This window comes from Pseudomonas sp. HMSC076A11 (assembly GCF_001810205.1).
Classification (GTDB): domain Bacteria; phylum Pseudomonadota; class Gammaproteobacteria; order Pseudomonadales; family Pseudomonadaceae; genus Pseudomonas; species Pseudomonas aeruginosa.
Map to the genome: position 1 here is coordinate 159,274 of NZ_KV800319.1, position 43,634 is coordinate 202,907.

At 66.3% G+C, this 43,634-nt stretch carries 41 protein-coding genes and 1 pseudogene (1 of these 42 running past the window's edge); 25 read left to right on the forward strand and 17 right to left on the reverse strand.

Translation table 11 applies throughout. The annotated features are described in order from the left end of the window. The 7 genes from HMPREF2716_RS25130 to HMPREF2716_RS25160 form a co-directional block, all read left to right on the forward strand. A protein-coding gene (locus tag HMPREF2716_RS25130) for a nitrate reductase subunit alpha (protein WP_003092960.1) crosses the window boundary here: on the forward strand, window positions 1–3,221 show its 3' portion. 565 nt of this gene lie to the left of the window's left edge; only the last 3,221 of its 3,786 coding nucleotides appear in the window; its start codon lies beyond the left edge, outside the window; its stop codon occupies window positions 3,219–3,221. Window positions 3,222–3,232: 11 nt separating this feature from the next. Further along, window positions 3,233–4,774: a nitrate reductase subunit beta gene (gene narH / locus HMPREF2716_RS25135; RefSeq protein ID WP_003092958.1), complete on the forward strand. Its 1,542-nt coding sequence runs from the start codon at window positions 3,233–3,235 to the stop codon at window positions 4,772–4,774. A gap of 5 nt (window positions 4,775–4,779) precedes the next feature. Further along, complete coding sequence (narJ, locus tag HMPREF2716_RS25140; RefSeq protein ID WP_003092956.1) at window positions 4,780–5,520, forward strand: nitrate reductase molybdenum cofactor assembly chaperone; 741 nt, start codon at window positions 4,780–4,782, stop codon at window positions 5,518–5,520. A gap of 2 nt (window positions 5,521–5,522) precedes the next feature. Then, window positions 5,523–6,206, forward strand: coding sequence for a respiratory nitrate reductase subunit gamma (gene narI / locus HMPREF2716_RS25145; protein WP_003092953.1), 684 nt, complete (start codon window positions 5,523–5,525; stop codon window positions 6,204–6,206). A gap of 54 nt (window positions 6,207–6,260) precedes the next feature. Next, window positions 6,261–7,079 (forward strand): peptidylprolyl isomerase, encoded by an 819-nt coding sequence (locus HMPREF2716_RS25150; protein ID WP_003092951.1) that lies wholly within the window; start codon window positions 6,261–6,263, stop codon window positions 7,077–7,079. Between the two features lie 56 nt (window positions 7,080–7,135). Then, on the forward strand, window positions 7,136–8,125 hold the full coding sequence (gene moaA / locus HMPREF2716_RS25155) for a GTP 3',8-cyclase MoaA (protein ID WP_070622038.1): 990 nt from the start codon (window positions 7,136–7,138) through the stop codon (window positions 8,123–8,125). A 637-nt stretch (window positions 8,126–8,762) separates the two neighbouring features. Beyond that, entirely contained in the window at window positions 8,763–9,554 is a 792-nt protein-coding gene (locus HMPREF2716_RS25160) for an ABC transporter substrate-binding protein (RefSeq protein ID WP_003118292.1), read from the forward strand. A gap of 23 nt (window positions 9,555–9,577) precedes the next feature. On the opposite strand, the gene dauR is transcribed toward HMPREF2716_RS25160, so the two are convergent. The 5 genes from dauR to rhlB all read right to left on the reverse strand — a co-directional run bounded on the left by dauR (window position 9,578) and on the right by rhlB (window position 14,054). Next, on the reverse strand, window positions 9,578–10,210 hold the full coding sequence (dauR, locus tag HMPREF2716_RS25165) for a transcriptional regulator DauR (RefSeq protein ID WP_003092943.1): 633 nt from the start codon (window positions 10,208–10,210) through the stop codon (window positions 9,578–9,580). A gap of 62 nt (window positions 10,211–10,272) precedes the next feature. Beyond that, window positions 10,273–11,400, reverse strand: a complete 1,128-nt coding sequence (gene dauA / locus HMPREF2716_RS25170; protein WP_023517989.1) for an FAD-dependent catabolic D-arginine dehydrogenase DauA — start codon at window positions 11,398–11,400, stop codon at window positions 10,273–10,275. A 22-nt stretch (window positions 11,401–11,422) separates the two neighbouring features. Beyond that, window positions 11,423–12,370 (reverse strand): NAD(P)H-dependent anabolic L-arginine dehydrogenase DauB, encoded by a 948-nt coding sequence (dauB, locus tag HMPREF2716_RS25175; protein ID WP_070622039.1) that lies wholly within the window; start codon window positions 12,368–12,370, stop codon window positions 11,423–11,425. Next, on the reverse strand, window positions 12,367–12,522 hold the full coding sequence (locus HMPREF2716_RS29635) for a hypothetical protein (protein WP_019396279.1): 156 nt from the start codon (window positions 12,520–12,522) through the stop codon (window positions 12,367–12,369). Before HMPREF2716_RS29635 ends, dauB begins: the two co-directional genes overlap by 4 nt. A gap of 8 nt (window positions 12,523–12,530) precedes the next feature. Then, window positions 12,531–14,054: an ATP-dependent RNA helicase RhlB gene (gene rhlB / locus HMPREF2716_RS25180; RefSeq protein ID WP_070622074.1), complete on the reverse strand. Its 1,524-nt coding sequence runs from the start codon at window positions 14,052–14,054 to the stop codon at window positions 12,531–12,533. Between the two features lie 283 nt (window positions 14,055–14,337). Between rhlB and HMPREF2716_RS25185 the strand changes: the two genes are divergently transcribed. Then, window positions 14,338–16,236, forward strand: a complete 1,899-nt coding sequence (locus HMPREF2716_RS25185; protein WP_003119270.1) for an acyl-CoA synthetase — start codon at window positions 14,338–14,340, stop codon at window positions 16,234–16,236. Window positions 16,237–16,251: 15 nt separating this feature from the next. On the opposite strand, the gene HMPREF2716_RS25190 is transcribed toward HMPREF2716_RS25185, so the two are convergent. Further along, window positions 16,252–16,899, reverse strand: a complete 648-nt coding sequence (locus tag HMPREF2716_RS25190; protein WP_003105021.1) for an alpha/beta hydrolase — start codon at window positions 16,897–16,899, stop codon at window positions 16,252–16,254. 296 nt (window positions 16,900–17,195) lie between these two features. On the opposite strand from HMPREF2716_RS25190, the gene HMPREF2716_RS25195 reads away from it, so the two are divergent. The 9 genes from HMPREF2716_RS25195 to HMPREF2716_RS25235 all read left to right on the forward strand — a co-directional run bounded on the left by HMPREF2716_RS25195 (window position 17,196) and on the right by HMPREF2716_RS25235 (window position 24,207). Next, window positions 17,196–18,221: an amino acid ABC transporter substrate-binding protein gene (locus HMPREF2716_RS25195; RefSeq protein WP_070622040.1), complete on the forward strand. Its 1,026-nt coding sequence runs from the start codon at window positions 17,196–17,198 to the stop codon at window positions 18,219–18,221. 111 nt (window positions 18,222–18,332) lie between these two features. Continuing rightward, window positions 18,333–19,049 carry a phosphatidylcholine synthase gene (gene pcsA, locus HMPREF2716_RS25200; RefSeq protein WP_003105024.1) on the forward strand — a complete coding sequence of 239 codons (717 nt, stop codon included), beginning with the start codon at window positions 18,333–18,335 and terminating at the stop codon, window positions 19,047–19,049. A gap of 70 nt (window positions 19,050–19,119) precedes the next feature. Next, window positions 19,120–19,602, forward strand: a complete 483-nt coding sequence (locus HMPREF2716_RS25205) for a nuclear transport factor 2 family protein (protein ID WP_003118297.1) — start codon at window positions 19,120–19,122, stop codon at window positions 19,600–19,602. A 66-nt stretch (window positions 19,603–19,668) separates the two neighbouring features. Beyond that, a complete protein-coding gene (locus tag HMPREF2716_RS25210) occupies window positions 19,669–20,370 on the forward strand; it encodes a glutathione S-transferase C-terminal domain-containing protein (RefSeq protein WP_003092922.1) in 702 nt (233 codons plus the stop codon). After that, a complete protein-coding gene (locus HMPREF2716_RS25215) occupies window positions 20,363–20,677 on the forward strand; it encodes a GIY-YIG nuclease family protein (protein ID WP_003119275.1) in 315 nt (104 codons plus the stop codon). The genes HMPREF2716_RS25210 and HMPREF2716_RS25215 overlap by 8 nt, the downstream gene beginning before the upstream one ends. A gap of 28 nt (window positions 20,678–20,705) precedes the next feature. After that, entirely contained in the window at window positions 20,706–21,395 is a 690-nt protein-coding gene (locus tag HMPREF2716_RS25220; protein WP_003105028.1) for a CatB-related O-acetyltransferase, read from the forward strand. A gap of 120 nt (window positions 21,396–21,515) precedes the next feature. Then, the gene (locus HMPREF2716_RS25225) at window positions 21,516–22,451 is read left to right on the forward strand and encodes a glutathione S-transferase family protein (protein WP_003092916.1); all 936 of its coding nucleotides are present in this window, start codon (window positions 21,516–21,518) and stop codon (window positions 22,449–22,451) included. A gap of 3 nt (window positions 22,452–22,454) precedes the next feature. After that, a complete protein-coding gene (locus HMPREF2716_RS25230) occupies window positions 22,455–23,207 on the forward strand; it encodes a VIT1/CCC1 transporter family protein (RefSeq protein ID WP_003105033.1) in 753 nt (250 codons plus the stop codon). Window positions 23,208–23,295: 88 nt separating this feature from the next. Next, window positions 23,296–24,207 carry a hypothetical protein gene (locus tag HMPREF2716_RS25235; protein WP_003119277.1) on the forward strand — a complete coding sequence of 304 codons (912 nt, stop codon included), beginning with the start codon at window positions 23,296–23,298 and terminating at the stop codon, window positions 24,205–24,207. A 42-nt stretch (window positions 24,208–24,249) separates the two neighbouring features. Here the strand turns inward: HMPREF2716_RS25235 and yejK are convergent, their stop codons facing one another. The 3 genes from yejK to HMPREF2716_RS25250 all read right to left on the reverse strand — a co-directional run bounded on the left by yejK (window position 24,250) and on the right by HMPREF2716_RS25250 (window position 27,246). Next, window positions 24,250–25,254, reverse strand: a complete 1,005-nt coding sequence (yejK, locus tag HMPREF2716_RS25240; RefSeq protein WP_003113787.1) for a nucleoid-associated protein YejK — start codon at window positions 25,252–25,254, stop codon at window positions 24,250–24,252. A gap of 92 nt (window positions 25,255–25,346) precedes the next feature. Further along, window positions 25,347–26,702 (reverse strand): TAXI family TRAP transporter solute-binding subunit, encoded by a 1,356-nt coding sequence (locus HMPREF2716_RS25245; RefSeq protein ID WP_023517988.1) that lies wholly within the window; start codon window positions 26,700–26,702, stop codon window positions 25,347–25,349. Between the two features lie 73 nt (window positions 26,703–26,775). Continuing rightward, window positions 26,776–27,246 (reverse strand): SRPBCC family protein, encoded by a 471-nt coding sequence (locus tag HMPREF2716_RS25250; RefSeq protein ID WP_023125360.1) that lies wholly within the window; start codon window positions 27,244–27,246, stop codon window positions 26,776–26,778. A gap of 103 nt (window positions 27,247–27,349) precedes the next feature. Here HMPREF2716_RS25250 and HMPREF2716_RS25255 point away from each other — a divergent pair, with 103 nt between their 5' ends. Beyond that, window positions 27,350–27,892, forward strand: a complete 543-nt coding sequence (locus tag HMPREF2716_RS25255) for a hydrolase (RefSeq protein ID WP_023517987.1) — start codon at window positions 27,350–27,352, stop codon at window positions 27,890–27,892. Here HMPREF2716_RS25255 and HMPREF2716_RS25260 read toward each other — a convergent pair. Next, the gene (locus HMPREF2716_RS25260) at window positions 27,882–28,778 is read right to left on the reverse strand and encodes a LysR substrate-binding domain-containing protein (protein WP_003113788.1); all 897 of its coding nucleotides are present in this window, start codon (window positions 28,776–28,778) and stop codon (window positions 27,882–27,884) included. The genes HMPREF2716_RS25255 and HMPREF2716_RS25260 overlap by 11 nt on opposite strands. Before the next feature lie 123 nt (window positions 28,779–28,901). On the opposite strand from HMPREF2716_RS25260, the gene HMPREF2716_RS25265 reads away from it, so the two are divergent. After that, window positions 28,902–29,513 (forward strand): glutathione S-transferase, encoded by a 612-nt coding sequence (locus tag HMPREF2716_RS25265; RefSeq protein ID WP_003113789.1) that lies wholly within the window; start codon window positions 28,902–28,904, stop codon window positions 29,511–29,513. 69 nt (window positions 29,514–29,582) lie between these two features. Then, a pseudogene (locus HMPREF2716_RS29205) lies at window positions 29,583–29,828 on the forward strand (DUF2165 family protein); the annotation flags it as partial. 290 nt (window positions 29,829–30,118) lie between these two features. On the opposite strand, the gene HMPREF2716_RS25275 reads toward HMPREF2716_RS29205, so the two are convergent. Then, the gene (locus HMPREF2716_RS25275) at window positions 30,119–30,469 is read right to left on the reverse strand and encodes a CesT family type III secretion system chaperone (RefSeq protein WP_003111148.1); all 351 of its coding nucleotides are present in this window, start codon (window positions 30,467–30,469) and stop codon (window positions 30,119–30,121) included. Window positions 30,470–30,656: 187 nt separating this feature from the next. Between HMPREF2716_RS25275 and exoS the strand changes: the two genes are divergently transcribed. Beyond that, window positions 30,657–32,018, forward strand: a complete 1,362-nt coding sequence (exoS, locus tag HMPREF2716_RS25280) for a T3SS effector bifunctional cytotoxin exoenzyme S (protein WP_003162585.1) — start codon at window positions 30,657–30,659, stop codon at window positions 32,016–32,018. A gap of 90 nt (window positions 32,019–32,108) precedes the next feature. Here exoS and rlmF read toward each other — a convergent pair whose 3' ends face one another. The 5 genes from rlmF to HMPREF2716_RS25305 all read right to left on the reverse strand — a co-directional run bounded on the left by rlmF (window position 32,109) and on the right by HMPREF2716_RS25305 (window position 37,910). Beyond that, the gene (gene rlmF / locus HMPREF2716_RS25285) at window positions 32,109–33,119 is read right to left on the reverse strand and encodes a 23S rRNA (adenine(1618)-N(6))-methyltransferase RlmF (protein WP_003162586.1); all 1,011 of its coding nucleotides are present in this window, start codon (window positions 33,117–33,119) and stop codon (window positions 32,109–32,111) included. A 91-nt stretch (window positions 33,120–33,210) separates the two neighbouring features. After that, on the reverse strand, window positions 33,211–35,043 hold the full coding sequence (locus tag HMPREF2716_RS25290; protein WP_003100585.1) for an SLC13 family permease: 1,833 nt from the start codon (window positions 35,041–35,043) through the stop codon (window positions 33,211–33,213). A gap of 118 nt (window positions 35,044–35,161) precedes the next feature. After that, window positions 35,162–35,956 (reverse strand): ABC transporter ATP-binding protein, encoded by a 795-nt coding sequence (locus HMPREF2716_RS25295; RefSeq protein WP_003159390.1) that lies wholly within the window; start codon window positions 35,954–35,956, stop codon window positions 35,162–35,164. A 2-nt stretch (window positions 35,957–35,958) separates the two neighbouring features. Continuing rightward, window positions 35,959–36,849, reverse strand: coding sequence for an ABC transporter permease (locus tag HMPREF2716_RS25300; RefSeq protein ID WP_003092881.1), 891 nt, complete (start codon window positions 36,847–36,849; stop codon window positions 35,959–35,961). 83 nt (window positions 36,850–36,932) lie between these two features. After that, on the reverse strand, window positions 36,933–37,910 hold the full coding sequence (locus tag HMPREF2716_RS25305) for an ABC transporter substrate-binding protein (protein ID WP_003100588.1): 978 nt from the start codon (window positions 37,908–37,910) through the stop codon (window positions 36,933–36,935). A gap of 405 nt (window positions 37,911–38,315) precedes the next feature. On the opposite strand from HMPREF2716_RS25305, the gene HMPREF2716_RS25310 reads away from it, so the two are divergent. The 4 genes from HMPREF2716_RS25310 to HMPREF2716_RS25315 all read left to right on the forward strand — a co-directional run bounded on the left by HMPREF2716_RS25310 (window position 38,316) and on the right by HMPREF2716_RS25315 (window position 40,631). After that, the gene (locus HMPREF2716_RS25310; RefSeq protein WP_223720404.1) at window positions 38,316–38,738 is read left to right on the forward strand and encodes a hypothetical protein; all 423 of its coding nucleotides are present in this window, start codon (window positions 38,316–38,318) and stop codon (window positions 38,736–38,738) included. Between the two features lie 429 nt (window positions 38,739–39,167). Continuing rightward, window positions 39,168–39,467, forward strand: a complete 300-nt coding sequence (locus HMPREF2716_RS29485) for a hypothetical protein (protein ID WP_123903204.1) — start codon at window positions 39,168–39,170, stop codon at window positions 39,465–39,467. A gap of 331 nt (window positions 39,468–39,798) precedes the next feature. After that, window positions 39,799–40,182: a hypothetical protein gene (locus tag HMPREF2716_RS29490; RefSeq protein ID WP_123903205.1), complete on the forward strand. Its 384-nt coding sequence runs from the start codon at window positions 39,799–39,801 to the stop codon at window positions 40,180–40,182. Window positions 40,183–40,268: 86 nt separating this feature from the next. Continuing rightward, window positions 40,269–40,631 (forward strand): hypothetical protein, encoded by a 363-nt coding sequence (locus HMPREF2716_RS25315; protein ID WP_048909923.1) that lies wholly within the window; start codon window positions 40,269–40,271, stop codon window positions 40,629–40,631. A gap of 46 nt (window positions 40,632–40,677) precedes the next feature. Here the strand turns inward: HMPREF2716_RS25315 and HMPREF2716_RS25320 are convergent, their stop codons facing one another. Further along, window positions 40,678–43,530, reverse strand: coding sequence for a valine--tRNA ligase (locus tag HMPREF2716_RS25320; RefSeq protein ID WP_003453781.1), 2,853 nt, complete (start codon window positions 43,528–43,530; stop codon window positions 40,678–40,680). Window positions 43,531–43,634 lie beyond the last annotated feature (104 nt).

Below are 43,634 nucleotides of genomic sequence, written 5' to 3' on the forward strand. Positions count from 1 at the left end.
TCTCGCCGATCCCGGCCATGTCGATGGTCAGCTACGCCGCCGGCGCCCGCTACCTGTCGCTGATCGGCGGGGTCTGCCTGAGCTTCTACGACTGGTACTGCGACCTGCCGCCGGCCAGCCCGCAGATCTGGGGCGAGCAGACCGACGTGCCGGAGTCGGCCGACTGGTACAACTCCAGCTACATCATCGCCTGGGGCTCCAACGTGCCGCAGACGCGGACCCCGGACGCGCACTTCTTCACCGAGGTGCGCTACAAGGGCACCAAGACCGTCTCCATCACCCCGGACTATTCCGAGGTGGCCAAGCTCACCGACCTCTGGCTCAACCCCAAGCAGGGCACCGACGCCGCGCTGGGCATGGCCTTCGGTCACGTGATCCTGAAGGAGTTCCACCTCGACCGGCCGAGCGCCTACTTCGTCGACTACTGCCGCCAGTACACCGACATGCCGATGCTGGTGTTGCTGGAAGAACACGCCGGCGGCGCGTTCAAGCCGACCCGCTACCTGCGCGCCGCCGACCTGGCGGACAACCTCGGCCAGGACAACAACCCCGAGTGGAAGACCATCGCCTACGACGAGCGCAGCGGCGGGCTGGTCTCGCCCACCGGCGCCATCGGCTACCGCTGGGGCGAGTCGGGCAAGTGGAACATCGCCGAGCTGGACGGCAGGAGCGGTGACCAGACGCGCCTGCAACTGTCGCTGCTCGATGGCCCGGAACATGCCTGCGAGGTGGCCTTCCCGTACTTCGCCGGGCAGGAGCACCCGCACTTCAAGGGCGTCGCCAACGACGAGGTACTGCTGCGCCGGGTGCCGTTCCGCGAGATCGTCGCGGCGGACGGCAAGCGCCTGCGGGTGGCCACCGTCTATGACCTGCAGATGGCCAACTACAGCATCGACCGCGGCCTGGGCGGCGACAACGTGGCGACCTCCTACGAGGACGCCGACACGCCCTATACCCCGGCCTGGCAGGAGCGCATCACCGGCGTCCCGGCGGCGCGCGCGACGCAGGTCGCCCGCGAGTTCGCCGACAGCGCCGACAAGACCCGCGGCAAGGCGATGGTGATCATCGGCGCGGCGATGAACCACTGGTACCACATGGACATGAACTACCGCGCGGTCATCAACATGCTGATGATGTGCGGCTGCATCGGCCAGAGCGGCGGCGGCTGGGCGCACTATGTCGGCCAGGAGAAGCTGCGCCCGCAGACCGGCTGGGCGCCGCTGGCCTTCGGCCTGGACTGGAGCCGGCCGCCGCGGCAGATGAACGGCACCAGCTTCTTCTACCTGCACAGCTCGCAATGGCGCCACGAGAAGCTGTCGATGCACGAGGTGCTGTCGCCGCTGGCCGACGCCAGCCGCTTCGCCGAACACGCCCTGGACTACAACATCCAGGCCGAACGCCTCGGCTGGCTGCCGTCGGCGCCGCAACTGAACCGCAACCCGCTGCGCATCGCCGCCGAGGCCGAGGCCGCCGGCCTGCCGGTCGCCGACTATGTGGTGCGCGAACTGAAGAGCGGCGGCCTGCGCTTCGCCAGCGAATCGCCGGACGATCCGCAGAACTTCCCGCGCAACATGTTCATCTGGCGCTCCAACCTGCTGGGCTCCTCCGGCAAGGGGCACGAGTACATGCTCAAGTACCTGCTCGGGGCGAAGAACGGGGTGATGAACGATGACCTCGGCAAGGCCGGCGGTCCGCGTCCCACCGAGGTCGACTGGGTCGACGACGGTGCCGAGGGCAAGCTCGACCTGGTCACCACCCTGGACTTCCGCATGTCCTCCACCTGCATGTACTCGGACATCGTCCTGCCGACCGCTACCTGGTACGAGAAGGACGACCTCAACACCTCCGACATGCACCCCTTCATCCATCCGCTGTCGGCGGCCACCGATCCGGCCTGGGAAGCCAAGAGCGACTGGGAGATCTACAAGGCCATCGCCAAGAAGTTCTCCGCTGTCGCCGAAGGCCACCTCGGCGTGGAGCAGGACCTGGTCACGGTGCCGCTGCTGCATGACACCCCCACCGAGCTGGCGCAGCCGTTCGGCGGCGACGGCCATGACTGGAAGAAGGGCGAGTGCGAGCCGATGCCGGGACGCAACCTGCCGACGCTGCACTTGGTCGAGCGCGACTACCCGAACGTCTACCGCAAGTTCACCTCGCTCGGTCCGCTGCTGGACAAGCTGGGCAACGGCGGCAAGGGCATCGGCTGGAACACCGAGAAGGAAGTGAAGCTGGTCGGCGACCTCAACCATCGCGTGGTCGAGAGCGGCGTCAGCCAGGGCCGGCCGCGTATCGACAGCGCCATCGACGCCGCCGAGGTGGTCCTCGCCCTGGCTCCGGAAACCAACGGCCAGGTCGCGGTCAAGGCCTGGGAAGCGCTGTCGAAGATCACCGGCCGCGAGCACGCCCACCTGGCGCTGCCCAAGGAAGACGAGAAGATCCGCTTCCGCGACATCCAGGTGCAGCCGCGCAAGATCATCTCCAGCCCGACCTGGTCCGGCCTCGAGGACGAGCACGTCAGCTACAACGCCGGCTACACCAACGTCCACGAGCTGATCCCGTGGCGCACCATCACCGGTCGCCAGCAGTTCTACCAGGACCACCCGTGGATGCAGGCGTTCGGCGAAGGCTTCGTCAGCTACCGGCCGCCGGTCAACACCCGGACCACCGAGAAACTGTTGAACAGGAAGCCCAACGGCAACCCGGAGATCACCCTGAACTGGATCACCCCGCACCAGAAATGGGGCATCCACTCCACCTACAGCGACAACCTGCTGATGCTCACCCTGTCGCGCGGCGGTCCGATCATCTGGCTCAGCGAGCACGACGCGGCCAAGGCCGGGATCGTCGATAACGACTGGGTCGAGGTGTTCAACGCCAACGGCGCGGCGACCTGCCGCGCGGTGGTCAGCCAGCGGGTCAAGGACGGCATGGTGATGATGTACCACGCCCAGGAACGCATCGTGAACGTACCCGGCAGCGAGACCACCGGCACCCGTGGCGGCCACCACAACTCGGTGACCCGCGTGGTGCTCAAGCCGACCCACATGATCGGCGGCTACGCCCAGCAGGCCTGGGGCTTCAACTACTACGGCACGGTCGGCTGCAACCGCGACGAGTTCGTCGTGGTGCGCAAGATGAGCAAGGTCGACTGGCTGGACGAACCCCGCCACGGCGGACTCGGCGGCGACGCCCTGCCGCAACCGCTGCCCCAGGACATTTGAGGAGAGACGCCATGAAAATTCGTTCGCAAGTCGGCATGGTGCTGAACCTCGACAAATGCATCGGTTGCCACACCTGCTCGATCACCTGCAAGAACGTCTGGACCAGCCGCGAAGGCATGGAGTACGCCTGGTTCAACAACGTCGAGACCAAGCCCGGGATCGGCTACCCGAAGGAATGGGAAAACCAGGAGAAGTGGAAGGGCGGCTGGGTGCGCGCGGCAGACGGTTCGATCCGCCCGCGCATCGGCGGCAAGTTCCGCGTGCTGGCGAACATCTTCGCCAACCCGGACCTGCCCGAGATCGACGACTACTACGAACCGTTCGACTTCGACTACCAGCACCTGCATACCGCGCCCAAGGCCGAGCACCAGCCGGTGGCGCGCCCGCGCTCGCTGGTCTCCGGGCAGCGCATGGAGAAGATCGAGTGGGGCCCGAACTGGGAGGAGATCCTCGGCACCGAGTTCGCCAAGCGGCGCAAGGACAAGAACTTCGACCAGGTCCAGGCGGACATCTACGGTGAGTACGAGAACACCTTCATGATGTACCTGCCGCGCCTCTGCGAGCACTGCCTGAACCCGGCGTGCGTGGCGTCCTGCCCGAGCGGGGCGATCTACAAGCGCGAGGAGGACGGCATCGTCCTGATCGACCAGGACAAGTGCCGCGGCTGGCGGATGTGCATCTCCGGCTGCCCGTACAAGAAGATCTACTTCAACTGGAAGAGCGGCAAGTCCGAGAAGTGCATCTTCTGCTACCCGCGCATCGAGGCCGGCCAGCCCACCGTCTGCTCGGAGACCTGCGTCGGGCGCATCCGCTACCTCGGCGTGCTGCTCTACGACGCCGACCGTATCCACGAAGTGGCCAGTTGCGAGAACGAGCGCGAGCTGTACGAGAAGCAACTGGAGATCTTCCTCGATCCGTTCGACCCGGCGGTGATCGCCCAGGCGCGCAAGGACGGGGTGGCCGACAGCGTCATCGAGGCGGCGCAGAAGTCGCCGGTGTACAAGCTGGCGATGGACTGGAAGCTGGCCCTGCCGCTGCACCCGGAATACCGCACGCTGCCGATGGTCTGGTACGTGCCGCCGCTGTCGCCGATCCAGAACGCCGCCGCCGAGGGGCACATCGGCAGCGACGGGGTGATCCCGGACGTCGAGTCGCTGCGCATCCCCGTGCAGTACCTGGCCAACCTGCTCACCGCCGGCGACACCGCGCCGGTGCTGCTGGCGCTCAAGCGCCTGCTGGCGATGCGCGCCTACAAGCGCGCCGAGCACGTCGAAGGCCGCCAGGACCTGGAGGTGCTGGCCAAGGTCGGGTTGAGCGTGGAGCAGGTGGAGGAGATGTACCGCTACCTGGCCATCGCCAACTACGAGGATCGCTTCGTGATCCCCAGCGCGCACCGCGAGGAAGCGCTTTCCGATGCCTTCGCCGAGCGTTCCGGCTGTGGCTTCAGCTTCGGCAACGGCTGTTCCGGCGGCAGCAACTCCGCCGTCAACCTGTTCGGCGGCAAGCCGACCAACCGCCGCGACGTGATCCAGGTCGTGCAGATCCAGGAGTGAGCGCCATGAACGATCACAGCCAACTGTTCCGCCTGCTCGCCCTGCTACTCGACTATCCACGCGCCGAGCTGCGCGAGGAGAGCCTCGGCCTGCATGCGCTGATCCGCACCTGCGAACTGCCGGAAGCGCTGCGCGACGGCCTCGCGGCGCTGCTCAACGAGCTCTGCCAGGGCGACCTGCTGGACGTCCAGGCGCGCTACGACGGTCTCTTCGAGCGCGGCCGCTCGGTCTCGCTGCTGCTCTTCGAGCACGTCCACGGCGAGAGCCGCGACCGTGGCCAGGCGATGGTCGACCTGCTCGACCGCTATACCGGGGCCGGCCTGCAGATCGACGTACCGGAGCTGCCGGACTACCTGCCGCTGTACCTCGAATACCTGTCGCTGCTGCCGTTCGCGGCGGCCAGCGAAGGGCTCGCCGAAGTGGCGCACATCCTCGGCCTGCTGGCGCTGCGCCTGGAGGAACGCGGCAGCGCCTACGCGGCGATTTTCGAGGCGTTGCTGGAACTCGGCGGCGAGCGCCCGGACCTCGGCGCGTTGCGTCGCGACCAGGCCCAGGAACAGCGCGACGACAGCCTGGAGGCCATCGACCGGGCCTGGGAGGAAACCCCGGTGAGCTTCACCGACCCTGCCGGCGGTTGCCCGTCGAGCAGCGGCCGCCGTCCAACGGCGTCCACCGAACAACCATTGCAATGGGTCGCCCAGCCGGTACCGCAGATGCAGTACCGCGCGGCCCGCGAAGGAGTCTGAGCATGTCGACCAATCTTCTGTTCTTCGGGATCTATCCCTATGTCGCGCTGCTGATCTGCCTGGTCGGCAGCTGGGCGCGCTTCGACCTCTCGCAGTACACCTGGAAGGCCGGTTCCAGCCAGATGCTCAGCAAGAAGGGCATGCGGGTATACAGCAACCTGTTCCACGTCGGCGTGCTGTTCATCCTCGCCGGCCACTTCGTCGGCCTGCTGACCCCGGCCTCGGTCTACCACCACCTGATCAGCACCGAGAACAAGCAACTGCTGGCGATGGTCTCCGGCGGCTTCTTCGGCGTGCTCTGCTTCATCGGCCTGAGCGGACTGATCCTGCGCCGCCTGACCGACGCACGGGTGCGCGCCACCGGCAACGCCTCCGACCTGATGATCCTGCTGGTGCTCTACGCCCAGCTGATCCTCGGCCTCTCCACCATCGTCGCCTCGACCCATCACATGGATGGCTCGGTGATGGTGATGCTCGCCGACTGGGCCCAGGCCATCGTCACCCTGCGTCCGCTGGCGGCGGCCGAGGCCATCGCGCCGGTGGGCCTGGTCTACAAGCTGCACGTCGGCCTGGGCCTTACCCTGTTCGTGCTGTTCCCCTTCACCCGCCTGGTTCACATCGTCAGCGCGCCGGTGTGGTACCTGGGCCGGCGCTACCAGATCGTGCGTCAGAAACGTCCTGCCTGAACCCTGGGCGGCCGGCGCATCCGGCGCCGGCCCGCCGAACCGAGGTGATCGATCATGAGTTGCTCCCACTACGAAGAACGCGTCGAGAAGGTCGAACTGCCGCAACTGAAGGTCAACGGCGTGGCCATCGGCGAAGACCTGCTGGCCCGCGAGCTGCAATACCACCCGGCGGACAGCTACGCGCTGGCGCTGGAGGCCGCCTGCCGTGCGCTGATCGTCCGCCAGTTGCTCCTGCAACGGGCCGACGCGCTGGGCATCGAGGCCCGCTGCGAAGACGGCGAGACGCCGGAGGAAGCGCGCATCCGCCAGTTGCTGGAGGAAGAGGTGCAGGTCCCGGAAGCCGACGAAGACGCCTGCCGGACCTGGTACGCGGCCAATCCGGGGCGCCTGCTCGGCCCCTGGCGCCTGCAATTGCGCCATGTGCTGCTGGCCTGCGCGCCGGACGACCTGGAGGGCCGCGAGACGGCGCGCAAGCAGGCCGCGGAGCTGCTCGACGAGTTGCGCGGGCATCCCGAGCGCTTCGTCGACCTGGCCCGGCGTTTCTCCGCCTGTCCGTCGAAGGAGGCGGGCGGCGACCTCGGCTGGATCGAGCCGGGGCAGACCGTCCCCGAATTCGAGAAGCGCCTGCTGCGCCGCGCGCCCGGGCTGCTCGAGCATCCGCTGGAAAGCCGCTATGGCCTGCATGTGGTGGAACTGCTGGCGCGCGAAGGCGGCGAGCCGCTCGACTTCGACGCGGCCCGCGCACAGATCGCCGCGCACCTGCAAGCGCAGGTGTTGCAGCGAGCGGTGGGACAGTACATCGGCGTGCTGGCGGGAGACGCCTGTATCGAGGGCTTCGCCTTCGAGGGTGCGGATGGGGCGCTGGTGCAATAGCCTTCGGCGCCGATGTTTCCCTCTCCCTCCCGAAGATCAAACGGAGTACCCAGGACATGACCGACTGGATCGATGGCCAAGGCCGACAGATCGACTACCTGCGCCTGTCGGTCACCGACCGTTGCGACTTCCGCTGTGTCTACTGCATGGCCGAGGACATGCGCTTCCTGCCGCGCCAGCAGGTGCTGACCCTGGAGGAGATCGAGCGGGTCGCCCGGCTGTTCGTCGCCGGCGGTGTGCGCAAGCTGCGCCTGACCGGCGGCGAGCCGCTGGTGCGGCCCGGCATCGTCGGCCTGTGCGAGCGCCTGGCGGCACTGCCGGGGTTGCGCGAACTGTGCATGACCAGCAACGGCTCGCAACTGGTGCGCTACGCCCGGCCGTTGTACGACGCCGGCCTGTCGCGTCTCAACATCAGCCTCGATACCCTCGATCCGCTGCGCTTCCGGGCGATCACCCGCAACGGCGAGCTGGACAAGGTGCTGGCCGGCATCGACGCCGCCCAGGCCGCCGGTTTCCGCCGGATCAAGCTGAACGCGGTGGTGATGAAGGGGCGCAACGCCGATGAGGTGCCGGCGCTGGTGGACTTCACCATCGCCCGCGGCCTGGATATCAGCTTCATCGAGGAGATGCCGCTTGGCCAGGTCGGCCGCGAACGTGGCGAGAGCTTCTGCTCCAGCGACGAAGTACGCGCGCTGATCGCCCAGCGCCACGCCTTGCTCGACAGCGCCGAGCAGAGCGGCGGGCCGGCGCGCTACGTGCGCCTGGTCGAGCATCCGCAGACACGCATCGGCTTCATCTCGCCGCACTCGCACAACTTCTGCGCCACCTGCAACCGCCTGCGCCTGACCGTCGAGGGCCGCCTGCTGCTGTGCCTCGGCCACGAGCATTCGCTCGACCTGCGCGCGCTGCTGCGCCGCCACCCGCTGCACGACGGGCCGTTGCTGGAAGCGATCGGCGAGGCGCTCCAGCGCAAGCCGGCGCGCCATGAATTCAGCGCCGCCGGCGAGGTGCAGGTGCTGCGCTTCATGAACATGAGCGGCGGCTGAGGCGACTCGGGGCGCCTCCAGCGGGCCTTCGCCAGCGGCCAGGGCGAGGCCGCTCTTCTGGTAGGCCAGCAGGGTCTCGTCGCCGGTCTCGCTGCTGTACAGCTCGCCCCCGGAAAACATCACGGCATAACCGTCGCAGGAACTGCGTGCGATCACCTAGCTGCGCCGCGCGTCCGGGTGGCCGGGCATGTCCAGCCCGACCGGGTCCCGTACGTCGCTCAGGCACCCTTCGGTACTCGCGCTCGGCGCCGACCTGGGCGCGCTAGCTGGCGGAGCGCGGCTTGCGACGGGTAGCGAAGCCTCTCAAGGGCGTTGACGAAACGAAAAAATCCCCGCGGCATGAGCGTGACGCGGGGATCCAGGCGTAAATAGAGCCTTAACCGTGATAGCTGAAATGGAGCAAGGGGTGATGTCTGCGTAGCGGAACACCTCGCGGGGTGGCTGTGTATGGCTCAAGACTAAGTCCCGCGGGCCGGCGGGCCTATTCCTCGAAGGAGGTAAGGAGGGGTAGCGGAGGAGGGACGGCGATTGACGATGTATACTTTTTGGTCCAGATTGGACGAAAAGTATAAAGACGGATCACCGTCTGTTTCCCGCCCGGGCCGCGGGCGCACCTTCGTCACCCCTGGAGTCGTCCATGATCAAGTCGCTGAACACCAAGAACCTGCTGGGAGGCCTGCTGCTCGGCGTGCTCGCCAGCGGATCCGCCGTCGCCGCCGATGGCAACCTGCGAATCGGCATCGAGGCCGCTTACCCGCCGTTTTCCTTCAAGACCGCCGAAGGCGAACTGGCCGGCTTCGACTACGACATCGGCAACGCGCTGTGCGCGCAGATGCAGGTGAAGTGCCAGTGGATCGAGCAGGAGTACGACGGCCTGATTCCCTCGCTGAAAGTTCGCAAGATAGACGCCGCGCTGTCCTCCATCACCATCACCGAGGAGCGCCGGCGCTCGGTGGACTTCACCCACAAGTACTACTTCACGCCGGGCCGCCTGGTGATGAAGGAAGGCGCCCAGCTCGACGACAGCTTCAGCCAGTTGGCCGGCAAGCGCATCGGCGTGCAGCGCGGCGCTACCGCCGACCGCTTCGCCAGTGCGGTGCTGGCCAAGGCCGGTGCCGAAGTGGTGCGCTACACCAGCCAGGACGAGATCTACCTGGACCTGGTGGCCGGCCGCCTCGACGCCACCTTCGCCGACTCCATCCCGCTGCAGACCGGCTTCCTCGATACCCCGCGCGGCAAGGGCTACGCCTTCGTCGGGCCGGAGTTCAAGGACCCGAAATACTTCGGCGAGGGCGCCGGGATCGCGGTGCGCAAGGGGGACGCCGAGCTGGTCGGCAAGCTCAACGCGGCGATCGACGCGATTCGTGCCGACGGGACCTACAAGCGCATCGAGGGCAAGTACTTCAAGAGCGACATCTACGGCGACTGACCGCTCGCCGGCGGCGGCTGCCGTCAGTCGCCGCCTTCCTTCAGCTCCTTGAGGTGCTTGTAGACCGTCGCCCGGCCCATGTTCAGCACGTTGGCCACATAGTTGGCGGCGCTCTTGCCCTTGAACGCGCCCTCGGCGTGCAGGGCCAGGACCAGTTCGCGCTTGTGCTCGCGGGTCAGCAGGTTCAAGCCGAGCTGGCGCTGCCGCAGCCAGCCGTGCAGGAAGGTGTTGATGCGCTCCTGCCAGTCGTCGCGGAACAGCGCGTCCGGTTGCGGGATCAGCTTGCTCGGCGAGAGGAACAGGTCGAGCGCCGCCTTGGCGCTCTCGAACAGGCTGATATTCAGGTTGATGCACAGCACCGCCAGCGGCTGGCCGGCGGCGTCGCGCAGCACGGTGCTGACCGAGCGGATCTTCTGCCCGTCCCAGTTGAGCTTCTCGTAGGGACCGATGTTGCGCTCGTCGCTATCGCCTTCGAGCATGTCTTCCAGCGCCGAGTCGTCGCCGACCTCGCGCTTGGACAGGTTGTTGGCGATGTAGTCGACCCGCTGGCTGCGCAGGTCGTGCAGGACCACTTCGGCGTGGGGGAAGAACAGGGTGGCGATGCCGTCGGCGATCGCCCGGTAGTTCTCCAGGCTGGGGTCTTGGCTCGGGCTCATGCGCAGGAACTCTCGTGGGACGGCGGGCGAGGCGAGTGTGCCGCAAACCCGCCGCCGGGTCATCAGGGGGACAGGCGGCGCGGCGACAGCATCGCCTCGTCCAGGCCGTGCTCGCGCAGGTGCGCCGGCAGCGGCTGGTGGCGGATCAGCGCGGCGCTGGCCTCGCCCATCGCCGCCGAGGTCTGGATACCGTAGCCGCCCTGGGCGGCGACCCAGAAGAAGCCTTCCGCATCGGCGGCGTAGCCGGCCACCAGGTCGCCGTCGGCGACGAACGAGCGCAGCCCTGCCCAGGTGTGTTCCGGGCGGCGAATGGTGAGGGTGGTGGCTTCTTCGATCAGGTACATGCCGGTGGCGATGTCCAGTTGCTCGGGCTGCACGTCGTGGGCCTCGACCGGATCGGCGTTGGCCGGCGAGCCGAGCAACATGCCGGCGTCCGGCTTCAGGTAGAAGGATTCGTCGAGGCTGACCAGCATCGGCCAGTCGTGGCAGTCGATGCCCGGCGGCGGGGCGAAGATGAAGGCCGAGCGGCGCTTGGGCTGCAGGCCCAGTGGGCGGACGCCGGCCAGCCCGGCGATGGCGTCGCACCAGGCGCCTGCGGCGTTGACCAGCACCGCCGCGCGGTAGCTGCCGGCGTCGCAGCGGACTTCCCAGGCGCCGTCGACCCGGCGGATCTCCAGCGCTTCGTGGTTGCACAGGACCTGCCCCTGGTTGCGGCGGATGCCGCGCAGGTAGCCCTGGTGCAGGGCGTCGGTATCGATGTCGGCGCCGGTGGGGTCGTAGGTGGCGCCGAAGACCTTGTCGCGACGCAGCACCGGCACGATCGAGCAGGCCTGTTCCGCGTCCAGCAGGCGCATCTGCGGCACCAGCGCCTTGCCGCTTTCGTATTGACGGCGGAGTTCTTCCGGATCGTCGTTGAAGTCGACCACCATTTCCGGACGCGGGCTGAGCAGCGGATGCTCGCAGAAGCCGGCCGGCGGGTTGTCGAAGAAGGCCCGGCTGGCGGCGGTGAGCGCGCGCACCTGGGGTGTGCCGTAGGCCACCGTGTAGTGCGCGGCGGAGCGGCCGGTGGAGTGGTAGCCGGGCTGCGCCTCGCGCTCCAGCACCACGACCCGGCCGTGGGCCGACAGCCAGTAGCCGGTGGATGCGCCGGCGATGCCGGCACCGATGACGAGGTAATCCGCTTCGATCATGCTGCTCTCCTGCATCACGCGATCAGCCTGCCTGGCGCAGGCGGTAGAGGGCGTTGGCCAGGGCTACGTCTTCCAGGCCCAGGCCGATCGAGCGGAAGAACGCCGGGCGCCGGTATTCCGGACGTGGCGCCTGGGCGCTGAGCAGTTCGGCGAGGTCGCCGCGGATCGCCTCGGGGCTCCAGCCATGCTGTTCGGCGGCGATCAGCATCTCGCCGGCGGAGCCTGGGGTGGTGTGCCGGTAGTCGCAATAGACGTCCATGGCCGCCAGGCTTTCCGCCGGTACCTCATGGGCGCGGGGCGCGTTGGTGCTGATCGAGGTGACCAGCGCCGGGCGCTTGAGTTGGCGCGGGTCGATCACTGCTCGGGCCGAGGAGGTGCAGAGCAGGATCACATCGGCTTCGTCCAGCGCTTCCTCCAGGCTGCCGGCGGCTTCGGCGCGCGGGTCGATGGCGCGCAGGCTTTGCAGGCGGCGCTCGTCCAGGCACGGCGAGTGGACTCGCACGCCCTGCCAGTCACGCAGGCCCTTCACGTATTGCAGGTGGGCATGGGCCACCGGTCCGCTGCCGATCAGCGCCAGGCGGCAGGCCTCGGCCGGAGCCAGGGCATCCCCCGCCACGGCGGTGGTGGCGGCGGTGCGCGCGGTGGTCAGCCGGGCGGCATCGCAGAGCAGCAAGGGCTGGCCGGTCTGCATCGACATCAGCAGGGTCCAGGCGGTGACCAACGGGCCCTGTTCGCGAACGATGTAGGGCGAAGTCTTGACTCCGTAGACCTGTTCCTGGGCGAGCACGCCGAGGTAGTTGATGAAGTCGCCGCGACCGGCGGGGAACTCCACCAGTTGCTGGGCCGGCTGGAGCGCCTGGCCGGCGGCCAGGTCGAGGAACAGCTGGCGCATGGCCTGGAGGACGTCGATACGGGCGAGCAGTTGCTCGGCTTCGGCCTGCTGGACGATCAGGGGAGTGGCGGCGCTCATGCGATCTCCGGAATGGATGTAAACAATTTGTCCATTCTGGACTTTAAGGTATTGCCGGGCAAGCGCCGCCCTGCCTCGATGACCGACGGCGGCACCTGCGTGTCGCAGAAACGAAAAAGGCGAAGCCGGATGGCTTCGCCTTTTTTCTCCATGCCTGCGTTCAGTGCTTGCGCGGTACCGGCTTGAGCAGTTCGGCCGGCGGCATCTCGCAGGTGATCTTGCGGCCCAGCAGTTCTTCGATCGGCGGCAGGGCGAAGGCATCGTCCTCGCCGGCGAAGCTGATCGAGGTGCCCGAGGCGCCGGCGCGGCCGGTACGACCGATACGGTGCACGTAGTCGTCCGGGTCTTCCGGCAGGGTGAAGTTGATCACATGGCTGATGCCGTCGATGTGGATGCCGCGGCCGGCCACGTCGGTTGCCACCAGGACGCGGATTTTGCCTTCGCGGAAGCCTTCCAGGGGGCGGATGCGCTTGTGCTGCGGTACGTCGCCGGACATCTGGGCGGCGCTGATGCCGTCCTTGGTCAGGCGTTCCTCGATGCGGCGGACTTCGTCCTTGCGGTTGGCGAAGACCATCACCCGTTCCCAGTTGTTCTGTGCCACCAGGTTGTACAGCAGCTTGTACTTGTCGCTGCCGGCCACGGCGTAGACATGCTGCTCGACGGTGTCGCTGGCGACGTTCTCCGGCTCGATCTCGACGATCGCCGGATCGACGGTCCACTGCTTGGCGAGGTTCATCACGTCGTCGGTGAAGGTCGCCGAGAACAGCAGGGTCTGGCGTTCGCCCTTGTGCGGGGTCTGCCGGATGATCTGCCGGACCTGCGGGATGAAGCCCATGTCGAGCATGCGGTCGGCTTCGTCGAGGACCATCACCTCGACCATGTCCAGGTGCACCTCGCCGCGCTGGTTGAAGTCCAGCAGACGGCCTGGGGTGGCTACCAGGATGTCGCAGAAGCGCGCTTCCAGCTGCTTGAGTTGCTTGTCGAAGTCCATGCCGCCGACGAAGGTCATCACGTTCAGCCCGGTGTACTTGGTCAGCGCCGCGGCGTCCTTGGCGATCTGTACCACCAGTTCGCGGGTCGGGGCGATGATCAGCGCGCGCGGCTCGCCCATGTAGCGCTCTTTCGGCGGCGGGGTCTGCAGCAATTGGGTGATGATCGAGATGAGGAACGCGGCGGTCTTGCCGGTGCCGGTCTGGGCGCGGCCGATGGCGTCCTGGCCGCGCAGGGTGAAGCCCAGTACCTGCGCCTGGATCGGGGTGCAGTAGGGGAAGCCGAGGTCATGGATGGCGTGCATCAGGCTCGGGGCGAGGTTGAAGTCGTGGAAGCGGGTCTTGCCTTCCTGCGGTTCGACCACGAAGTCTTCCAGCTTCCAGTTGTCCACCGGCTTCGGCTTGCGTTCGCGGCGCGGCTTGTCGCTGCGCGGCTTGGCGTCCCGGCCTTCTTTGCCGGCGGGTTTGGCGGGCTTTTCGCCTTTCTCGGCCTTTTCAGCGGCGCGCGGGGCGCCGGACTCGTTGTCGGCGCGCGCGGGGCGCGGTTTGCGTGGGCGTTTCTCGGTCGGCTTTTCGCCGGTGGGGGCGGTACCTTTCGCGGTAGCGCCGGCAGGGCCTTGCGGGACCGGGGAGGAACCGCTCTGCGGCTGGGTTCCGTCGGCCTTGCCGAAGATTTTCTTGAGTGCTTTGAGCACGGCGATCTCGTAGTGGTTAAGGAATGAACGGGCGCCAGTGTAAAGCATGTTGCCAGCGGGGAGAAATCCATGCTTGGCCGGCGCCCTCCAGCCCTGGCCGGACGGGGCCTGGAGGGGGCTGCGCGAAGCTCCCGGGGCAGCCTTCGGGAGGACTCGTGCGCGCGACCGGTGGCGCGCTACAAAAAGACAACGGTAGGGCGACGACGGGGGTGGCATCTTCGGGACGGTGCCGGAGCGATCCGGCGAGTGTCCGCCCACTCACCAACGGAAGAACAAGAAAACCATGAATCCGTCCCCATCGATCGTCGGGCTGAGCGATATCGAAGCCCTGGAACGCGTGCCGCTGGAACAGCGCGACCTGCCGTCCAGCACCTACGAACTGTTGCAACGCTCGGCCCAGCGCCACGGCCAGCGTATCGCCCTGAGCTGCCTGCTGCATGGCAGCGCCGCCGAAGAACCGTTGCGGATCAGCTATGCCGAGCTGTTCGCCCGCGTCACCCAGACCGCCAACGCCTTGCACCGGCTGGGCCTGGAAAGCCACCAGGCGGTGTCCTTCCTGCTGCCCAACCTGCCGCAGACCCACTACGTGATCTGGGGCGGCGAGGCTGCCGGGATCGTCAATGCGATCAACCCGCTGCTGGAGCCGGAGCACATCGCCGAGCTGATCCGCGCCTCCAACACCCGGGTGCTGGTGACCCTGGCGCCGTTCCCCGGCACCGACCTGTGGCAGAAGGTCGCCGGCCTGCGCGCGCAGTTGCCGGAGCTGTACGCGATCGTTGTGGTCGATCCGGCCAACCTGTTACCGGCGCCGCAGCGCGAGGCGCTCAAGGCCCAGCGCGGGCCGCTGCCGGAGGGCGTGCTGGACTTCGATACGCTGATCGCCGACTGCCCGGCAGACCGCCTGGAGAGCGGACGGGCGATCCATCCGGACGACGTCGCTTCCTATTTCCACACCGGCGGCACCACCGGCACGCCGAAGCTGGCGCCGCACAGCCACTTCAACGAGGTGGCGATGGCCGAGATCATGGGCCTGAACGCCGACTACGGGGTGGACGACGTGCTGCTCTGCGGCCTGCCGCTGTTCCACGTCAACGGCGTGATGGTTACCGGCCTGGCGCCCTTCCATCGCGGCGCCCAGGTGCTCCTGGCCGGGCCCCAGGGCTACCGCAATCCGACCCTGATCCAGGACTTCTGGAAGCTGGTGGAACGCTACCGGGTCACCAGCTTCAGTGGAGTGCCGACCATCTACGCGGCGTTGCTGCAGGTCCCCAGCGATGGCCGCGACCTGTCCAGCCTGCGTTTCGCCCTGTGCGGCGCGGCGCCGATGCCGGTGGAGCTGATCCGCCAGTTCGAGGCGCGTACCGGGCTCAAGGTGATCGAGGGCTACGGCCTCACCGAAGGTACCTGCGGCACCAGTTGCAACCCGCGTGGCGGCGAGCGCCGGCCGGGTTCGATCGGCCTGCGCCTGCCGTACTGCCAGGTGAAGGTCGCGGTGCTCGACGGCGAGGGCAATTACCTGCGCGATGCCGCGCCGAACGAGGTGGGCAACCTCTGCCTGAAGGGCCCGACGGTGTTCAAGGGCTACCTGCAACAGGACCGGAACCGCGATATCTGGATCGGCGATGGCTGGTTCAATACCGGCGACCTCGGTCGTATCGACGAGGACGGCTACATCTGGCTCACCGGGCGCAGCAAGGACCTGATCATTCGCGGTGGCCACAACATCGACCCACAGATGATCGAAGAAGCGCTGCACCGGCATCCGGCCGTGGCCCTGGCGGCGGCGGTGGGCAAGCCGGACGCCAAGGCCGGCGAGCTGCCGGTGGCGTATATCCAGCTCAAGCCCGGCGCCAGCGCCAGCGAGGAAGAGCTGCTGGAGCACGCCAGCCGCCACGTACCGGAGCGCGCGGCGGTGCCCAAGGATATCTGGCTGATCGAGAGCATGCCGGTCACCGCGGTGGGCAAGACCTTCAAGCCGGCGCTGCGCCTGGACGCGATCCGCCGGGTGCTGGAGGAGGAAAGCCGGAGGATCGCCGAGGATATCCGCGTGGAGGTGGTCGCCGACGAGCGCCACGGCCAGCTCGCCCACCTGCACGTTCCCGCGCTTGACGAAAGACGCCAGGCGGCGCTGGAAGAGCTGCTCGGCGGCTACGCGCTGAACTACCGGCTGCACGCCGTCTGAGAGAAGCTCCGGGCGTCAGAGGCGCTTGCGCAGCCAGGCGCCGATGTCGTGGATTTCCTCCAGGGACACCTCGTGGCCCATCGGGTAGTCGTGCCAGCCCACCTCCACGCCCTGCGCCTGCAAGGCGTCATGGGCCGCGCGGCCAAGCGCCGGGTCGACCACGTCGTCCTGGCTGCCGTGCAGGTGCAGGACCGGAATCCGCTTGTGGCGCTCGTCCAGCGCCAGGTCGTCGAAGGTCGGCGCGTAGGTGGATAGCGCCAGCACCCCGCCGAGCGGCTGGGCGTAGCGGCGGAAGGCGGTATGCAGGACCACCGCGCCGCCCTGCGAGAAACCGGCGAGGATGATCCGCTCGGCGGCGATGCCCTTGGCGCGCTGTTCATCGATGAGAGCGATGACCTGGTCGGCGGAGGCGTTCAACTGGTCTTCGTCGATGGCCCGCGCCGGACTGAAGGCAAGGATGTCGTACCAGCTCGGCATGACCCAGCCGCCATTGACCGTCACCGCCTGGCTCGGCGCCTGGGGGAGGATGAAGCGGGTGCTCGGCAGGACCATCTGCAGGGCTTCGGCCACCGGTTTGAAGTCGGTACGGTCGGCGCCCAGGCCGTGCAGCCAGATGATACAGGCGTCGGCATTCGGGGCATCGAGGATCAGGGGTTCGCTCATGACGGCTCCAGGCAGGGGGCATATGCGTTCGGAATGGGAGGACCATTCGACAACAGGCGCTTTCCCGCTCGCAAGTCGGCCAGATTGTCGCAGATCATGCATTCGCCAATTTCCCGCGGATGCGCTTTGCTAAGGGAAGTGCGCCGGGTACGCCGTTCGTCGCCCGCCGCCGTCGCGCCGCCGGCTACCTCTGCCGGTGCCGCGGCGCTTGCGGTTACAGTGCGGCGACCGGCCCGGGAAGCGACCGGCGCGGGGCCGGCGGTTCACCCAGGGGCGGCGAAGGGAGTGGCGAACAGATGACAATAATGAAAGGTACCTGGCTGCTGCTGGCCGCTGTCTGCCTCGGCGCCAGCGCCACGGCCGAGGCCGGTGCGACGCTGGATGCGGTGAAGCGCAAGGGCTACGTGCAGTGCGGCGTCAGCGACGGCCTGCCGGGGTTCTCCTACGCCGACGCCAAGGGCCGTTTCAAGGGGCTCGACGTCGACATCTGCCGGGCGCTGGCCGCCGCGCTGTTCGGCGATGCCGAGAAGGTGCGCTTCACCCCGCTGCCCGCCACCGAGCGGTTTTCGGCGTTGCAGTCCGGCACGGTCGACCTGCTGTCGCGCAACACCTCATGGACCAGCTCGCGGGATACCGCGCTGGGCATCCACTTCACCGGCATCACCTATTTCGACGGCCAGGGCTTCCTGGTCAATCGCAAGCTCGGCGTGTCCAGCGCCCGCGAACTGAAGGACGCGACGGTGTGCATCCAGTCCGGCACCACCAACGAGCTGAACGTGGCGGACTACTTCCGGGCCCACGGCATCCGCTACAAGGCGGTGCTCGACGACAGCTACGAGAAGAGCGCCCGTGCCCTGGAGGCGGGGCAGTGCGACGTGCTCAGCTCCGACCAGTCGCAGCTCTACGCCCAGCGCCTGAAGCTGGCCAAGCCGGAGCAGTACGTGGTGCTGCCGGAAGTGATCTCCAAGGAGCCGCTCGGCCCGGCCGTGCGGCAGGGCGACGAAGCCTGGTTCAACATCGTCCGCTGGACCCTGTACGGCCTGCTCAACGCGGAGGAGCTGGGGGTCACCTCGAGCAACGTCGAGCGCCAGGCCAGGGACAGCCGCAACCCGGACGTCGCCCGCCTGCTCGGCAGCGAGGGCGACGCCGGCAAGGACTTGCAACTGCCGCGCGACTGGGTGGTGCAGATGGTGCGCCAGGTCGGCAACTATGGCGAGATCTTCGCCCGTAACGTCGGCGACGGCAGCCCGCTGAAGATGCCGCGCGGCCTCAACGCGCAATGGAATCTCGGCGGCCTGCACTATGCGCCGCCGATTCGCTGACCGGCGGGGCTGGCTGAACTCTCGCCAGCACCGACAATCCGATAACAGACAGACGCACCGGTGCCGGTGCACTATAGAGCGACGCGTCATGCCGAACACCGAACAAGAGAAATGCCCGTGAACCTATCGATGACTCCCATCAACAAAGCCAAGGCCTGGGGCGTCCACGCCGTCACCGCCAGCGGCGTGATCCTGGCCTTGCTGGCCCTGCTCGCGCTGGTCGACAACAAACCCCAGGCCTGCCTGCTCTGGCTCGGCCTGGCCCTGCTGGTGGACGGCCTCGACGGCACCCTGGCGCGCAAGTACGAAGTCAAGGAAATGCTGCCGCATTTCGACGGCTCGGTGCTCGACCTGGTGATCGACTACCTGACCTACGTGTTCATCCCGGCCATCTTCATCTACCGCTACATCCCCCTGCCGGAGCATTTCGAGCTGCTGGCGGTGGGCGTGATCCTGGTTTCATCGCTGTTCTGCTTCTGCAACGTCAACATGAAGAGCACCGATAACTACTTCGTCGGCTTCCCGGCCGCCTGGAACGTGGTGGCGGTGTACTTCTACGTGCTCGACCTGCACCCCTGGGTCAACCTCGCCACGGTGCTGGTGCTGGCTGCCCTGACCCTGACCCGGATGAAGTTCCTCCACCCGTTCCGCGTGCGCCAGTTCATGCCGCTGAACATCGCCGTGACTTTCGTCTGGCTGATCAGCAGCGGTCTGCTGATCGTTCAGCAGCCGGCCGACCTGCCGATCCTGCTCGGCCTGTGGTTCGCCGCCTCGGCCTATTTCGTCGGTATCTGCCTCTGGCGCAGCGCCCGCGAGTGGTTCGGCTGAAACGACCCGGCACGACGGCGTTCCCGCCTGGGGACGCCTGGCAAGTCCCTATCATCGCAAGGAACCCCGCATGGCCCACCCCAACGCCGAACTGATCGAGCGCTTCTACCAGGCCTTCCAGCGCCTCGACGGCGAGGCCATGGCGGCCTGCTACGCTCCCCAGGCGACCTTCCACGACCCGGCCTTCGGCGAACTGCGCGGGCGCGAGGTGGGCGACATGTGGCGCCTGCTGACCAGCCGGGCGCGGGACTTCCGCCTGGACTACGCGAACGTCCGCGCCGACGAGAACGAGGGGCGTGCGCAATGGGTGGCCCACTACCTGTTCACCCAGACCGGGCGCAGGGTGGAGAATCGCATCGAGGCCCGTTTCCGCTTCGCCGGCGGTTTGATCGTCGAGCATCGCGACCAGTTCGACCTGTGGCGCTGGAGCCGCCAGGCGCTTGGCGCCAAGGGCCTGCTGCTGGGCTGGGCGCCGCCGGTGCAGCGGGCGATCCGCGGGCAGGCGCGCAAGGGCCTGGCCGCCTACCAGGCTGCCCATCCGGCGGCCGGCTGAGGCTGTCGGTGGCCGAAGCGCGGATAATCTCCTAAGCTCGCCGCGGACAACCCGCAGGACGCCGCGATGATCACGCTCTTCCAGTTTCCCGCCGCATTCAACGTACCCAATGCCAGTCCCTACTGCCTGAAACTGGAAACCTGGTTGCGCCTGGCCGGCCTGGAGTATCAGGTGAAGGTCGTCAGCGACCCGCGCAAGGCGCCCAAGGGCAAGCTGCCCTACGTGCGTATCGAGGGCGAGGCGATCGGTGACAGCGAGATCGTCATCCGTACCCTCGGCGAGCGCTACGGGGTCACACTCGACGCCGGCCTGGATGCCCGGGGCAAGGGCTGGGCACGGGCGATCACGCGCCTGTGCGACGAACACCTGTACTACCTGATGCTGTATTTCCGCTGGTTCGACGAGGACAGCTGGCGCGTGCTCAAGCCGGTGTTCTTCGGCTCGCTGCCATTCGGCGTGCGCGACGCGGTGGCCTGGGCCATGCGCCGCAAGGTCCGCGCTACCCTCAGGGCGCAGGGACTCGGGGTCCACGGCAGGGACGAACTGCTGGCCTTCGCCCGCGACGACCTCGATGCCCTCGACGGCCTGCTTGGCCAGGTCCCGTACTACGGCGGCGAACATCCGTGCAGCGCCGATGCCGCCGCTTACGGTATCCTCGCCAACCTCATCGAGGCGACCCTGGATACCCCACTCAGCCATGTGGCGCGAGGCTATCCGCGCCTGGTGGCGTATTGCGAGCGGATGCGGGAGCGGGTCTGGAGTGAGTGAGGCGACGGCCGCCACGGCGGCGATCGGGAAGTGTTGGTCGGTCTACCTGGTGAGGGCGGAAAACGGCGCGTTGTACTGCGGCATCAGCGACGATCCGCTGCGCCGCTTCGACACTCATTGCAGCGGCAAGGGCGCGCGGTTCTTCCATTCCAGCCCCGCCCGCGCGCTGGTCTACGTCGAGGCCTGCGCCAGCAAGGGCGACGCCCTGCGCCGCGAGCGGGCGATCAAGGCCCTGAGCAAGCGCGCCAAGGAGCGCCTGTTGGTCGGCGTACCGGTGTTGCGCGAGGTCGGCGAGCCGGCAATCTAGGACGTTCATCTGCGGTCATGGGGTATTCGTGGGTTATCTGAAGAATCATTGGTGGAAACGCTGGATCCGCCGCCGCGGCTGCAAGCTGGCCGGCGGCCCGGCCAGTGTCGGCAAGCGCACCACGCTGGTGCTCGAGGAGCGGGTCGAACTCGGCCACCTGCGCATCGTCCCGCCGAGGCTGGAGATCGGCGCCTACAGCTATGTGCGCAGCGGCACCGACCTGTCCCTGGTGGCGTCCATCGGGCGTTTCTGCTCGATCGGCTCGGACTGCTTCATCGGCCAGGAAAAACACACCCATCCCAGCGACTGGGTGAGCAGCCACCCCTTCCAGCACACCGGCACCGCGCTGCGCTACGAGCCGGCGCTGAGCTACGCGGAAATCGGCCACGACGTCTGGATCGGGCACAGCGCGATGGTGATGGAAGGTGTCAAGGTCGGGACTGGGGCGATCATCGCCACGCGCGCCGTGGTCACTCGCGACGTGCCGCCCTATGCCATCGTCGCCGGGACTCCGGCGCAGGTGATCCGCTACCGGCATCCGCCGGAGATCATCGAGGGCCTGCTCGCCTCACGCTGGTGGGAGCTGGATAGCGCCTTCCTCACCGGCCTGCCGCTGGACCGACCCCGGGAGTTCCTCGCCGCCCTGGAGGCGCGCGAGGCGCCGCGTGCGGCGTACCGGCGGATGACCATCACCCGCCAGGGGTGCCGGCTGGATTGAGCGCGCCCATCGCCAGGCCCATCGGGCCAGGCGATGGGGCGCCCTTCATGTCCCGGATTGTCATAGGCGTGTTTTCCCAGCCGCGCTAAGCTGGTGCCTCACATCCGCCCGGAGGCGCCCATGTCAGAGCTGATCCTGCATCACTATCCCACTTCGCCCTTCGCCGAGAAGGCGCGCCTGCTGCTCGGTTTCAAGCAACTGTCCTGGCGTTCGGTGATGATTCCGCCGGTGATGCCCAAGCCGGACCTGGTGGCGCTGACCGGCGGCTATCGGAAGACCCCGGTGTTGCAGGTCGGCGCCGATGTGTATTGCGATACCGCGTTGATCGCCCGTCGCCTGGAGCAGGAAAAGGCGGTTCCGGCGCTGTTTCCCGAAGGCCAGGAGATGGTCGCCGCGAGCTTCGCCCAGTGGGCCGACGCGGTGCTGTTCCAGCACGCGGTAAGCCTGGCGTTCGCCCCGGAGTCCATCGCCGTGCGTTTCGGCAAGCTGCCGCCGGAATTCCTCAAGGCCTTCATGGCCGATCGCAGCCAGCTATTCAGCGGCGGCAGCGCCGGCCGCCTGCCGCTGGAACAGGCGCGCCACCAGTGGCCGGCATTCATGGCGCGACTGGAGCGCCAGTTGTCGCGCGAGGACGGCGATTTCCTGTTCGGCGAAGCGTCCGTCGCCGACTTCGCCGTGGCGCACTGCCTGTGGTTCCTCAAGGGCACGCCGGTCACCGCGCCGCTGGTCGACGATTACCCGCAGGTGCAGGCCTGGTTGGGACGGGTGCTCGGCTTCGGCCATGGCGCGCCAGCCGAGATGAGTGCGGAGGAAGCCCTGGAAGTGGCTCGCGGCAGCCAGCCCGCGGCATTGCCGGACGAATCCTTCAGCGACCCCAACGGTTTCCTGCCCGGCCAGGCGGTCGCCATCGCCGCCACCGACTACGGTGTCGACGCGGTACAGGGCGAACTGCTCTTCGCCGGCAGCGAGGAACTCATCCTGCGCCGCGAAGACCCGCGGGCGGGTACCGTGCATGTGCATTTCCCGCGCCTGGGCTTTCGCATCGAGGCGCGTTGAGGCATGCCGGCGGAGACCCCGCCGCTGCGGCCGGACGCCGATCCGCCGCAGTGCGCGTTGCCCGAGGCGAGGCCGGACCGCGACGCCGGCACCAAGCTGCGCGCCGCGGTGCTCGGTGCCAACGATGGCCTGGTGTCGAACCTGTGCCTGGTGATGGGCGTGGCGGGTGCGAGCATGGCGCATTCGTCCATCGTCCTCACCGGAATGGCCGGACTGGTGTCCGGTGCCTGTTCGATGGCCCTCGGCGAGTGGCTGTCGGTGACCAACGCCCGCGAGATGGCGAGCAAGCGCATCGCCGAGGAAGAACGCCTGCTCAGGCTCTGCCCGAACACCGAGACCCAGGAACTGATCGATATCTTCACTGCCAAGGGGCTGAGCGAGGTGTCCGCCCGGCGCGTGGCCCTGCAACTGATGAACGACGGTCGTGGCGCGCTGGACACCTTGTCCCGCGAGGCCCTCGGCATCGATCCGACGGAGTTGGGCGGCAACCCGTGGAACGCGGCGGGCACGTCGTTCCTGCTGTTTTCCCTTGGCGCCCTGGTGCCGGTGGCGCCGTTCCTGTTCCTCGACGGTGCCGCGGCGCTGGTCGCAAGCCTGCTGTCCAGCCTGCTTGCGCTGCTGTTCAGCGGCGCGGTCACCGCCCGTTTCACCGGGCGGCCGCTGGCGTTCTCGGCGTTGCGCCAGGTGCTGGTCGGTACCCTTGCCGCGGCCTTCACCTATGGGTTGGGCACCGCGCTCGGCGTGGGCCTGGGCTGAAAGTCCTTCGCCTGCCGGGGACTCCGTTTTACACTGCGACACCCGGCCGGCGTGGCCGGGAACAGGAAAAACCGACCAGGGAGTGGCCATGAACGCCTACGACATCGAAATCGTCAACGACGCCGCGCACGCCGGCGAAGCCAACCACGGCTGGTGCTTCGGCCTGCCGCCGGGCATCCGTCCGGAGCAGTGGCCGCTGGATCCGGACACCGGCTATCCGCTGATGCACGGCTTCACCCTGCTGCTGCCGGAGGACTACCGGGTGCATGGCCCGGAGATCGTCGCGCTGAGCTTCTTCTCCCTCGCCCCGGACCAGAACGACGGTGGACCGACCAGCGTCGACGGCATTCGCGAGATGCTCATCGATCCGCCCGCGCAACCGCCGGCCGAAGCGGAACTGCGGCCGTTCTGGGAGGCCGGGCGCAATAGCCATCCGCGTTTGCATCGGATGGAGGACATCCTCGGCGGCGCCTATGCGTTGATCCTGCTCGACGCCGCTGAATTCAGCGGCGCGCCCTGCCAGCCGCCGGCGCTGCCGGCGGGCAACCCGCTGTTGGCGCAGACCGAGCCGCCGCAGTGGCTGGAGGCTGGTTCGGCGGCCAGCTTCGTGCCGGACTGGGCGGAGGACGACTACTACCTGCTGCGCGCCCTCGGTGGCCGCCCGGCGGCCGGCCACCAGCAACGCTACCCGCTGCGCTGGACGGCGCGGGCGCAAGACCCCAACGCCGGGGTGGTGCCCAGCGAATACGGCGACGGCGGCTACCAGCTGCCGCACTACTGGCTGGACGGCAAGATCGAGCGCGACAACTACCGCGAGCATCCCTGGGTGGAAGGGCACCTGCCGAACCATATCGGCGGCACCATGCGTCCGGTGCAGGGCGTGCCGGAGATGAGTCCCTTCTACGTAGAGTTCGAGGAATACCTGGGCGGCTACAACTTCGGCGGCGGCAACGCCCAGCTCGATTTCCGCGACATGCGCTTCGACTGGGCCTGCGGCTGAGGAGGGAAAGGGAGCGCCGGCGGCGCTCCGGGGCGGCGCGGGTCAGTCCTTGCGCCGCTTGAGCTGGTCCTTCAACTGGGTCGGCAACTGGCGGATGATCAGCATGTCGCGCTCTTCGTCGTATTCCACCTTGGAGCCCAGCAGGTGCGCCTCGAAGCTGATCGACAGGCCTTCGGCGCGGCCGGTGAAGCGGCGGAACTGGTTGAGGGTGCGCTTGTCCGCCGGGATTTCCGGCGACAGGCCGTAGTCCTTGTTACGGATGTAGTCGTAGAACGCCCGCGGTTGCTGGTCGTCCATCAGTTCCGAAAGCGCGTCGAGGGTCATCGGCTCGCCGATGCGCGCCTGGGAGGTGGCGTAGTCGACCAGCGTCTCGGTCTTCTCGCGGGCCTGTTCCTCGGCCATGTCCTCGCTTTCCACGAAATCGCTGAAGGCTTTCAGCAGGGTGCGCGTCTCGCTCGGCGAATCCACCCCTTCCTGGCAGCCGATGAAGTCGCGGAAATAGTCGGAGACCTTCTTCCCGCCCTTGCCCTTGATGAACGAGATGTACTGCTTCGACTGCTTGTTGTTGCGCCATTCGGAGATATTGATCCGCGCGGCCAGGTGCAACTGGCCGAGGTCCAGGTGGCGCGACGGGGTGACCTCCAGCGACTCGTTCACCGCCACGCCTTCGCTGTGGTGCAGCAGGGCGATCGCCAGGTAGTCGGTCATGCCTTGCTGGTAGTGGGCGAACAGGATGTGGCCGCCGGTGGAGAGATTGGACTCCTCCATCAGCTTCTGCAGGTGCTCGACCGCTTCGCGGCTGAAGCCGACGAAGTCGCGATCGCCCTCCAGGTACTCACCGAGCCAGCCGCTGAACGGGTAGGCCCCGGACTCGCCCTGGAAGAAGCCCCAGGCCTTGTTCTTGGCGTTGTAGCTTTCGTTGAGGTCGGCCAGCAGGTTCTCGATGGCCTGGGAGTCGCCCAGCTCGGCGTCGCGCGCGTGGAGCACGGCCGGGGTGCCGTCGGGCTTCTTCTCGATCAGGTGGACGATGGCGTGATGGATCGGCATGTCAGGTTCGACCTTTCAGGTAATCGGCGGCGCCGCGCAGGTTTCCGCGATGCTGCGGGACACGCCGCTGGCGCGCCCGCGGATCGGCCAGTTTACCCGAGGTTGCCGGCTTCTGCCTGCGTCGCCTGGCGTTCCTGCAGACCGTGCAGGCGCTTGATCACGAAGTTCAGGTGCAGGTGCAGCTCGTACAGCTCGTGGTAGTAGGAGAGCGGCACCTCCACGGTGTTCAGCTCGCTCTCCAGTTTCTCCAGCCGCTCGATCTCGCTTCTCAGTTGCTCGGCGTCGGTGCCGCTGTCGAGCTTGCGGTCGATGTCGCGGATGTAGCGGTACCAGCGGTAGATGCGCGCGCGGATGCGCCAGCGATACAGCGGGCCGATGGACTTCATCAGCGGGATGAGGATGGCGATGAACGGGATCAGCAGGATGATGTAGCGGTCCGCCAGGGAGGCGATGCGGAACGGCAGGTAGCGCTGCAGCAGCGGCAGGCCGCTCTTGTAGTAGCGCTCGGCGTCCTCGTGCAGGCGCAGGGTGCGCGGCTCGGCGCTGGGGAAGGCGCCGGGCTTGTCGAGCAGGCTGCCGTCCTTCATCACCTCGCGCGCGGCTTCCAGCACCAGCGGGATCAGCGCCGGGTGGAAGCGCTCGTTGATCACCAGGGTGGCCACCGGCGACAGGGTGCTGATGTTTCGTTCCGGCACGTTGCGCGGCAGGTTGAGCAGGCCTTCGCCGACCTCGACCCGCTTGAGGAACGGCAGGCGCGCCTCGTAGGCGGCGCTGCGGCGGAAGTTGACCAGGCGAAGCTGGTCGTTGTCGGCCAATTTCTGGATCGCCGGGTTCTCCGCCGGGCCGACGATGAACGCCGCGTCCAGCTTGCCGGCCAGCAGGTCGTCGACCACCGCGTTGCCGCCGCGGGCTTCCCAGGTGATCGGATAGTGTCCCGGGGCGATGTCGTTGGCCTGCAGGATCGCCTCGGTGGCGGCGCGGGTGCCGCTGCCGTCGCTGCCGATGGCCAGGCGCAGGTGCAGCAGGTCGCTGAGCTGGTCGATGTGCACGTTGCTGCGGTGGAACAGCCAGAGCGGCTCCTGGTAGACCGCGCCGAGGCTCTGCAACTGGCGCGCCTGCCCGGCTTCGAGCTGGCGCTCCTGGCCGCTCTGGACCAGGGCGATGTCGACCTCGCCGGTGCCGAGCAGGCGCTCCAGGTTGTCGCGCGAGCCGGCGCTGGGTACCAGCTTCAGTTCGAAGCCCTGTTCCTTGAGCTTTTCCCGGAGCTTGCCGGCGAACACGGCGTAGCCGCCGCCCTCGGCGCCGGTGGCCATGGTCGCGCTCATCGGCGGCGGCGGGGCGACGAAATAGAACACCGCGGCGACCAGGGCGGCGATCACCGGGATCAGCCAGAGGTTGGCGCGGATCAGGATGGCGAGGTCCTTGAGCAGGTGCTTGATGCGATTCATGAGCGGTCCTTGTGCTGCTCTCCAGAAGGGTATGACGGATGCGGGCGGGCGTACTCCTCAGCGTAGCCGAGGGTCACCGGCGGTCCGCGCGGAACTGCCGGCAGAGCACCCGGTGGCGATGCCGGAAGATGCGGGTGAGGAACCAGCGTACCAGCCCGGCGGCGAATAGCGGGCGTACGGTCAACTGGTCGACCAGCAGGCATTCCCCGGCCTCGCCCGGTGCCGGCAGGATGCGTCGCTCGTGGCGCCAGAGGCGCATGCCGGTCATCGGCGACTGTTCGATGAAGCCGCGGCCGGGCGTCAGCTCCAGCAGGGTCAGTTGCGAAGTGCCCAGCGGCAGCAAGCCGAACAGGCGCATGTGGCTGCGGAACAGCGGGCGCCGGGGCACCACCTCCAGGTCTTCGAGGCTGCGGATACCGGGCGGTACGCTCATGCTCAGCAACGGGCGTATCTCGCGGAGTATCCCGTCCACCGAGGTGATCCACCGCCAGAGCTGTTCGGGGCTGGCCTGCAGGCGTGATTCGAAATGCAGGCTGATATTCATCGCAGGCTCCTGCTAGGGTTGTGGGAGGACGCGCTGTCCATGGCGCCCGTGCCGTGCAAGCCTAAGCCAGACGAACCGAGACGTCGAACCGAAGGAGGACGCCATGCTGATCCGCGCCGCAACCTCGACCCTGCTGGTGGTCGATATCCAGGAACGCCTGCTGCCGGCCATCGACGACGGCCCGGCGCTGGTCGAGTACAGCCAGTGGTTGTTGCGCGTGGCCCGCGTACTGGACGTGCCGGTGCTGGCCAGCGAGCAGTACAGCAAGGGCCTGGGGCCGACGGTGGCGGCCCTGCGCGATGAGCTGGACGCCACGCAGATCCTCGAGAAGCTGGATTTCTCGGCCGCCGCCGACGGTGCCCTGCTGCGCGCGCCCGGCGGCGACCGCCGGCAGTTCGTGGTTTGCGGCAGCGAGGCGCATGTCTGCGTGCTGCAGACCGTGCTCGACCTGCTTGGCCGTGGTCGCGAAGTGTTCGTCGTGGAGGAGGCGATCGGCTCGCGGCGGCCGAGCGACAAGGCGCTGGCCGTGGAGCGGATGCGCCAGGCCGGGGCGATGATCGTGTCGCGGGAGATGGTCGCCTTCGAATGGATGGAACGCGCCGGCAGCGACCGCTTCCGCGAGATCAGCCGCAACTTCATTCGCTGAGCGGCGGTTGCTCGGCCTGGTAGCGCCGGGCCTCCTCGCGCAGCCAGTCGGCGAAGGCCTGGTGGCGGTCGCTCGGCGGCTCGCGCTGCGGCCAGACCAGCCAGTAGGGATAGGGGTAGGGCACGCGGATGTCGCCCAGTTGCACCAGGCGGCCCTCGGCGAGGGCGCCGGCGACCAGGCTGCGACGCTCCAGGGCGATGCCCTGGCCCAGGCGCACGGCTTCCAGCAGCAGGTTCGAGTCATTGATCAGCAGTCCGTGCTGCGGTTCCGCCACGCCGGCGCGCTGGCACCAGAGCGCCCAGGATTCGGTGGAGCGCAGTGTAGGGCAGGCGACGATCTCGCTCGGCGTGCGCGGCAGGCGGCCGCCGTTGAAGTCGGGCGCGGCGACCATCAGCAACTCGTCGTCGAACAGGCGTTCCCGACCGACCCCTTCCCAGTCGCCCTTGCCGATGCGTACGCCGAGGTCGGCCAGGCCCTGGCGCAGGTTCTGCACGTCAAGACTGGCCACCAGCCGCACGCGACAGTGCGGATGGCGCTTGCGAAAGCGCGGCAGGCGCGGCAGCAGCCAGTTCAGGCCGAAGGACGGCATCACCGTGACCACCAGCTCGCCCTCCCGTGGACGCGCCCGCACCACCCGCGTGGCGTCGGCGATCTCGCCCAGCGAGGCGCGTACCTGCAGGGCGTAGAACCGGCCGTTCTCGCTCAGGCGCAGGCCGCGCCCCTCGCGGACGAACAGGGCCAGGCCGAGGAGGTTTTCCAGCAGCTTGATCTGCTGGCTGATCGCTGAGTGGGTGACGTGCAGCTCGCTGGCGGCCTGGCTGATGCTGCCGAGCCGGGCGACCGCTTCGAAGCTGCGCAGGGCGGTGAGGGGAGGGAGGTCGCTCATGTAAGTTTTTCTAAAGGATTCGCTGAATTTATCTCGATATTTTTCGCGTTGTGCAACGACTAGAGTGATTTTCCCAGGCGTCGCCCTCTTAGCGGCGCTTAATCATCGACAAAGGATGCCGCGATGCAACTGATCGGTATGCTGGATTCGCCTTTTGTGCGCCGGGTCGCCATCGCCCTGCGCCTGCTGGACCTGCCCTACGAGCACCGGCCGCTGTCGGTGTTCCGCAATTTCCAGGCGTTCAGCCTGTTCAACCCGATGGTCAAGGCGCCCACGCTGGTGCTGGACGATGGCACCGTGCTGATGGACTCCAGCCTGATCCTCGATTACCTGGAGTGCCTGGCCGGCCGCGAACGCAGTCTGCTGCCGCAACGGCCGCAGGCCCGTGCACGGGCGTTGAGTCTGATCGGCGCGGCGCTGGTGGCCTGCGAGAAATCCGTGCAGATCTACTACGAACTGAACCTGCGTCCCGAGGAACGCCGCCACGGCCCCTGGCTGGAGCGGGTGGAGGGGCAGTTGCTGGCGGCCTACGACTGGCTGGAGGCAGCGCTGCGCCAGGAGCCGCTGGCACGCGACGGTGGCATCGAACTGGTCGGGGTGACCGTCGCGGTGGCCTGGCGCTTCAGCCAACTGGTGGTCGCGGAGCGGGTCGCCGCCAGCGAATACCCGGAACTGGCAAGCTATTCGGATTATGCGGAGGGGTTGCCGGTGTTCCTCGAGACGCCGCCGGTCTGAGCCCGCGAGGCGCCAGGCTGGCGCCCCTCGAACGGCTCGACTCCGCCTGCGCCCGGCCTCGGTTCGCTGCAGGTCGCTGCCGTCGTCACGGCCCGGACCGGTTGTTGCGAACTGCTGTTCGGCGCCGGCCTGGAGGAGGCCTGGCCCTGGCTCAGCCTGGTCCTGAGCGCGGCCCTCGGCTTGCTCTTCGGCATGCTGCTGGGCGGGCTCTGGTTCGGCTACTGGATCCGCCAGGAGGGATTGCAACTGACCCACCTGCTGCTGGTGGTCTGGGTGCTGGCGAACTTCTTCGTGCTCAACGTCCGCTGGAACTGATGGGGACTGCCGGTACGAGGAGCAGGGCGCGAGGACGGCGACAGTGGAGCGAGCCGGACGCCCGTCGATAGCGCGAAGTCGCATCTCGCTCCTGCCACCCGGTCCCTCGGCTCCCCTCTGTTCGCACGCGCTGCATGGGCTGACGCAGTTGGAACTGCCCCCGGGCAGTGGCAGCCGGCTGCCTCGAGGGCAGGTGCTCCGGCTGGCTCGGCATGGTCACTGGAGTTCAGCCCCGGGGTTCTTCGAGGAAAGCAGAACCTGCGGCATCGGCTCCTTTCGCCCGACTGGGCTCAGCGCAGCTCTTCGGCGGCGGCGACCAGTTGTTCGAGTTGATGGTGGATCTGGGCCCTGTCCAGCAACTGCAAGGGCTGGCGGTTCCAGAGCAGCCGTTCGCCGCTTTCGGGGTCGCGGCCCAGGATCGGCTTGCAAGGGTCCTGGCTGAACAGGTTCTGCTCGCTGGCCGTAGCGTCTCCTTGTCCTTCCAGGCGGGTGAACATCAACAGGTGATCGGTCGGATGTTCTGCCAGATGGCAGAGATGCGGGCCCACCTGCAGGCTGAGTACGCTCTCCTCGTCATTGGGCGTCGGGAGATCGAGAGCGAGAAAAAGCTGGTGGATGGCGGCGCGGTAGAGTGGATTCATGGCGTGTTCCGAGTCACTGGAGGCGGCCATTAGAGCAGTGCCAGCCCGGAGAGACTGTTAATCGTGGTTCTCTTTTTTTAGGTTTTGCCGCTGCCGATTCCAGTGAAAAAACGGCGGCCAATCCTGATAGGCGATGGGGTTTCCCGTTCCTAGACTGGCGGAGAAACATCAGGAGAAGGCAACCATCATGCATATTCAATCGCTCCAGCAGAGTCCGTCTTTCGCCGTCGAATTGCACCAGGCCGCCAGTGGGCGTTTGGGACAGATTGAGGCCCGCCAGGTCGCCACCCCCAGTGAAGCGCAGCAGTTGGCCCAGCGCCAGGACGCGCCGAAGGGTGAGGGGCTGCTCGCTCGCCTGGGCGCGGCGCTCGTGCGTCCCTTCGTGGCGATCATGGACTGGCTGGGCAAGCTGTTGGGCTCCCACGCCCGCACCGGGCCGCAGCCCAGTCAGGACGCGCAGCCTGCGGTCATGTCCTCGGCCGTCGTGTTCAAGCAGATGGTGCTGCAGCAGGCATTGCCCATGACCTTGAAGGGACTCGACAAGGCGAGCGAGCTGGCGACCCTGACACCGGAAGGACTGGCCCGGGAGCACTCCCGCCTGGCCAGCGGAGATGGGGCGCTGCGTTCGCTGAGCACCGCCTTGGCCGGCATTCGTGCCGGCAGCCAGGTCGAGGAGTCCCGTATCCAGGCTGGCCGCCTGCTCGAACGGAGCATCGGCGGGATCGCGCTGCAGCAGTGGGGCACCACCGGCGGTGCCGCGAGTCAACTGGTGCTCGACGCAAGCCCGGAACTGCGGCGCGAAATCACCGACCAGTTGCATCAGGTAATGAGCGAGGTCGCACTGTTGCGCCAAGCGGTAGAGAGCGAGGTCAGCAGAGTATCGGCCGACAAGGCGCTGGCGGATGGCCTGGTGAAGCGGTTCGGGGCGGATGCGGAAAAGTACCTGGGCAGACAGGCTGGTGGCATCCACAGTGACGCCGAAGTGATGGCGCTTGGTCTCTACACCGGCATTCACTACGCGGACCTGAATCGCGCTCTGCGTCAGGGGCAGGAGCTGGATGCGGGACAAAAGCTGATCGACCAAGGTATGTCCGCGGCCTTCGAGAAGAGCGGACAGGCTGAACAGGTAGTGAAGACTTTCCGTGGCACCCGTGGCGGGGATGCCTTCAACGCAGTGGAAGAGGGCAAGGTTGGCCACGACGACGGCTATCTCTCCACCTCCCTGAACCCCGGTGTCGCGAGGAGCTTCGGGCAGGGCACGATATCCACCGTGTTCGGCAGGTCCGGAATCGATGTCAGCGGGATATCGAACTACAAGAATGAAAAAGAGATTCTCTATAACAAAGAAACCGACATGCGCGTGCTGCTGAGCGCCAGCGATGAGCAGGGAGTGACCCGCCGGGTCCTCGAAGAGGCGGCCCTGGGGGAGCAGAGTGGCCATAGCCAGGGACTGCTCGATGCTCTCGACCTGGCAAGCAAACCGGAACGTTCAGGCGAGGTCCAGGAACAGGATGTACGCCTGAGGATGCGTGGCCTCGATCTGGCCTGACCGGTTCGTAGAAGAAAGACGTCACGAACGGACACCTTGGGGTGTCCGATTCTTGGCTCGGCAGCGGATCCGGGTGGAGAGGCGTGCTGGCTATTCGCCCAGTGGTTCCAGGAGGGCTGCTGTCCAGCGCTCCTTGCGCCAGGCCCGGCGCTGCTTCTTGTCGAGGTAGGTCCAGGCGACGAAGCGGCTCTGCTTCTGTCCCTGGGCCATGTCCACCACGCGGATATCGCTGGCGCCCAACGTCTTCAGGCGCTCCTGGAGGTTCGGCAGGTTGCTCGCCTTGGATACCAGGGTGGTGAACCAGAACACCTGCGTGGCGAACGCCCGGCTTTCCTCGGCCATGCCGGCCAGGAAGGCCGCTTCGCCGCCCTCGCAGTACAGCTCGGCGCCCTGGCCGCCAAAGTTCAGTAGCGGCAGGGTACGGGTCGGGTCGAGCTTGCCGAGGTTCTTCCACTTGCGCCGGCTGCCGCGCGTGGCTTCGTCCAGCGAGGCGTGGAAGGGCGGGTTGCAGAGGGTCATGTCGAAGCGCTCATCGACGCCGATCAGGCTCTGGAATATCTGCCTGCGATCAGGCTGCCGGCGCAACTCGATGGCAGCGGCGAAGCGTGGGTTGGCGGCGAGGATCGCAGCGGCCGAGGCCAGCGATTGCGGGTCGATGTCGGCGCCGACGAAGCGCCAGCCGTATTCGTGGTGGCCGAGCAGCGGGTAGATGCAGTTGGCTCCGGTTCCGACGTCCAGCGCACGCAGGCCGGGACCGCGTGGAATCAGGCCATCGTGGCTGGCGCCGAGCAGGTCGGCCAGGTAGTGCAGGTAGTCGGCGCGACCGGGAATGGGCGGGCACAGGTAACCATCGGGTATATCCCACTCGCGTACGTCGTAGAACTGTTGCAGCAGCGCGCGGTTGAAGGCTTTCACCGCCGCCGGATCGGCGAAGTCGATGCTCTGCCTGCCGTACGGATTGAGGATGACGAAGCGCTCCAGTTCCGGGCTGCCGGCGATCAGGCGCGGAAAGTCGTAGCGTCCCAGGTGGCGATTGCGCGGGTGCAGCGGGCTGGCGCTCTTGCGCTCGGCGTCGGGATGCGGGCTGGTCGGGCGGGGCATGTTCTCGGTTTCCGTGACGGCGAGGCGGGCATTATTCACATCCGCCGGAGGCTGGCCAGTGTTTCTGCCGAGCGGCGCGCTCCTGGCCCGGTCACAATGGAAACAGCCACGGAATCACCAGCACGCAGACGAACATCACCAGCAGGGTAAATGGCACGCCGATCCGGACGAAGTCGCCGAAGCGGTATTGGCCAGGGCCCAGCACCAGGGTGTTCACCGGCGAGGAAATCGGCGTCATGAAGGCTGCCGAGGCCGCCACCGCCACCACCATGGCGAAGGGGTAGGGCGAGGCGCCGATCTGCTTGGCGGTGGCGATGGCGATCGGCGCCATCAGCACCGCGGTAGCGGTGTTGGAGATGAACAGGCCGATGGCCGCGGTGAGCAGGAACAGGCTGGCCAGCAGCACGCGCGGGCCGGCGTCGCCGAGGGCGTCGACCAGCAGCGAGACCACCAGGTCGATACCGCCGGTCTTCTGCAGGGCCAGGGCGAAGGGCAGCATGCCGACGATCAGGACCAGGCTTTGCCAATGGATGGCGCGGTAGGCGCCGTCCATGTCGATGCAACGGAACAGGCCCATCAACAGGCAGCCGACCAGCGCCGCGACCACGTTGGGCACCACTCCGCTGACCATCAGCGCCACCATCACGGCCAGGCTGAGCAGGGCGTGCGGCGCCTTGCTCAGGGCCGGCGCCACCTCGTCGATCTCCGCCGGCAGGCTGAGCACCAGGAAATCGCGGTTGCGTCCCTGCAACTGGCGGATCGCCTTCCAGGCGCCGATCACCAGCAGGGTATCGCCCAGGCGCAGCTTCTCTTCCAGCATGCCGTCGGTGAGCGCTTCGTGGTCGCGACGCAGGCCGACCACGTTGAGCCCGTACTGCGAACGGAAGCCCAGTTCCAGGACGCTCTTGCCGAGCAGGGTGGAGTCCGGCGGCAGAGTCACCTCGGCCATGCCGACCTCCCGCGACTGGTCGATGAAGTAGCTGGCGCGGAACGGCAGTCGCACCAGGTTCAGCTCGGCGCAGCGCCGGTCCATGTCCTCCGGAGGGGCGAAGACGTCCAGCAGCAACACGTCGCCCGCCTTCAGCTCGGTGCTGCCGCCGACCTTGACCACCTCGCTGTGGAACTTGCGTACCCGCTCCAGGCCGACCACGTTGGCGCCCAGGCGGGTGCGCAGTTGCAGTTCTTCCAGGGTGCTGCCGATCAACGGCGAGCCGAGCTGGACCTGCAGGCGCCGTTCGCGGCCGGCCAGGCGATAGTCGCGGATCAGGTCGCGCAGGGTCCGCCGTGCCTTCGGCGCGCCGACTTCCGCCGGGCTGGCGGCGTTCAGCCAGTTGCGCGTGAGCAGCATGTAGGCCACGCCGATGGCGAGCACCATGAGGCCTATCGGGGTGAAGGCGAAGAAGCCGAAGCCGGCATGACCCTCGCGCGCCAGCTCGCTGTTGACCACCATGTTCGGTGGCGTGGCGACCAGGGTCATCATGCCGCTGATCAGTCCGGCGAAGGCCAGCGGCATCATCAGCCGGCCCGGAGGGATCTTCAGCTTGGCGGCGATGCTCAGGACCACCGGGATGAAGATCGCCACCACCCCGGTGGAACTCATCACTGAGCCCAACCCGGCCACCGCCAGCATCAGCAGTACCAGCAGGCGCGCTTCGCTGCTGCCGGCGCGGGCGATCAGCCAGTCGCCGACCTGGTAGGCCACCCCGGTACGCACCAGGCCTTCGCCGATCACGAACAGCGCGGCGATCAGTATCACGCTGGGATCGCTGAAGCCGGCCAGGGCTTCGTTGAGGGTAAGGGTTCCGCTGACGCTGAAGGCCATGATCACCAGCAGGGCGATCACGTCCAGGCGCAGGCGGTTGTGGATGAAGAGGGCGACGGTGGTGGCGAGCAGGCCGACCACCCAGAGCAGTTCGAGGTTCATGCGGGCATCTGAGCGGGAGGATGCCTGCGAGTGTGGCAGACGGACGCGGATCGCGCCTTGATCTGCTGCAGGTCGACGGCGCCTCCCCGCTTCGCCGCGGAGAGGCGCCGCGGCCCTGTCAGCCGAGGAGGAGGGCGTCGTCGGCGAGCTTCTCGCCGCGCACCTTCTCGAACATCGCCAGCAGGTCCGGTACGTCGAGGCCCTTGCGTTGCTCGCCGGAGACGTCCAGCACCACCTGGCCCTGGTGCAGCATCACCGTGCGCTCGCCCACGTCCAGCGCCTGGCGCATGCTGTGGGTGACCATCATGGTGGTGAGTTTCTTCTCGGCGACGATCCGTGCGGTGAGATGCAGGACGAAGTCGGCGGTGCGCGGGTCGAGCGCCGCGGTGTGTTCGTCGAGCAACAGGATACGCGACGGCTGCAGCGCCGCCATCAGCAGGCTGACGGCCTGGCGCTGGCCGCCGGAGAGCAGGCCGATGCGGTCGCCGAGGCGGTTCTCCAGGCCGAGGCCGAGGGTCGCCAGGCTTTCCCGGAAACCGTCGCGCATCGATGCCTGCACCGCCCTGCCGAGGCCGCGACCGGTCCCGCGACGCTGCGCCAGGGCCATGTTCTCCTCGATGGTGAGGTCCTCGCAGGTACCCGCCATGGGGTCCTGGAACACCCGCGCGACGCGGTTGGCGCGGGCCCAGACCGGCTTGCGGGTGACGTCTTCGTCGTCGATCAGGATCTGTCCGCTGTCGATCGGCAGGTCGCCGGAGACTGCGTTGAGGAAGGTCGACTTGCCGGCGCCGTTGGAGCCGATCACGGTGACGAACTGGCCGGCCGGGATGTCCAGCGACAGGCCGCGCAGGGCGCGGGTCTCGATGGGGGTGCCGGGGTTGAAGGTGATCTTCAGGTTCTTCGCGCTGAGCATGGTCAGGCTCCCTTCTTGCCGAGCAGGCGTTTCTTCATCATCGGAATCACCAGGGCGACGGTGACCAGCACCGCGGTGACCAGGTTCAGGTCCTGGGCCTGCAAGCCGATGAAATCGCTGTTCAGCGCCAGGGCGATGAAGAAGCGGTAGACGATGGCACCGAGGATCACCGCGAGGGTCGCCAGGATCAGCCGGCGCGAGGGCAGGATGCTCTCGCCGACGATCACCGCGGCCAGGCCGATGACGATGGTGCCGATACCCATGGAGATATCGGCGCCGCCCTGGGTCTGCGCGAACAGCGCGCCGGCCAACGCCACCAGCGCGTTGGAGATGGCCATGCCGAGCAGGATCATGCCGCCGGTGTTGACCCCCTGGGCACGGGCCATCCGCGGGTTGGAGCCGGTGGCGCGGATCGCCAGGCCTTTCTGGGTGGTGAAGAACCAGTCCAGCAGCAGCTTCGCGGCGATCACGATGAACACCAGCAGCAGCGGCCGGAACACGTAGTCGCTGAGCCATTCCGGCTGCAGCAGGGTGAACAATGTCGGCTCGGCGATCAGCGGTACGTTGGGCTTGCCCATGATGCGCAGGTTGATCGAGTAGAGCGCGATCATCATCAGGATGCTGGCGAGCAGGTCCATGATCTTCAGCTTGACGTTGAGCAGGCCGGTGGCCAGCCCGGCCAGTGCGCCGGCTGCGGTGGCCGCCAGGGTCGCGCTGTACGGGTCCCAGCCGAGGGCGATGAGGGTCGCGCAGACCGCGCCGCCGAGCGGGAAGCTGCCGTCCACCGTGAGGTCGGGGAAGCGCAGCAGGCGGAAGGAGATGAACACGCCGAGTGCCACGAGGCTGAAGATCAGGCCGATCTCCAGGGCACCGAACAGGGAAAACAGAGACATGACTTCGTAACCGAGTGCGTGAAGGCAGGATTATCGTGCCGTCCGGCCACGGGCGGGAGGCCCGCGGCCGGCGGCCGCTTTTTTTACTTGATGACTTCCGCGGCTGACTTGAGCAGTTCGTCGGACAGGGTCACGCCTTGCTTCTGCGCGGCCCCGGGATTGACGAACAGCTGCAGGTTGTCGCTGGTCTCCGGCTTGATCTCGCCCGGCTTCTCGCCCTTGAGGATGCGCACCACCATGCGGCCGGTCTGCTTGCCCATCTCCTTGTAGTTGATGCCGAGGGCGGCGATGGCGCCGCGCTTGACGCTGTCGGTGTCGGAGGCGATCAGCGGGATCTTCGCATCGTTGCCGACCTTGACCAGCGCCTCGTAGGCGGACACCACGTTGTTGTCGGTGTTGGTGTAGATCGCGTCGACCTTGCCGACCAGGCTGCGCGCCGCCGAGCTGACGTCCACCGAACGCGGTGCCGAGGCTTCGACCAGGCTCAGGCCCATCTTCGGCAGCAGTTCCTTCAGCTCCTTGACCACCACCACGGAGTTGGCTTCGCCCGGGTTGTAGACCATGCCGATGCGCTTGGCGCCCGGCACCACTTTCTTGATCAGCTCGATCTGCTTGTCCAGCGCGAGCATGTCGGAAACCCCGGTGACGTTGGTGCCGGAGGCTTCCCAGCTCGGCGTCAGGTGCGCGCCGACCGGGTCGGTGACGGTGCTGAAGACGATCGGGATGCTCTTGGTCGCGGCCACCAGCGCCTGGGCCGACGGAGTGGCGATGCCGACGATCACGTCGGGCTTGTCGCCGATGAACTTGCGGGCGATCTGCGCGGCGGTGCCGGTGTTGCCCTGGGCGCTCTGGTACTGCCACTTGAGGTTCTTGCCGTCTTCGTAGCCGGCCTCCTGGAGGGCCTCCTTGACCCCGTCGCGAGCGGCGTCCAGCGCCGGGTGCTCGACGATGGCGGTCACGGCCACCGACTTCTGCTCGTCGGCGTTGGCGCCGAAGGACAGGGCCATGCCAAGGGCCAGGGCACTGAGGGGCAACCATTTATTCTTATAGGCCTGCATCATGCGGCGATCTCCTGATTGTATTGGCGCGCTGTAGCGAATTGTTCTGATTGGGCGGTGCGGGTACAGCGTGGCCGAAACATCGCATTTTTCGCGCAAGTCGTCAGCAGGTTTGATGTTTTTTCTTGCGGCGGGATTACCGCTGGGGGGCGGGCAAGGGGGAGTGCCTGCCCTTTGCGAAAATTCGATGAGGCCCCGCGTGGCCTCCGAACAGAAGGTCATCGGTTTCGAGCCCAACCAAAGATATGTGGCCAATTGATGGCCTTGTGGTAAACGTCTCCCGAGTTGCAAGGACGCGTACCGCACCGCCTGCCTGGGAGCGGTGCTTTGCGCCCGGTCTGCGTGCCTGCCATGGGGGTGGGCTCTGGGGGATGCATGGTGGGGCGTTGGAGTGCGTGGATCGTCGCCGTGGCGATCTGTCTCATGGTCGGGGACGCGACCGCCGCTGGCTGGCGTTCGGCAAACTTCCGTGTCTATAGCGGCGACTATAATGGCGACGGTCAGCCGGACCTCTACCTGAAGGCGGTCACTTCGGTGGTCGTGGTGGGAGGCGAAGTGGCTACGCCGATTCCGCTCCTGCCACCGTTGAAGAATGTCGTCCTGCTGCGCAATGGTGCCAGCTACAGCGCCCTCTACGATCCACCGGCGGCGGATCTGAACGCCGTGGCCTGGACGGCGGCGCCCTACCAGAGCTTCATCGGCGACCTGAATCGCGATGGCATCCTCGACCTGGTCCTGCAGCCGAACGATTCCAGCGACTCGCTGCTGATCGTCAGCGGCAACCCTTCCGCGCACGGCGTACTGCAGGTAGCCAGCGGTACCGGGCGTTGAGTCAGGAGATATGGGGGCGGCCTGCTCAAGGATCGTCGGAAGTAAGTGTGCAGGCATATAAAGGATCGCTTCCTGATGTTCATGTTGGTATAGCGTTTTTGACCTTTAATCCCCCTCGTGAAAGTGGGTATCCAACATTTGTGGATTGGCGCTTGGGACAGCCGGGGGGTAAGAGGGGATTATGCCGCTGTCTCTTTGTTTCTTTATAAGAGTGCGCAGGTCTATAGGAGGGATTTAGTTGAGGTCAAGGAGAATGAGTTGGGATGAATGGGCGCTTTTATGACTCGGTGCTCGGGCGGTTTAATCAAGGCTGTTAGAAGCATGGGTGGGAGAGTTGATAGGAGCCCATCCATTTGAGTGGTAGCCGCCAAGGAGGGTGGCATGGACTTACTGAATGAAAGTAACTCATCATGAGTTTTCGGTGACTTGATGAAGAGATACGATATTTTAGCCTTGGTGGAATTATCTGAGGAAGTGCCTAGGCCTAAGGTAAAAGGTGTTGCGAGTGGATACTCTCCGCAGCATAAATTTCGTCAGGTGGAATATCTTGCTAGTGGGGTCCATACCTATCCTGGAGATAAAGTCATCTATCCGGGAGAGGCTGTTGTGGCTAGGATAAAGTTTGCTAGCTGGGAGTTCTTCGGTAATGACGTGAAGGTTGGTGATGTCTTTGAAATCAGGGAGCTTGATCGTGTCGTAGGGGTGGGGGTAGTTAAAGAAATATTTTGAATTTCTCTAGCTTGAAAATGGTGCGGTTATTTGAGTGTTTCTTTATAAGGGTTCGCAAGTTTGTAGGGGCTTGTTTTGCCTGGGAGGGTTTGTTTGAACGGCTGGGCTGGGTAGAATAATTTTCCTGTTGCCGTTATAGATAGGTTTCTGGGTGAAATGGTTGGTATTTGCGGTGAATTTTAAATGAATGAGGATGGTTTGGGTGGGTTTTGTTTTGCTGTTTATGGATGTGTGGGTAAGTATTTATTCTTGTTGAGATATATCAATTGTCATGGTAAGGGTTGAAGTTTTCATGAATATGGTGTGAGGTTGAGCGCCAGAGAGGGATGTGATGGCTGATTTTGAATATTATATTAAAGCTGGTATGGCGCTACGGTGTAATTCAGAAGGGTTGTGGTATTTGTCCATGGGGGATCAGGTCTTTTTTCTCCAGGAGGAAGAGAGTTTTTGGAGGGTTCTGGTTTTATTGGAGAAACCTTACGAAGAGGTTAGGGAAAAGCTTGAGGGGGGATTTTGTTACTTAAATGTTGTTTTGGCGGGACTGGATAGTGAGTCTGACTACTGGATTGGTTTGGCACTTTCTTGGATAGAGCAAGGAGGAGTAGAAGTCAGTGATGTACTACTAGCACGCTTGGAGGGGGTGGTTGAGGGGCGGAGCGCCTCTCAAAAAAATAGGCATAAAGCTTTTTCAGTATTGAGAAAGATAGGTGGGTAACTAATGGATATTTATTTTTCTAAAGGCATGGTTGCTTTAGTCAGTTTATAGAGTGGGGTTTTGACGTTTTGCAGTGAGTGTTGTTAATGGTTTCTTGTTTTTTAAGGTGTTATTGTTTTTTGTTATGGCTGCTATTCACATCAATATCAGCCCACGCCATCGATAAAAAAGTCAACAACGTCACCATCATGCGCGTGGGCTTCATGGTGGACGCAAATTCTCCGGGTGGAGGCTGGGGCTTCATCGTCAGCAAGCCGGGAGCGGCGGATTGCGGCTTTGGCCTGATGCGCCTGCCGCCGATGAATACCGATGCCGGCAAGGCCATGCTGTCGCTGATGCTGAGCGCCCTGGCCACACAGAACAAACTGCCGGAGATCGCCTATTCGGCCAGCGCCACGGTGAACGCGGTATGCCAGATCACTTCGGCGCAGATAGACAGCGGCGCCTGAGGGAAGAAAGGTACGAGGCCGCAGCCCCGTACCTTGGCGAGAGTGCTTAGAGCGCAGCGATCTTCTGCCGTTGCTCGGCCAGCTTGGCCAGGGCCTGTTCGGCCTCGGCTAGCTTGGCGCGTTCCTTCTCGATCACGTCGGCCGGGGCCTTGGCGACGAAGCCTTCGTTGGACAGCTTGCCGCCGACGCGCTTGACCTCGCCTTCCAGGCGCTGGATCTCCTTGTCCAGGCGCCCCAGTTCGGCGCTCTTGTCGATCAGGCCGGCCATCGGCACCAATACTTCCATGTCGCCGACCAGGGCGGTGGCGGACATCGGCGCTTCCTCGCCGGCTTCCAGCACGCGGATGCTTTCCAGCTTGGCCAGTTTCATCAGCAGCGGCTCGTTGTCGGCCAGGCGGCGGTGGTCGCTGGGCGAGGCGTTCCTGAGGATGATGTCGATGCGCTTGGCCATGGAGATGTTCATCTCGCCGCGGATCTGCCGTACGCCGAGCATCAGCGCCTTGACCCATTCGATGTCGCCTTCGGCGGCGGCGTCGATCCTGCCTTCGTCGGCCACCGGCCAGGGTTGCAGCATCAGGGTCGGGCCTTCCTTGCCGGCCTGGCCCTTGATGCGTTGCCAGATTTCCTCGGTGATGAACGGCATGAACGGGTGCGCCAGGCGCAGGGCCGTCTCCAGCACGCGGATCAGGGTGCGACGAGTGCCGCGCTGGCGCTCGATGGGGGCGTTCTCGTCCCACAGCACCGGCTTGACCAGCTCCAGGTACCAGGCGCAGTACTCGTCCCAGATGAACTCATAGAGGGCCTGGGCGGCCAGGTCGAAGCGGAAGGCGTCGAGCTGGCGGGTGACTTCCTGCTCGGTGCGCTGCAACTGGGAGATGATCCAGCGGTCGACCGAGGACAGCTCGACCGGCTCGCCGTTGACCCCGGTGTCCTGGCCATCGGTGTTCTCGATGACGAAGTTGGCGGCGTTCCAGATCTTGTTGCAGAAGTTGCGGAAGCCTTCGACGCGGCCCATGTCGAACTTGATGTCGCGGCCGGTGGAGGCCAGCGAGCAGAAGGTGAAGCGCAGGGCGTCGGTGCCGTAGCTGGCGATGCCTTCGGGGAATTCGGCGCGGGTCTGCTTGGCGATCTTCTCCGCCAGCTTCGGCTGCATCATGCCGCTGGTGCGCTTTTGCAGCAGGGTATCGAGGTCGATGCCGTCGACGATGTCCAGCGGGTCGAGTACGTTGCCCTTGGACTTGGACATCTTCTGGCCCTGGCCGTCGCGCACTAGGCCGTGGACATAGACGGTCTTGAACGGGATCTGCGGGGTGCCGTCGGGGTTCTTCACCAGGTGCATGGTGAGCATGATCATCCGCGCGACCCAGAAGAAGATGATGTCGAAGCCGGTGACCAGTACGTCGGTGGGGTGGAAGGTCTTGAGGAACTCGGTCTGCTGCGGCCAGCCGAGGGTGGAGAAGGTCCACAGGCCGGAGCTGAACCAGGTGTCGAGAACGTCTTCGTCCTGGCGCAACTCGACCTCGTTGCCGAGCTTTTGCTTGGTGCGCACCTCGACCTCGTCGCGGCCGACGTAGACGTTGCCGGCCTCGTCGTACCAGGCCGGGATGCGGTGGCCCCACCAGAGCTGGCGGCTGATGCACCAATCCTGGATGTCGCGCATCCAGGAGAAGTACATGTTCTCGTACTGCTTGGGCACGAACTGGATACGGCCGTCTTCCACGGCGGCGATGGCGTCTTCGGCCAGCGGCTTGGTGCTGACGTACCACTGGTCGGTCAGCCAGGGCTCGATGACGGTGCCGGAGCGGTCGCCCTTCGGTACTTTCAGTGCGTGGTCGTCAACCTTCTCGAGCAAGCCCATGGCCTCGAACTCGGCGACGATGGCCTTGCGCGCGGCGAAGCGGTCCATGCCGGCGTAGCTCTGCGGCAGGCTGGGGTCGAGGTTCGGGTTGACGCTGCCGTCGAGGTGGAACACCTGGGCCTGGGCCAGCACCGCGGCGTTCTTGTCGAAGATGTTGATCAGCGGCAGGTCGTGGCGCTTGCCCACTTCGTAGTCGTTGAAGTCGTGGGCCGGGGTGATCTTCACGCAGCCGGTGCCGAATTCGCGGTCGACGTACTCGTCGGCGACGATCGGGATGCGCCGGCCGACGATCGGCAGTTCGGCGAACTGGCCGATCAGCTTGGCGTAGCGCTCGTCTTCCGGGTGCACCGCGACCGCGGCGTCGCCCAGCAGGGTTTCCGGACGGGTAGTGGCGACCACCAGGTAGTCCAGGCCTTCGCTGGTCTTCGCGCCGTTCACCAGCGGGTAGCGCAGGTGCCAGAGGTGGCCCTTCTCGTCGTGGTTTTCCACTTCCAGGTCGGAAATCGCGGTGTGCAGCTTGGTGTCCCAGTTCACCAGGCGTTTGCCGCGGTAGATCAGGCCGTCTTCATGCAGGCGCACGAAGGCTTCCTTGACCGCTTCGGAGAGGCCGTCGTCCATGGTGAAGCGCTCGCGCGACCAGTCCACCGAGGAGCCCAGGCGACGAATCTGCCGGGTGATGTTGCCGCCGGACTGTTCCTTCCATTCCCAGACCTTCTCCAGGAACTTCTCCCGGCCGAGGTCGTGGCGGCTCACGCCCTGGGCGCCGAGCTGGCGCTCCACCACCATCTGGGTGGCGATGCCGGCGTGATCGGTGCCCGGCTGCCACAGGGTGTTGCGGCCCTGCATGCGGCGGTAGCGGATCAGCGCGTCCATGATCGCGTTGTTGAAGCCATGGCCCATGTGCAGGCTGCCGGTCACGTTCGGCGGCGGGATCATGATGGTGTAGGGCTGGCCTTCGCCGCTCGGAGCGAAGTAGTCGTTGGACTCCCAGGTCTCGTACCAGGAAGTCTCGATGGCGTGCGGCTGGTAAGTCTTGTCCATGCGAAAGGGGACCAAAGCTGAATATGGCTGGGGAAAATGCGAAGAAAGTTCGGGAGTATAGCGGGGATGGCGGCCCGGGGGTAAGGCCGCGGGCCGCGGCGGGG

Excerpts from the sequence above, each read along its gene's own strand:
- narH (WP_003092958.1), top strand. The coding sequence starts at position 3,233 with ATGAAAATTCGTTCGCAAGTCGGCATGGTGCTGAACCTCGACAAATGC.
- narJ (WP_003092956.1), top strand. The coding sequence starts at position 4,780 with ATGAACGATCACAGCCAACTGTTCCGCCTGCTCGCCCTGCTACTCGAC.
- narI (WP_003092953.1), top strand. The coding sequence starts at position 5,523 with ATGTCGACCAATCTTCTGTTCTTCGGGATCTATCCCTATGTCGCGCTG.
- HMPREF2716_RS25150 (WP_003092951.1), top strand. The coding sequence starts at position 6,261 with ATGAGTTGCTCCCACTACGAAGAACGCGTCGAGAAGGTCGAACTGCCG.
- moaA (WP_070622038.1), top strand. The coding sequence starts at position 7,136 with ATGACCGACTGGATCGATGGCCAAGGCCGACAGATCGACTACCTGCGC.
- HMPREF2716_RS25160 (WP_003118292.1), top strand. The coding sequence starts at position 8,763 with ATGATCAAGTCGCTGAACACCAAGAACCTGCTGGGAGGCCTGCTGCTC.
- dauR (WP_003092943.1), bottom strand. The coding sequence starts at position 10,210 with ATGAGCCCGAGCCAAGACCCCAGCCTGGAGAACTACCGGGCGATCGCC.
- dauA (WP_023517989.1), bottom strand. The coding sequence starts at position 11,400 with ATGATCGAAGCGGATTACCTCGTCATCGGTGCCGGCATCGCCGGCGCA.
- dauB (WP_070622039.1), bottom strand. The coding sequence starts at position 12,370 with ATGAGCGCCGCCACTCCCCTGATCGTCCAGCAGGCCGAAGCCGAGCAA.
- HMPREF2716_RS29635 (WP_019396279.1), bottom strand. The coding sequence starts at position 12,522 with ATGGAGAAAAAAGGCGAAGCCATCCGGCTTCGCCTTTTTCGTTTCTGC.
- HMPREF2716_RS25185 (WP_003119270.1), top strand. The coding sequence starts at position 14,338 with ATGAATCCGTCCCCATCGATCGTCGGGCTGAGCGATATCGAAGCCCTG.
- HMPREF2716_RS25190 (WP_003105021.1), bottom strand. The coding sequence starts at position 16,899 with ATGAGCGAACCCCTGATCCTCGATGCCCCGAATGCCGACGCCTGTATC.
- HMPREF2716_RS25195 (WP_070622040.1), top strand. The coding sequence starts at position 17,196 with ATGACAATAATGAAAGGTACCTGGCTGCTGCTGGCCGCTGTCTGCCTC.
- pcsA (WP_003105024.1), top strand. The coding sequence starts at position 18,333 with ATGCCCGTGAACCTATCGATGACTCCCATCAACAAAGCCAAGGCCTGG.
- HMPREF2716_RS25205 (WP_003118297.1), top strand. The coding sequence starts at position 19,120 with ATGGCCCACCCCAACGCCGAACTGATCGAGCGCTTCTACCAGGCCTTC.
- HMPREF2716_RS25210 (WP_003092922.1), top strand. The coding sequence starts at position 19,669 with ATGATCACGCTCTTCCAGTTTCCCGCCGCATTCAACGTACCCAATGCC.
- HMPREF2716_RS25225 (WP_003092916.1), top strand. The coding sequence starts at position 21,516 with ATGTCAGAGCTGATCCTGCATCACTATCCCACTTCGCCCTTCGCCGAG.
- HMPREF2716_RS25230 (WP_003105033.1), top strand. The coding sequence starts at position 22,455 with ATGCCGGCGGAGACCCCGCCGCTGCGGCCGGACGCCGATCCGCCGCAG.
- HMPREF2716_RS25235 (WP_003119277.1), top strand. The coding sequence starts at position 23,296 with ATGAACGCCTACGACATCGAAATCGTCAACGACGCCGCGCACGCCGGC.
- yejK (WP_003113787.1), bottom strand. The coding sequence starts at position 25,254 with ATGCCGATCCATCACGCCATCGTCCACCTGATCGAGAAGAAGCCCGAC.
- HMPREF2716_RS25245 (WP_023517988.1), bottom strand. The coding sequence starts at position 26,702 with ATGAATCGCATCAAGCACCTGCTCAAGGACCTCGCCATCCTGATCCGC.
- HMPREF2716_RS25250 (WP_023125360.1), bottom strand. The coding sequence starts at position 27,246 with ATGAATATCAGCCTGCATTTCGAATCACGCCTGCAGGCCAGCCCCGAA.
- HMPREF2716_RS25255 (WP_023517987.1), top strand. The coding sequence starts at position 27,350 with ATGCTGATCCGCGCCGCAACCTCGACCCTGCTGGTGGTCGATATCCAG.
- HMPREF2716_RS25260 (WP_003113788.1), bottom strand. The coding sequence starts at position 28,778 with ATGAGCGACCTCCCTCCCCTCACCGCCCTGCGCAGCTTCGAAGCGGTC.
- HMPREF2716_RS25265 (WP_003113789.1), top strand. The coding sequence starts at position 28,902 with ATGCAACTGATCGGTATGCTGGATTCGCCTTTTGTGCGCCGGGTCGCC.
- HMPREF2716_RS25275 (WP_003111148.1), bottom strand. The coding sequence starts at position 30,469 with ATGAATCCACTCTACCGCGCCGCCATCCACCAGCTTTTTCTCGCTCTC.
- exoS (WP_003162585.1), top strand. The coding sequence starts at position 30,657 with ATGCATATTCAATCGCTCCAGCAGAGTCCGTCTTTCGCCGTCGAATTG.
- rlmF (WP_003162586.1), bottom strand. The coding sequence starts at position 33,119 with ATGCCCCGCCCGACCAGCCCGCATCCCGACGCCGAGCGCAAGAGCGCC.
- HMPREF2716_RS25290 (WP_003100585.1), bottom strand. The coding sequence starts at position 35,043 with ATGAACCTCGAACTGCTCTGGGTGGTCGGCCTGCTCGCCACCACCGTC.
- HMPREF2716_RS25295 (WP_003159390.1), bottom strand. The coding sequence starts at position 35,956 with ATGCTCAGCGCGAAGAACCTGAAGATCACCTTCAACCCCGGCACCCCC.
- HMPREF2716_RS25300 (WP_003092881.1), bottom strand. The coding sequence starts at position 36,849 with ATGTCTCTGTTTTCCCTGTTCGGTGCCCTGGAGATCGGCCTGATCTTC.
- HMPREF2716_RS25305 (WP_003100588.1), bottom strand. The coding sequence starts at position 37,910 with ATGATGCAGGCCTATAAGAATAAATGGTTGCCCCTCAGTGCCCTGGCC.
- HMPREF2716_RS29485 (WP_123903204.1), top strand. The coding sequence starts at position 39,168 with ATGAAGAGATACGATATTTTAGCCTTGGTGGAATTATCTGAGGAAGTG.
- HMPREF2716_RS29490 (WP_123903205.1), top strand. The coding sequence starts at position 39,799 with ATGGCTGATTTTGAATATTATATTAAAGCTGGTATGGCGCTACGGTGT.
- HMPREF2716_RS25315 (WP_048909923.1), top strand. The coding sequence starts at position 40,269 with ATGGTTTCTTGTTTTTTAAGGTGTTATTGTTTTTTGTTATGGCTGCTA.
- HMPREF2716_RS25320 (WP_003453781.1), bottom strand. The coding sequence starts at position 43,530 with ATGGACAAGACTTACCAGCCGCACGCCATCGAGACTTCCTGGTACGAG.